The 57671-nt window shown below is 72.6% G+C and carries 36 protein-coding genes and 1 pseudogene (2 of these 37 cut by a window edge); 24 read left to right on the top strand and 13 right to left on the bottom strand.

Annotated features, from left to right (window positions below; all coding sequences use genetic code 11):
- Positions 1-884, bottom strand: partial view of a tannase/feruloyl esterase family alpha/beta hydrolase gene (locus tag AB0J21_RS30740; protein WP_363149436.1) — the 5' portion only. 694 nt of this gene lie to the left of the window's left edge; 884 of the gene's 1578 nt are visible here — the first part of the coding sequence; the start codon lies at positions 882-884; its stop codon lies off the left edge, out of view.
- Between the two features lie 890 nt (positions 885-1774).
- On the opposite strand from AB0J21_RS30740, the gene AB0J21_RS30735 reads away from it, so the two are divergent.
- A complete protein-coding gene (locus AB0J21_RS30735; RefSeq protein WP_363149435.1) occupies positions 1775-2545 on the top strand; it encodes an SDR family NAD(P)-dependent oxidoreductase in 771 nt (256 codons plus the stop codon).
- Positions 2546-2651: 106 nt separating this feature from the next.
- Entirely contained in the window at positions 2652-4169 is a 1518-nt protein-coding gene (locus AB0J21_RS30730; protein ID WP_363149434.1) for a GMC family oxidoreductase N-terminal domain-containing protein, read from the top strand.
- 336 nt (positions 4170-4505) lie between these two features.
- Here the strand turns inward: AB0J21_RS30730 and AB0J21_RS30725 are convergent, their stop codons facing one another.
- Positions 4506-5426 (bottom strand): TIGR03619 family F420-dependent LLM class oxidoreductase, encoded by a 921-nt coding sequence (locus tag AB0J21_RS30725; RefSeq protein WP_363149433.1) that lies wholly within the window; start codon positions 5424-5426, stop codon positions 4506-4508.
- Positions 5427-5572: 146 nt separating this feature from the next.
- Positions 5573-5866: an HAD-IA family hydrolase gene (locus tag AB0J21_RS30720; protein ID WP_363149432.1), complete on the bottom strand. Its 294-nt coding sequence runs from the start codon at positions 5864-5866 to the stop codon at positions 5573-5575.
- Between the two features lie 92 nt (positions 5867-5958).
- Between AB0J21_RS30720 and AB0J21_RS30715 the strand changes: the two genes are divergently transcribed.
- Both AB0J21_RS30715 and AB0J21_RS30710 read left to right on the top strand, forming a co-directional pair.
- A complete protein-coding gene (locus AB0J21_RS30715) occupies positions 5959-6087 on the top strand; it encodes a hypothetical protein (RefSeq protein WP_363149431.1) in 129 nt (42 codons plus the stop codon).
- Between the two features lie 70 nt (positions 6088-6157).
- Positions 6158-6835, top strand: coding sequence for an alpha/beta hydrolase (locus AB0J21_RS30710; protein ID WP_363149430.1), 678 nt, complete (start codon positions 6158-6160; stop codon positions 6833-6835).
- 50 nt (positions 6836-6885) lie between these two features.
- Here AB0J21_RS30710 and AB0J21_RS30705 read toward each other — a convergent pair whose 3' ends face one another.
- Both AB0J21_RS30705 and AB0J21_RS30700 read right to left on the bottom strand, forming a co-directional pair.
- On the bottom strand, positions 6886-7338 hold the full coding sequence (locus AB0J21_RS30705) for a nuclear transport factor 2 family protein (protein WP_363149429.1): 453 nt from the start codon (positions 7336-7338) through the stop codon (positions 6886-6888).
- A 99-nt stretch (positions 7339-7437) separates the two neighbouring features.
- On the bottom strand, positions 7438-8016 hold the full coding sequence (locus AB0J21_RS30700) for a helix-turn-helix domain-containing protein (protein ID WP_363149428.1): 579 nt from the start codon (positions 8014-8016) through the stop codon (positions 7438-7440).
- Between the two features lie 186 nt (positions 8017-8202).
- On the opposite strand from AB0J21_RS30700, the gene AB0J21_RS30695 reads away from it, so the two are divergent.
- Complete coding sequence (locus AB0J21_RS30695; RefSeq protein ID WP_363149427.1) at positions 8203-9408, top strand: acyl-CoA dehydrogenase family protein; 1206 nt, start codon at positions 8203-8205, stop codon at positions 9406-9408.
- Between the two features lie 99 nt (positions 9409-9507).
- On the opposite strand, the gene AB0J21_RS30690 is transcribed toward AB0J21_RS30695, so the two are convergent.
- A complete protein-coding gene (locus tag AB0J21_RS30690; RefSeq protein ID WP_363149426.1) occupies positions 9508-10329 on the bottom strand; it encodes an alpha/beta hydrolase in 822 nt (273 codons plus the stop codon).
- A 334-nt stretch (positions 10330-10663) separates the two neighbouring features.
- Between AB0J21_RS30690 and AB0J21_RS30685 the strand changes: the two genes are divergently transcribed.
- The 6 genes and pseudogenes from AB0J21_RS30685 (at position 10664) to AB0J21_RS30660 (ending at position 15160) form a co-directional block, all read left to right on the top strand.
- The gene (locus AB0J21_RS30685) at positions 10664-11140 is read left to right on the top strand and encodes an SsgA family sporulation/cell division regulator (protein ID WP_363149425.1); all 477 of its coding nucleotides are present in this window, start codon (positions 10664-10666) and stop codon (positions 11138-11140) included.
- A 153-nt stretch (positions 11141-11293) separates the two neighbouring features.
- Positions 11294-12358 carry an alpha/beta hydrolase gene (locus tag AB0J21_RS30680; protein ID WP_363149424.1) on the top strand — a complete coding sequence of 355 codons (1065 nt, stop codon included), beginning with the start codon at positions 11294-11296 and terminating at the stop codon, positions 12356-12358.
- A gap of 118 nt (positions 12359-12476) precedes the next feature.
- A pseudogene (locus AB0J21_RS30675) lies at positions 12477-12788 on the top strand (Bax inhibitor-1/YccA family protein); the annotation flags it as partial.
- A complete protein-coding gene (locus tag AB0J21_RS30670; RefSeq protein WP_363149442.1) occupies positions 12698-13210 on the top strand; it encodes a Bax inhibitor-1/YccA family protein in 513 nt (170 codons plus the stop codon). The pseudogene AB0J21_RS30675 and the gene AB0J21_RS30670, both read left to right, overlap by 91 nt.
- A gap of 40 nt (positions 13211-13250) precedes the next feature.
- Positions 13251-13847, top strand: coding sequence for a helix-turn-helix domain-containing protein (locus AB0J21_RS30665; protein ID WP_363149423.1), 597 nt, complete (start codon positions 13251-13253; stop codon positions 13845-13847).
- A complete protein-coding gene (locus tag AB0J21_RS30660) occupies positions 13844-15160 on the top strand; it encodes an MFS transporter (RefSeq protein WP_363149422.1) in 1317 nt (438 codons plus the stop codon). Before AB0J21_RS30665 ends, AB0J21_RS30660 begins: the two co-directional genes overlap by 4 nt.
- 180 nt (positions 15161-15340) lie before the next feature.
- Here the strand turns inward: AB0J21_RS30660 and AB0J21_RS30655 are convergent, their stop codons facing one another.
- Positions 15341-15943: a TetR/AcrR family transcriptional regulator gene (locus AB0J21_RS30655; protein WP_363149421.1), complete on the bottom strand. Its 603-nt coding sequence runs from the start codon at positions 15941-15943 to the stop codon at positions 15341-15343.
- Between the two features lie 72 nt (positions 15944-16015).
- Between AB0J21_RS30655 and AB0J21_RS30650 the strand changes: the two genes are divergently transcribed.
- Positions 16016-16837: a class I SAM-dependent methyltransferase gene (locus AB0J21_RS30650; RefSeq protein WP_363149420.1), complete on the top strand. Its 822-nt coding sequence runs from the start codon at positions 16016-16018 to the stop codon at positions 16835-16837.
- A gap of 238 nt (positions 16838-17075) precedes the next feature.
- Here AB0J21_RS30650 and AB0J21_RS30645 read toward each other — a convergent pair whose 3' ends face one another.
- From AB0J21_RS30645 to AB0J21_RS30630, 4 genes are all read right to left on the bottom strand, one after another.
- A complete protein-coding gene (locus tag AB0J21_RS30645; RefSeq protein WP_363149419.1) occupies positions 17076-17270 on the bottom strand; it encodes a hypothetical protein in 195 nt (64 codons plus the stop codon).
- 136 nt (positions 17271-17406) lie between these two features.
- Positions 17407-17853, bottom strand: a complete 447-nt coding sequence (locus tag AB0J21_RS30640) for a VOC family protein (protein ID WP_363149418.1) — start codon at positions 17851-17853, stop codon at positions 17407-17409.
- 140 nt (positions 17854-17993) lie between these two features.
- Positions 17994-18857, bottom strand: a complete 864-nt coding sequence (locus AB0J21_RS30635) for an alpha/beta hydrolase (protein WP_363149417.1) — start codon at positions 18855-18857, stop codon at positions 17994-17996.
- 375 nt (positions 18858-19232) lie between these two features.
- The gene (locus AB0J21_RS30630) at positions 19233-19832 is read right to left on the bottom strand and encodes a helix-turn-helix domain-containing protein (RefSeq protein WP_363149416.1); all 600 of its coding nucleotides are present in this window, start codon (positions 19830-19832) and stop codon (positions 19233-19235) included.
- Positions 19833-19902: 70 nt separating this feature from the next.
- Between AB0J21_RS30630 and AB0J21_RS30625 the strand changes: the two genes are divergently transcribed.
- Positions 19903-20796 carry an NADP-dependent oxidoreductase gene (locus AB0J21_RS30625; protein WP_363149415.1) on the top strand — a complete coding sequence of 298 codons (894 nt, stop codon included), beginning with the start codon at positions 19903-19905 and terminating at the stop codon, positions 20794-20796.
- 202 nt (positions 20797-20998) lie between these two features.
- On the top strand, positions 20999-21190 hold the full coding sequence (locus AB0J21_RS30620; protein ID WP_363149414.1) for an alpha/beta hydrolase: 192 nt from the start codon (positions 20999-21001) through the stop codon (positions 21188-21190).
- A gap of 108 nt (positions 21191-21298) precedes the next feature.
- Here the strand turns inward: AB0J21_RS30620 and AB0J21_RS30615 are convergent, their stop codons facing one another.
- The gene (locus AB0J21_RS30615) at positions 21299-24610 is read right to left on the bottom strand and encodes a right-handed parallel beta-helix repeat-containing protein (protein ID WP_363149413.1); all 3312 of its coding nucleotides are present in this window, start codon (positions 24608-24610) and stop codon (positions 21299-21301) included.
- Between the two features lie 193 nt (positions 24611-24803).
- Between AB0J21_RS30615 and AB0J21_RS30610 the strand changes: the two genes are divergently transcribed.
- Positions 24804-25985, top strand: coding sequence for a S8 family serine peptidase (locus AB0J21_RS30610; protein WP_363149412.1), 1182 nt, complete (start codon positions 24804-24806; stop codon positions 25983-25985).
- Positions 25986-26087: 102 nt separating this feature from the next.
- Here the strand turns inward: AB0J21_RS30610 and eccCa are convergent, their stop codons facing one another.
- A complete protein-coding gene (gene eccCa / locus AB0J21_RS30605) occupies positions 26088-30005 on the bottom strand; it encodes a type VII secretion protein EccCa (RefSeq protein ID WP_363149411.1) in 3918 nt (1305 codons plus the stop codon).
- A gap of 345 nt (positions 30006-30350) precedes the next feature.
- On the opposite strand from eccCa, the gene eccD reads away from it, so the two are divergent.
- From eccD to AB0J21_RS30560, 9 genes are all read left to right on the top strand, one after another.
- Positions 30351-31751: a type VII secretion integral membrane protein EccD gene (gene eccD, locus AB0J21_RS30600; protein ID WP_363149410.1), complete on the top strand. Its 1401-nt coding sequence runs from the start codon at positions 30351-30353 to the stop codon at positions 31749-31751.
- Positions 31752-31766: 15 nt separating this feature from the next.
- The gene (gene eccB / locus AB0J21_RS30595) at positions 31767-33299 is read left to right on the top strand and encodes a type VII secretion protein EccB (RefSeq protein WP_363149409.1); all 1533 of its coding nucleotides are present in this window, start codon (positions 31767-31769) and stop codon (positions 33297-33299) included.
- A 191-nt stretch (positions 33300-33490) separates the two neighbouring features.
- Positions 33491-33826 carry a hypothetical protein gene (locus AB0J21_RS30590; protein ID WP_363149408.1) on the top strand — a complete coding sequence of 112 codons (336 nt, stop codon included), beginning with the start codon at positions 33491-33493 and terminating at the stop codon, positions 33824-33826.
- A gap of 88 nt (positions 33827-33914) precedes the next feature.
- Positions 33915-34238 carry a WXG100 family type VII secretion target gene (locus AB0J21_RS30585; RefSeq protein WP_363149407.1) on the top strand — a complete coding sequence of 108 codons (324 nt, stop codon included), beginning with the start codon at positions 33915-33917 and terminating at the stop codon, positions 34236-34238.
- A 120-nt stretch (positions 34239-34358) separates the two neighbouring features.
- Positions 34359-34883: a type VII secretion system-associated protein gene (locus AB0J21_RS30580; RefSeq protein WP_363149406.1), complete on the top strand. Its 525-nt coding sequence runs from the start codon at positions 34359-34361 to the stop codon at positions 34881-34883.
- 117 nt (positions 34884-35000) lie between these two features.
- Positions 35001-38411, top strand: coding sequence for an AAWKG family protein (locus tag AB0J21_RS30575; RefSeq protein WP_363149405.1), 3411 nt, complete (start codon positions 35001-35003; stop codon positions 38409-38411).
- A 106-nt stretch (positions 38412-38517) separates the two neighbouring features.
- Complete coding sequence (locus tag AB0J21_RS30570; RefSeq protein ID WP_363149404.1) at positions 38518-38985, top strand: YbaB/EbfC family nucleoid-associated protein; 468 nt, start codon at positions 38518-38520, stop codon at positions 38983-38985.
- On the top strand, positions 38982-39350 hold the full coding sequence (locus tag AB0J21_RS30565; protein WP_363149403.1) for a hypothetical protein: 369 nt from the start codon (positions 38982-38984) through the stop codon (positions 39348-39350). Before AB0J21_RS30570 ends, AB0J21_RS30565 begins: the two co-directional genes overlap by 4 nt.
- On the top strand, positions 39351-57671 hold the 5' portion of the coding sequence (locus AB0J21_RS30560) for a lonely Cys domain-containing protein (protein ID WP_363149402.1). Its footprint extends 6756 nt past the window's final position; the window shows 18321 of its 25077 coding nt (coding positions 1-18321); its start codon is at positions 39351-39353; the stop codon falls past the right edge of the window. It begins immediately after the preceding gene.

Genomic DNA, 57671 nt, shown 5'->3' with positions numbered 1-57671 from the left:
TTCGTGCCGATCAGCCTGCGGGGGTCGTAGTCGCAGCGCGAGGCGTCGGAGACCAGGCCGTCCTTGGCGCCGTCGAGCGAGTCACAGGCCTTGATCGCGGCCTCGGTGAAGAGGTCGAGCTCGCAGCCGGTGGGGCGGGTCTTCTCCTGGTTCATCACGACCTGCGGCCACAGCGTCGCGACCTCGAACTCGTCCCAGTTGACGGCGGGCGCGTTGGCGAGGATGCCGTCGTAGTCGTCGGGGTGGCGCTGGGCCTCCATGTAGCCCTGGCGTCCGCCGGTCGAGCAGCCGTTGAAGTAGGAGTAGGCGGCGGCCTTGCCGTAGACCGCGTCGACCACCGCCTTGCCGACGATGGCCGTCTCGTGCTGGGAGCGTTCGGCGAAGTTCTTCAGCAGTTCGGTGTTGACCTTGCCCTTGCTGTTCAGCGCCCAGTCGCTGTCGATGGCGTCACCGACGCCGGCGTCGGTGGTCGCGGCGGCGTACCCCTGCTTGACGGCGTTGGCCAGTCCGGGGTTGTTGTCCCCGGCGGCGAAGGCGGCGCCGCCGAACGCCTGGAAGCGGCCGTTCCAGTGCGCCTCGGGCAGCCAGGTGCGCACCTTGGCGTGGTCGTCGGCGCCCGGGTGGGTGAGGGTGACCGTCACCTCGCAGTAGGCCGGGACATCGAGGACCTGGCCGCCCACGGCTCCGGTCCCGTCCACGGTCCCTCCCGCCTGGTGGACCGCTGTGACGGACTCCACCGTGGCGCCGGCCGGGGCCTTCACGGAGACGGCGGAACAGGTGGGGGCCGGGGAGGCGGAGCTCCCGGTGGCCGCCGAGGCGGTCGGCAGGTAGACCGCCGCCGCCAGCGGCACACCGGCCGCGAGAACGGTCAGGAGTCGTTTCATGACTTTCCTCTTCCGAGAAGTGTGTGTCCGCTTCAGACACATGACTGGGCACCGCGACAGGCGGGCCGGCTCGACCTGCCCGACGCGGGTGTGTGCTCTGTTGCAACTCCCGCCGTCTGCCGGGCGGCCCGGGGTTCCCCGGGCATTTCGCCGTGGCGGCGACGGGTGACGACGCGCCGTTCTCACCGAATCGCTCCGCCGCCCGTGGGCGACGAGAAGAGACTGACACGTGCCGCGTCACCGGTCAAGCAGGTGACGATCGTTCGGAGTGGCCAGACCCGGCAATCGGTGATGACGGTGCACGTGAGCAAGGAGACGATCACGCTGTGCCGGACCGGCGGAGCGCCACTCATGACGGGCGGGGACGTTCTCCCGGGCCAGGCTGACACCACTCACTCTGCCCAGCCGCCGAACCCGGCGCATCAGTCAGTTGACGGTCAGTCCCGGCCGTCAGATCCGCGGTGACCGGTCGGCGGGACCACGGCTTCGGGAGCCTGTCGACGCCTCGTTACCGGAGCCCAGTCAGGTGACGGACACCGTCACCTTCGCGCCCTCCGTACGGTGAGGTGACGGGCCGGCCGCATCCTGGCGAAGGCGAACGGCGAACGGCGGACGGCGGACGGCGGACGGCGGACGGCGGACGGCGAACGGCGAACGGCGGACGGCGAACGGCGAACGGCGGACTCGCCGGGCGTGCGGACACCCGCACCTCTGGGCCGACCCGGTACCGCACCCCTCTCGCGGCTTGAGCCCTGTGCCCCTCCTCTTCGCATCGACACAAGTGTCAACACGTGTGCACTGAGGACCGTTCACGGTCCTGCTAGTGTGATCAGTCCCTCAGCCGAATCGCCTCCCCGCCCCAATCTCCTTTCCTCATCGGAACGTTGACCATGCCCTTTCGCTTTCCTGGCGACACAACACACACCCGTGTCGCGCTTGTCACCGTGGCCGACACCGGTCTCGGACGTGCCGTCGCCCGGCAGCTGGCACGAGCGGGTATGCGGGTGTACGCGGGAGCCCGCGGCGAGGAGGCCGGCCGGGCCGTCGCGGGCGAGCCGGGCGCCTGCGGTCTCGACGTACGCCACGTACCGCTGGACCTCCACGACGACGCGACGGTGTCCCGCGCCGCCGAGCTGATCGAGCAGTCCGCCGGACACCTGGACGTCCTGGTCACCATGACCGGGCTCACCGCCTTCCCCGGCAGGACCGGGGCGGACTCACCGGACGGCTTCCAGGCCGTGTTCGAGACCAATTTCCTCGACGGCCTCCACCTCATGACAGTGACCAACGCGATGTTCCCGCTCCTGCGCCGTTCGGCCGGCGGACGCGTCGTCAACGTCTTCAGCGCCTTCCAGCCACCCGCGACGACCCGGGACGTCGTCCCCAGGAACGCCGTCGAGGCGCTGACCCTGCATTACGCCGACCTCGGCCGCCCGGACGGCGTGCTCGTGAACGCCGTCTGCGTGGCGGCGGAGATACCCGCGCGGGATGGCCGCGAGGACGGCGCCGCGTCGCTCCGGGCCGCCGCGCTGCCCGTCCGGCTCGCCCTGACCGGGGACCACGCGCGCACCGCCACCTACACCGGACCCGACGGTGTGTGCGCGAGCCTGTCGGCGGGCCCGGGCGGCGCGACCGGCGTCGTCACGATCGACGTCGTCTGACGAGGGCCGCGGCCGGCGGCACACCTGCCGATTTACCCGTATCACCGATGTTCACCGGTGATACGTTCCTCCGCTCAGCAACGATCCAGGACAGGGACGGAAAGTCATGAACCCTCAGAACTCCGCCTATGACGTGATCCTTGTCGGGGGTGGCACCGCCGGTTGCGTGCTCGCGGCACGGCTGACGCAGGACACGGACGTCCGCGTGCTGCTCCTGGAGGCCGGGACCTCGATGTCCGGTCTGCCGGATTCCGTCGGGGAGCCCACGGCCTGGCCCTCGCTCGCGGCGACGACCGCGGGGTGGGGCGACAGTACGGTGGTCCAGCGCGCCTCCGGTTCTCCCGTCCCCCTGCCCCGCGGCCGGGGTCTCGGTGGTTCCTCGGCCATCAACGCCATGGTGTTCGCCCGCGGCCACCGCTCCAGCTACGACAGTTGGGGTGACCACGGCGCCAAGGGCTGGTCCTTCGACGACCTGTTGCCGTACTTCCGGCGCAGCGAGACCGCAGTCAGCGGCGCCCCCGGCCGGGGCACTGACGGGCCGCTGACCGTCGGCCCGGCCACCGCGCCCAACGAGATCCTGCTCGCGTGCCTGGACGGCGCGGTCGAGGCCGGGCACCCCAGGGCCCGCGACATCAGCGGCGGACTGGAGGAGGGCTTCGCCCCGGTCGACCTGAACATCGTCGCCGGACGCCGGCAGAGCGCGGCGGACGCCTACCTCGCCCCCGCCCTGAACCGGCCCAACCTGCGCGTCGTCACGGACGCGGTCGCCCACCGGCTGCTCTTCGACGGCGAGCGCTGCACCGGCGTCGAGTACGGAGCCGACGGCCGGACGCACACCGCGGCGGCCGGGGAGGTGGTCCTGACGGCGGGGACCATCGGCTCGGCGCAGTTGTTGCTGCGCTCCGGCGTCGGCCCCGAGGAGGACCTCCGGCGAGCCCGAGTGGAGGTCGTCCACCCGCTCCCCGGTGTGGGGCGCAACCTCCACGACCACCCACTCGCCACCCTCGTCCACCGCACGCGGCGGCAGGTGCCCGCGCCACACAACAACCACGGCGAGATCCTGGGCCTGCTGCGCAGCACCCCCGAGGTGAACGGGCCGGATCTCCAGATCATCTTCGTCGACATCCCCTTCCCCAACCCGGTCGCCCCGGTGACGAACGGCTTCACCATCGGCATCTCGCCGCTACGGCCCGCCAGTCGCGGCACGCTCCGGATCACCTCGGCCGATCCGGACGCCCCGCCCCTGATCGACCCCCGCTACTTCGCCGAGGAACAGGACGTACGGGCGGTGTTCGCGGGTATCACGACAGCCCGCAGGATCGCCTGCTCCCCGGCGCTCGCCGACTGGGGCGTCGAGGAGGTCAGTCCGGGGCCCGACGCCGTGGACGAGCGGTCGATCGGCGACTACGCCCGGAGGTACTTCGGCTCCTACTGCCACCCCGTCGGCACCTGCGCCCTGGGAGAGGACGAGATGTCCGTCGTCGACTCCGCTCTGCGCGTGCGCGGACTCGAGGGCCTGCGCGTCGCCGACGCCTCCGTCATCCCCTCGATTCCCTCCAACAACACCAACGCCACGGTCTACGCGATCGCGGAGCGCGCCGCCGACCTGCTGCGCCACCCCTGACCGCGCCGCACGCCGCGTCCGGGCACCGTTCCAAACGGGGGACGGTGCCTCTGGGGTCCGCCCCAGGCACCGTCCTCCCTGATACGCCGTTATGCCAGAGCCTGTCGTTCGTGGCCTCCCGTCCAACGCGGCAGGAGCTTGTCCAACGCGGCTCGACCTTGGTGCGGGTTTTCGCAGTTCACCGGGCATGGAAGCGGGCTTCGGTCGATCCTTTCCTCCGCCAACCGAGGCAGATGCTCAGCGCGAAGGCCGTGGTCGTGAGTTTGGTGGGTGCAGGCGTTCCGGGCGCGTACCCGGGCGTTCCGGGCGCGTACCCGGGCGGGCCGGCGTCGGCCGTCAGCCCGCGCGGACACCGGCGAGGAAGCGTCCGGCCGGCTCGGCGCTCTTCTCGGGTGGGGTGGTGGTCGTCTGCCCGAAGTCCACGAAGAGTTCGTGGACACCTGCCTCGGCTGCGGCCCGCGCGTAGTCGATGTACTGCTGGAGTGTTCCCCGCCGGGGGATTTCGTCGGGGGCGGCCTTCGTGTCGGTCAGTTCGAGGTTCACGCGCAGGGCCATCCGGAGGGTGACGGGGTCGCGCTCCGCCTCCTCGGCCTCCCGTACGACGGTGGCCCACATGTCCAGGAGATACGGCAGTGGCATGGCCACCGGGAGCCAGCCGTCCAGACGCCGTCCGATACGGCGTAGGCCCCGGGGCGTGAAGGCCGCCAGCAGGACGGGTGGCCCGGGTCGCTGGTGCGGCTTCAGCCCGACCTTGGTCTCGGGGATGGTGAACAACGGGCCCTCGTGGGCGTAGACCTCGCTGGTCCAGTAGCCCCGCAGAATGTCGAGCGTCTCGTCCAGCCGCGCACCCCGGCCTGCCCACGGCACGCCGACGGCGGTGTACTCCTCGGGCATCCAGCCGAGCCCGAGTCCGACGTCGAGGCGTCCACCACTGAGGAGGTCGAGGGTGGTCAGCGACCGTGCCAGCATGAGGGGCGGCTGCCACAGGCCGTTCAGCGTGCTCGTGCCCAGCCGGACTCGGGTGGTGTGCGCCGCGGCGAACGTCAGCGCCACCAGGGGGTCCAGGTGATTCTCGTAGACGCGCGGCATCACGCCGTCATTGCTCGGGTAGGGCACGCTCGGCGTGGCCGGGGCCAGCACGCGGTCCCCGCTCCACAGGGAGTCGTATCCCATCTCCTCCGCGGCGCGGCTGACGCCGATGACGGCTTCGGGCCCCGCGTCGGGGCCGAACGTGGGAAGGGCGAGCCCAATGCGCATATGCCTACTCCCTGCGTCAGGCCGACATATGTGCCGCACATCCGGCGGCTCCGCCGACCGATTCTGTCGCTGTCCCGCACGACTATAGGTTTCTCCGCGCCGGCCGGACGGGCCACCCGGACATGCGCCCAGCCGGCGAGCGGTGTTCAGGCATCCGCCGCGGACAGGGGTACGCCGAGCATCCCCTCCAGCACGGCGACGGTCTCCGCGGGCTCCCGCGCGTGGTGGACGGCGCTTCCCAGTTCCGCCGCGGGCGCCAGGTACGGCTCGGTGTCGTCGACGAACACGCACTCCTGGGCGGGGAGGTCCAGCGCCTCGAACATGAGGCGGAAGATCCGTGGATCGGGCTTGCGCAGCCCGACCTCCTCGGACAGCACGACGGCGTCGTAGCGTCGCCGCACGTCGTATCCGTCGTAGAGGTTCCAGGGGTGCGTGCCCACGGAGTTGGAGAGAATGCGCCGGGGCGGGACACCCGGCACATGTCACTGGTCGTGGCGGCCACGGAGGACCGGTTGGTGGCCCGGAGCACTCCGTGGAACTCGCCGACGGCATCGCCGACGCGCGACTCGTCCGGGTCCCGGGCGGTCACGCGGCCGGCTTCGAGGACCCGGCGCCGACCCGGAACGCGCTGGCCGGCTTCCTCGGAGAACCGCACCACTGAGGGGTGTCCGGTGCGGCTCACGGCCGGGGTCGCGAGGTACCGTGTCTGCCCCCGAGGAGGGTCGCTGCCGATGGCTACGTACGTGTTGATTCCCGGTGCCGCGTCCGGCCCGTGGTACTGGCATCCGCTGGAGGCCGAGCTGCGCGGGCGGGGCCATGACGTGGTGGCGGTGGACCTGCCGTGCGACGACGACTCGGCCGGGCTCGCCGAGTACGCCGACACCGTGGTCGACTCCGTAGGTGATCGGGCCGGCCTGATCCTGGTGGCCCATTCCTTCGGCGGGTTCACCGCCCCACTGGTGTGCGACCGTGTGCCGGTGGACCTGCTGGTGATGCTCCAGGCGCAGATCCCGGCGCCGGGCGAGAGCCCCGGCCAGTGGTGGACCAACACCGGCTACGAGCAGGCAAGGCGGGAACAGGACGAACACGACGGCAGGGACGCCGACGACGACACCGCCCTGTTTTACCACGACACCCCGCCCGCACTGGCCGCCGAGGCCGAGAAGCACACCCGTACGCAGTCGGCCACCCCGTTCCTGAAGCCATGGCCGCTGGCCGCCTGGCCGGATGTGCCGACAAGGTTCCTCATGTCCCGGGACGACCGTTTCTTTCCCGCCGCGTACATGCGCAGGATCGTGCGGGAGCGCCTGGGCATGACACCCGACGAACTGCCCGGTGACCACTGCCCGATGCTCGGTCACCCCGCAGAACTGGCCGACCGCCTGGAGGCATACCGAACCGGGGCGTGACAGCCGCCCCGCTCATGCCCCTCTTCCGCTCAGCGCCGAGCCGCCGCACGTCATTCTGTGGCGCCGATCGTCCGCGCCCGCAGGTGGTGGCTGACGTCGCCCGTCAGGTGGATGCGGACCTGACGCTCCGTGAAGCGCCACCGGCCCTCCCGGCGCTCGAAACGGTCGTGGTAGCGCCCCGCGGCCACGGGTTGCAGCGGGAAGTCGGGCAGGGCCTGGAAGACCGTGACGTAGGAGCGCGCGACGGCGGTTCCCGCGGTCGCGTCGACGTCCACGGCGATGTTGCTCGTGGCGTGATGGGTGCGCGGCGTGCCGTCCTCGTAGAGGATCACGCTGTCCCGGAGCATCTTCTCCACGCCCGCGTCCCTGCCCCGGACCGGCGCACCGCTGCCGAGAAACACGGCGTCGGCGAACAGTTCGCCGACCCCGGCGAAGTCCCCGGCGTCCACCAGCTCGGCGTACTGGGCGATCAGGTTGGTGATGGCGGCTGTGTCAAGGATCATGCTCACACGTCCAACAAGAAAGGTGGCCTGTTCGCCCTCCGTGCCGTCAACCGGGCGCGGGACGAGCGCGGTCACACGGTCAGGTGATGGCCGGACGGCTCACGGGCGCAGGGCCTGGAGCGTCAGTTCGCCGTAGCGGCGCCACAGCGCGGGGTCCCGCTCGGCGATGCGGACCAGCTGGACCGCCGAGCCGCACAGCACCACGCGCAGGTCGCGGATCGTGGCGTCGGCGCGGACCCTGCCGGTGGACTTGGCCGCGTCCATGAGGTCCGACAGCTGGGTCAGCAGGCCGGAGGGGCCTCTGAAGCCCGCGTCGGCGAGGGCCTCCGACAGCAGCCGGTCGTCGGCGAGACTCTCGAAGAGCCGGAGTACGTAGTCGCTGAACGCCCGGTAGGGGTCCGCCTGTGCGAGCGCGGGGGCGGTGATCCGCTGGAGCCGGGCCAGCCGGTGCTCCACGGCGGCCGCCACGAGGTCCTCCTTGGTGGGATAGCTGCGGTAGACGGTCGCCTTGCCCACTTCCGCCCGTTCGGCGATCTGTGGAACGGTGCCCTGGAGGCCGGCTTCCTGGAAGACGGCGAGCGCCGCGGCGAAGACGCGCTCGTGGTTGCGGCGGGCGTCGGCGCGTCGCAGGGGTGCGCCGGACTCGGCGGGGCTCGGGCTCGTCTCCACGGGTTTCACCCACCCATTGTGCCCACGCGCCTCCCCCCGCCACCGCACCGTCCCGGAACGAACTGCCCTGCTACTCGAAAGCCGATCGGGTCGGCCGGGCCCGTTTCGAGCCGTTGAACCTTTTGCTCTGCTGGTTCCGTCTACCCGAAGACGACAAGCGGACCGTAGGGTCCGAATGATGCGACTGGAGCGCTGATGAACCGGTTGGACGATTCCCGGAAAGACACCCCGCCTCTGGACTCGGCCTCGACGCTCGTCGAGGCGGCCCGCGCCCTCTCCCCCGTACTGCTCAGTGAGGCCGACGACGCGGAGCGCGACAGCCGGCTCACCCCCGGCGCCACGCGGGCGTTGCGGGACGCCGGCATGTTCCGTCTGGGCACGCCCGGGCGCCTGGGCGGACACGAACTCCCGCTCAGCGCCTGCGTCGACGTCCTGGCCGAGATCGGCCGGGCCTGTCCGTCCAGCGCCTGGGTCGTCATGCTCTCCTACGGGGCCCAGCAGATCGCCGCCTCCTTCGGCGAGCAGGCGCGACTCGACCTCTGGGGCGACAGTCCGGACGTCCCGATGTGCGGGGTGTTCGGCAGCGCGGGGGCCACCGCGGAGCCGGTCGAGGGCGGGCTCCTGGTCTCCGGCCGGTGGTCGTGGGCGTCCGGCTGCCGGCAGGCCGAGTGGGGAGTGTTCGGTGTGCCCCTGGCCCGTTCCGGAGGGCGCGAGGCCGAACCGGGAGTCGCGCTCCTCCCGATGAGCCGTCTGGCCGTCGAGGCGACCTGGGACATGGCCGGTATGCGCGGCACCGGCAGCGACACCGTCGTCGCCGACGGCGTCCTCGTCCCGCTCCACAGGACCCGGCCCTTCTCCGAGGTGGTGGCGCGCGAGGAGGGGGCCGACGAACCGCTGTACCGGGTCCCGCCGGGCTCCCTGACGCTGACGAGCGCGGCACCGTTGCTCGGGGCCGCCCGCGCCGTCCTCCGTCTGACGCTGGAATCCGTCGAGGGCGGCAAGCCGATGGCCATGTCCCTCCACCGGCGGCTGGCCGACTCCCCCAGCGTCCAGGCGGCTCTCGCCGACGCGGCCACCCTGATCGACTCCGCCTCCCTCCACCTCGCGCGCTCCGCCGCGTCGGTCGACGCGGCCGCGGCCTCGCCGGACTCCCCGGCCCTCCTGGACCGGGCCCGGGTACGGATGGACGTGGGGCACGCCTGCACGTCTCTGCTCCAGGCGGTGCGACTGCTCCTCACGGTGAACGGGGCGAGCGGCTTCTCGCGGGCGAAAGTCGTCCAACGGTACTGGCGCGATCTGGAGACGGCGGCCCGGCACCCCACCCTGAACCCCGGCCTCGCCCGGGAGATGTACGGCCGCGCCCTGGTGGGCGATCAGCGGCCCGTCAGCCCCATGGTGTGACACCGGTGCCCGCGACCGCACCTGATGCGGGCTCAGGTGTGTCCGGGCACCCGCCTGCGGCGGCCCGCGTCCCGGCGCGCGGGCCGGGCGCGGCGCCGTTCAGCGTTCCTTCGCGAGGGCGTGGACGCCATGGGTGTCCAGCCAGCCGAGGACGTGGTCGGCGACCGCGCGCCAGCCGCTGTCGACGACCATGGAGTGGCCCCGGTCCGCGAACTGCTTCAGCTCGCTCACGGCCGTGGAGTCGCCGTACAGCCTGTACACGGCGCGGGTCACGGGGTCGGGCACCATCCGGTCCTCCTGCCCGGACACCAGGAGCAGCGGCCCGCGTGCCGCGTTGCCGACATCGGCGAAGGCGCCGGGGCGGTGGACGGCGTTCCCGAGGACGAGGTCGGTGAGCAGGCGACGCGGCGCGGGCACCACGTAGCGCTCGAAGAGCCCGTCGGACTCCTCCGGTCCGACCGTGTTGGCGAAGACGTGCCGGAACCGCTCGCTCGGCAGGGACACGAGCCCGTACCCGCTCGCCGGGTCCCCCGAGTTCTCCCGGTCCGGAGTCCACAGGCGGGCGGACGAGGCCGTCAACGGGACGTCGTTGACCGGGGCCGGCGCGATCGCCACCGCCGCCCGGCCCAGGTTCGCGCCGATGAGGTGCTGCGCGACGAGTCCGCCGGCCGCGTGCCCGACGAGTACGGGCGAGCTGTCGAAGGACCGCACGATCCTCCCGTAGTGGTCCGTGAGCGCGTCCAGGCCGATCTCCCCGAGCGCCCCCGGCGACCGGCGCGTCTCGCGCACCGTCGGTGCCTCTCCCGGCCACTTGGGGGCGAACGTGCTGAAACCCCGGCTGGTGAAACGTTCGGCCCACGGCTCCCACGACAACGCGTGCAGCCACGCGCCATGGATGAAGACGACGGGAGTGCGGTTCACGGCTGAGCCCTCCGAGCGTGGACGAGTACCCGGCACCAGCAGGCGGGCGATCACTCAAGGGTGTTCCGGACCCGGCCCGCCGAAAACAGTCGAATGACTTAATGTTCCCGGCCGCCCGGCCGCCCCGGGAGCGACGCCGGGCAGCGGGCGTTCCGGCGGCCGGAGCGCGACCGGGCACCGCCCCGCCCCGCGCTCGAAGGCACCGCGCGAGATGGTCGCCGCGCACGTCGAACGTGTAGGGGGCCGTCTCACCGTCAACTGACTGATGCACCTGGCCACCCGCCGGACAAGAGTGTGTGACGTCAGCCCGGCCGCACGGAGGGAGAACTCGTTCATGAGCGGTAACCGACCCGGTGTCCGGGCCGGACGAGCGGCGCCGCGGGAGCTTGCCCGGCTGTCACTGGACATCCACCGGACACGGGACTCGTGCGCCCGGCAGGCCGTCCGGGCCGAGCTCCGGTTCGACGCCGGGGCGCCCCTGGCGGTGACCGTGGCCTTCCTGGTCGACGGCGCCCCACGCGTCACCTGGCTGGTCGGCCGCGATCTGCTCCGCCAGGGCCTGTTCTCGGCGAGCGGCCTCGGTGACGTTCAGATGTGGCCGGCGACGCGAGCGGACGACGAGCGGGCGACGGCTTGGCTGCGACTCAAGGCCCACGACACGACGGCGCTGTTCGAACTGCCCGTCCCGCCTCTGGCGAACTGGCTCGCGCACACCTACGAACTGGTGCCCGCCGGGGAGGAGATGGACGGAGTGGACTGGGACGCCGTCACCACGGATCTGCTCGCGGCCCCTGAGTCGCCGTCCGGCTGAACACGAGCGCGGGGACCGCCAGTCGGGGACCGGTCGCGGCCCGCGCGGGAGCGACGACTCCCCGGCAGCCCGGAGGGAACCGGCGGCCCGCCCCGCCACACCTGCATCCGCATCCGCACAGTGCCAGTTCACTGGCGAAACGAAAGGTTTCACATGATCAACAGGCGTACCTTCAGCAAGGCCGTCGGCCTGGGCACGGGCGCGGCGGCGGTACCGCTGGCGGGCCTGCAGGCGGTTCCGGCCTCCGCCACCTCGCGGAAGGAGGGTGGCGGTCAAGTCCCGACCGTACCCGCCGTGGCCTCCGGCACCCACACGTCCTTCAGCAGGCTGAAACAGGTCAGGGCCGGCCTGCTGGACGTCGGCTACGCGGAGGCGGGCCCCGCCCACGGCCCCGTGGTCATCTGCCTGCACGGCTGGCCCTACGACATCCACAGCTTCGTCGACGTGGCCCCGCTCCTGGCCGAGCAGGGCTATCGCGTCATCGTCCCGTACTTGCGCGGGCACGGCACGACGCGCTTCCTCTCCTCGCGGACGTTCCGCAACGCGCAGCAGTCGGCGATCGCGCTCGACATCATCGCCCTGATGGACGCGCTCAAGATCGAGAAGGCCGTACTGGCCGGCTTCGACTGGGGCTCGCGCACCGCCGACATCGTGGCCGCACTGTGGCCCGAGCGGGTCAAGGCCCTGGTGTCGGTGAGCGGCTATCTGGTCACCGACATCGAGGCCCAGAAGTCACCGCTTGCCCCGGCGGCCGAGTACACGTGGTGGTACCAGTACTACTTCGCCACCGAGCGCGGCAGCAAGGCCATGCACAGCGACGAGTACCGGCCCCAACTGTGCCGGCTGGTCTGGGACACCGTCTCTCCGACCTGGGGCTTCGACGACGCCACCTTCCAACGCACGGCGCTGGCGTTCGAGAACCCCGACTACCCGGCCATCGTCGTGCACAACTACCGCTGGCGCCTGGGCCTCGCCGACGGTGAGCGGCGTTACGACCGTTTCGAGAAGCAGCTGGCCCCGCGTCCGTTCGTCACGGTGCCCACCGTGACCCTCGACGCCGAACGCGATCCCTTCACGCCGGCCGGCGACGGCAGCTCGTACCGCGACCGGTTCACCGGCGCCTACGAGCACCGGACGCTGAAGGGTATCGGCCACAACTTGCCGCAGGAGGCGCCCACCGCCTTCGCCCAGGCCGTCGTCGACGCCGACCGTCTCTGAAGCCGCTCTCCGGGACGGGCCGCGCCCGCTCCAAAGGACGGGCGCCCTCCACGTCCGCCACAGCCTACGGGCCGCTCACCGAAGGGGGCTCTTCCTCACCGCCACGACACCGGGCACCGTGGCGCCGGCAGCCGTACTGTCCTGGTGCCTGCTGCCGGGCGACGAGGCGAAGATCGGGCGGTCGTACGGCATCGCCGTCGGCGCGGCTCCGCTCGCGTTCGTCCGGTCGCTCGTCCGGGCGTTCCGGAGCAGGCCCTCCCCCCGCCCTGATCCTCGGGTACGCCGCGCCGGAAGGCGTCTTTCTCGGCGTCATCTACAGCGCGCCACCTCGTCCTTGCTCTGGCCGGGCGTGGTCGTCCAGGCGGTACTGGGCACCTTCGCGGTCTCGGCGGGTGGGCTGATCGCCTACCGCTCGCGCTGGATTCGCGTCACCCGGAGGTTCTCCGGGTTCGCGCTCGGGGCTGCGACCGGCTTCCTCCTCCTGATGGCGGCCGACCGCTCTTCTCCGCCTTCGGCGCGGGCCACGGCCTCGGCTTCGACAGCGGCCCCCTCGGCCTCGCCCTCGGTGTCGCCGGCATCCTGCTCGGCGCCTGCTTGCTCGCCGTGGAATTCCAGCCGGTCGAGGGCGGGATCGCCTACGGCGCCCCGCGCGAGGAGTCGTGGCCGGCGGCGTTCGGTCTCACCTCGACGCCGGTGTGGATCTACCTGGAGGCGCTGCGCGTACTGACCATCCTGAACAACGACAACTGGCGCCGCCGGCAGGCACGGCGGCACCCGCCGGGCACACCCGGGCCGGACTGGAGGACCGGTGCGGCCCGTTTGGCCTGGAGGGACGCGAACCGCCCCACGTGAGAGTTGACTCTCATATTATGTGAGAGGACACTCTCACATCATGGACGGGAACCGGCTGGGCGATATCGAGATCACCGATCCGCGGGCGATGCGGGCGTTGGCACATCCGGTGAGACTGGCGATCCTCGACCGCCTCCAGCGGCACGGGCCGGCGACGGCCACGGAACTCGCGCCCGATGTGGGCGCGACCCCCTCGGTGACCAGTTGGCATCTACGGCACCTGGCGGGTTTCGGCCTCGTCCGGGACGCCGAGGCCGGGACGGACCGTCGGCAACGGCGGTGGGAGGCGGCAGCGCGTGGTTTCCGCTTCGAGGCACCGGAGGACGAGGAGGGCAGGTCGGCCGCGCGGGCGCTGACCCGGGAGATGTTCGCGCGCTACGGAGAGCTGCCGGGCAGGTGGGCGGCCGAAGTCGAACCCGGCCTGGACCCGGTGTGGCAGAAAGCTGCCGGTCTGGCCCACACCCGGGTGATCGTCTCGGCGGAGGAACTCGCGGCGATCCAGGACGAGATCGAGCGGGTGATCGCGCCCTACGTGACCCGCGCCGCTGCCGAACGTCCGGCCGGAAGCCGCGGCGTCCGACTACTTCGTTACGTCCTGCCCGAGCAGGACGAGGAACAGGCCGGCGGGGACCGGTGAGCACCCCGGGGGCGGGCGGCCCGATATCCCTGTGGCGTGACCGGCGCTTCCGCCGCTTCTGGGCGGGACAGTCGATCTCGGAGTTCGGCGACCGGATCACGGAACTGGCGATGCCGTTGATCGCCGTGACAGCGCTGAGCGCCTCGGCCAACCAGGTGGCGTGGCTGACCGCGCTCATCTGGACCCCGAATCTGCTCGCGATCATTCTGGGGGCCTGGGTCGAGCGGCGGGACCACAAACGCCGCCTGATGGTGTTCGCTGACCTGACACGCGCAGCGGTGTTGCTCAGCCTGCCCGTGGCGTACCTGCTCGACGCGGTGAGCCTCGGTCAGTTGTACGCGGTGGCGGTGTTGACCGGCACGGCGGCGGTGCTGTTCAACACCGCCTATCCGCCCTTCTTCGTTCAGCTCGTGCCCCGCTCGTCCTACGTCGAGGCGAACAGCAGGCTCAGTGCCAGCCGGTCGGTGTCGCACGTCGCCGGCCCGGCGGTCGGCGGCGGCCTCGTCCAGGCGTTGACGGCGCCCGTCGCTGTCGTCGTCGACGCCCTGTCGTACGTGGCGTCCGCGTTTCTGATAGGGCGGATCCCGCTCGGCGAATCGCCCGGCGGCACCGAGCCGGCAGCGGTTCCCTCACTGCTACGACGGGCCCGGGAGGGAATGGCATTCGTCGGGCGCCACCCGGTCCTGCGTGCCGGGCTCTGCTGCGCGACGACGGTCAACTTCTTCACCTTCGTCGCAGGCGACGGGCTGACGGTCCTGTTCGCCAACCGCGTCCTGGGGCTGTCCGCCGGAGTCATCGGGCTGACTCTGGGGGTCGGTTCGACCGGCGCCCTTCTCGGTGCCGTCATCGCCCCGAGGCTGTCGCGGCGTATCGGTGTGGGGCGCAGCGTCGCCATAGGAGCCGTGCTGTTCCCGGCGCCGATCGCGATCGCAGCCGGCGCGGGAGGTCCGCTCTGGGCCCGCGCCGGGGCACTGGCCGCTGCGCAATTCCTCTCCGGAGTCGGTGTCATGCTCTTCGACGTCAACCTCAACTCCCTTCAGACCAGCGTGATCCCCGACGGCATGCGCAGCCGCGTGGCAGGCGCGTTCACCACCGTCAACTACGGCATACGTCCTGTCGGTGCCGTCATCGGCGGCCTGCTCGCCACCGCCGTGGGCCTGCGGACGACCCTGCTCATCGGTGCCGCCGGGGGAACGCTGTCGCTGCTCTGGCTCCTGTCCTCGCCGATACCGCGCATCCGCTCCCTGGCTTCGGACGGCGTGGCCACGACATGCGGCGACGGTGAGGCGGACAAGCCCTCGCTGCCTTGCTGACCGTTGATCGGTCCGGAGGCCGAGCGCGAGCGGACCGTCCGACGAAGAGACGGAGAACGACCGGCGCCACTTCGAGCCCTCCCCCGAGGCGATCGGCTGGCTCAGCCGCCTGCCCGCGCCCGGCGACAGCCGGCGCCGAAGCTTCTTCTCGGGCGGATCGTTGCGGACCGCACGTCGGGGTCAGCGTGGCCGACGTTGCACGACGTCGGCGAGCACCGTGGCCACCAGCTTGTGGACGGTTGCCGTGGCCGGTGGGTCCGGGTCACGGTCCGCGAACAGGAGATGCCCGCCGCCGACCAAGGAGAGGGTGAGTGAGTCGATGTCGGCGTCGGCCGCGATACGGCCCGTGGCGCGCTCGTCGGCCAGGTAGGCGGAAACCGCGGTCGCGACCTGGGCCAGGATCGCGATGCCGCCCCCGGGCCTGGCCTGCCGCAGCCGCGCGCGCAACTCGTCCCGGAAGGTGATGAGCGGGATGATCGCCAGGGGGACCGGTCCGAACAGGGTGGTCAGCGCGCCGGTGAGGTTGTCGGCCACGGTGCCGGTGCCAACGGCTTCGCGCAGCGCGTGCGCCTGGGTCTCCAGCCGTGCGGCCCGGTCGAGCACGAGCTCGGTGAGGAACGTGTCGAAGTCGGTGAAGTGCCGGTGCAGGACACCTTTGGCACAGGCGGCCTCGTCGGTGACAGCCCGGCTGGTCAGCCCCTCGGGGCCGTCCCGCAGCAGCACGCGCTCGGCGGCGTCGAACAGCTGCTGCCGCGCGTCGCGAAGGTGTACCCCGGTCGGCACGTACAGATCCTCTCGTAGGCCGGGCTCCTGGCACCCGTTGGCAGGTGGGCATTCGCCCATTAAAGTGAACGCATGCCCACTCTACCGCGAGAGCAGCCCGAACCGGCGCAACCGCATCTGGCCCGGCAGACGGCCGAATCGTTCGGCGAGGACGCGCAACGCTACGACCAGGCCCGGCCCGCCTACCCCGATGAACTGGTGGCGCGCATCGTCGCCGGGAGCCCGGGACCCGACGTTCTCGACGTCGGCTGCGGCACCGGCATCGCGGCCCGCCAGTTCAGGGCCGCCGGCTGCGCCGTGCTCGGCATCGAGCCGGACGCACGGATGGCCGACCTCGCGCAGGCCCGCGGTCTGCATGTCGAGACGACGACCTTCGAGGCCTGGGAGCCGGCCGGGCGGGCGTTCGACACATTGATCGCCGCCCAGTCGTGGCACTGGGTGGACCCGGCTGTCGGCGCCGCGAAGGCGGCCCGGGTGCTGCGCCCCAACGGGCGGCTGGCGATCTTCGGGCACGTATTCGAACCGCCTGCCGAGGTGGCCGAGCCGTTCGCGGCCGCTTACCGAAAGCTGGCGCCCGACGCCCCGTTCAGCAAGCAGGCGGCCCGCCGCCCGCTGGAGACGTACCGAGCGGGGTACGCCGGGATCGCCGACAAGATCCGCGCGACCGAACTGTTCAACACCCCCGAACAGTGGCGATTCGACTGGGAGCGGTCCTACACGCGCGAGCAGTGGCTGGACCTGCTCCCCACCACCGGCGGCCTCACCCAGCTCCGCCCCGATCAACGGGCCGGGATACTGGGCGCGGTCGGCAACGCCATCGAGGCACTGGGAGGCCGCTTCACGATGCGCTACACCACCCTGGCGACCAGCGCCGTACGCGTCGACACCCCCTGATCCCCGGCCACACGCAGTCGCCCCCGGCACGTCGGCCGGCCCCCCAGGAAGGCCACCCAGGACGACCCCGTGGAACCGGACCGCGGGTCAACCGCACCGCGCACCCGAGCCGGTCGCGGGTTCGCCCCTCCGGTTCGGCCAGCGGGCCGATCCGCATCGTCCAAGGAGGGCCCGCTCCGGCCGGAGGGGGACGATCGCACCCGGCGGGACCGGGACCGGGACCGCCGGGTGCGAGGTGTCAGAGCCCCAGATCCAGGGCCAGGCAGGAGAAGTGGTTCCACGAGGCCTCCGGGTTGTACCGGCTACTCGCACCGTCGCCGGGCGTGGCCACCTCGGCTTCCGTCATGTCCTCGAAGCGGATCCGATCCGGCAGCGCGCCGAACCTGGCGTGACGTACCGCCGCGGCGTTGTCGATGGTTCCTTCAGTGTTCACCGTGAGCCTCCGCTCCTTCGGTGGCGGGCCCTGCCGCCCGTTCGATGACACCAGCATGTACCCGGATTCGTCACCTGTCAAGGCAGTGACGTAACGAGGTGTGCGGCGCCATGTCCGGCGACGCGCGGGGTTCTGGTCAGCGGCCGGGCGCTCGTTCGGTGACTTCCTGGAGGAGCCAGCCGTTACCGTCGGGGTCCGAGAAGGAGGCGAAGGACCCGTAACTGGCTCGCTCCGGGTGCGGGCCGGGTACCCGGTGGGACTCCCCGGCGTGGTGGAAGACGCCGGTCTCGTCCTGGAAGGGGCCGGAGACGTCGACGCCGAGACGGGTGAGTTCCTCGTGGGCCTTCACGATGTCGCCGGCGATCAGATGGAGGCCCTGGAGCGTGCCCGCGTCGGCGTCTGTGAGGCCGTCACCGAAGATGACCGAGCACGCGGAGCCGGGAGGTGTCACCTGGACGATCCGGTAACCGTCCTGGACGGCGAAGTCGGCGTCGAGCCGGAAGCCGTGTTTCCGCGTGTGGAAGGCCTTCGCGCGATCGACGTCGGACACGGGCACCACGACGGCTTCGAGCTTCATGTCCATGCGGGTGGCCGCTCTTCCTGCCGGTGGATGAGGGGAGTTGGGGCAGGCGACCGGGATACGGCGGTGGGCCGGGCACCGTGCGAACCGGGTGGAACCCCGCTCGCCGTACCCCGGGCCGGCGGTGCGGGGAGGGGAACGGGTCAGCGAGTGGCGCGCGCGGCCTGTTCGATGACCTGGGCGACGCGGCGGGGGTGCGAGACGGCGACGGAGTGGGAGGCGGCGATCTCGGTGGTGTGGGCGTGGGCGCGCTGGGCCATGTACCGCTGGACGGCCAAGGGGATGTTGAGGTCCTGAGTGGTGACGACGTCCCAGGTGGGCTTGTTCTTCCAGGCGGCGCTGGTGGCCTTCTCCTCAAGGGCCGACTGGGCGATGGGGCGCTGGGTGGCGGCGGCGAGGGCGGCCTGCGCCGCGGGGACGTCGGCGGCGAACTGGTGGCGGAACTTGTCCTGCTGGATGTAGAGATCGGTGCCGGTGGTGCCGTCAGGGAGGGTGTAGGGGGCCGGATCGAGGGCGTCGGGAAGGGTCGAACCGGGGTACTTGTCGGTGAGTTCCAGGGCGCTTTCCCCCGGAGCGGGCAGGAACGCGGCGACGTAGACGAGAGCCTTCACCTGGGGGTCGCCGGTGACGGCCTCACTGATGACGTTGCCGCCGTAGGAGTGGCCGACGACGACCTTGGGGCCCTTGACGTGGCCGAGGACGCTGCGCAGGGCGGCGGCGTCCTGCGCGGGACCGCGCAGCGGGTTGGCGGCCGCCACGACCGGATAGCCGTCCGCCCGCAGGACCTCGACCACTCCGTTCCAGCTGGAGGCATCCGCGAACGCGCCGTGCTCCAGCACGATCGTGGGCCTGGACTCCCGGCCCGCCTCCTTCGCCTGCCCCTGCCCCTGCTGCGCACCGCTCGCGGATCCCACGAGGGAGAAGGCGCCCAGCGCGACACCTGCCGTCACCGTCGACAGGGCCCCCAGGACCAACCGACGCTTGCGCACACCCTTGATACTGACCACGAGGAAACACCTTTCGAAAGACACGAAGACACGGACACGAGGACACGAGGGCACGGGGTTCCGTGCTCGGTGCCTCACTCTGTCCCGCGAGCGGGTGCGCACACATCCGTCACATGACGGTCCGGCAGAACCGGTAAGCGGCTCGACGGTCAGAGGCCGCACACCTCGGGCGCGCGACCAGGACCTCGCCGGTCAGCGCCCCCTCTCAGGGCCCCTGCCCCGCCGTCTGCCGGGCTACGGAAACTCGATTCGCTCCGCGCCAGGCGCCTGGCGGCCTAAGCCATTCGACTCTCAGTGCCTGCGGGGGCGGACCGCGGGCACGATGTTCGGCGAACTGGACCGTCCTTCGGCCGAGGCTTCTGCCTGTCCACGTGTCTAGGCGTCGACGTCTCCGGTGGAGAGGGCCGGTGCGGCCTCCCAGGCGGCCTCGATCATCCGGAAGATCTCGTCCACCGCGGCTTCGGGATCGTCCGCCTCACGGGCCAGTGAGAAGGCGTCGATCACGAAGCCCGCGATCGCCCGGCAGGCAGTGGTGGTCGGTGAGAGGCCGGGATCGGCGGCGACGGCCGCGGCCAGCGACTCCGCGTGGCGCAGCCTCATCGACTTCTCGTACCCGCGCAGGGCGGGCGACGTGTCGATCATGTGCCAGACCGGGGCGGCGCCGTCCGCCGTGCAGTGCCGCACCAGGGCGTGGATCTCGCGGCGCAGCGCGGGGATGAGCGGCTCGTGCGGCGCCCGGTCGCTGACCGCCCGGGTGAGGCGCTGCTCGAAGTCCTCGTCCTGCTCGAACACCAGGGCCTCTTTCGAGGCGAAGTGGGAGAAGAGCGTGGTGACAGCCACGTCGGCCTCGGCGGCCACTTCACGGATACCCACCGCGTCGTACCCGCGTTCCAGGAAGAGCCGCAGGGCGGTGTCGGCGATCTTCTGGCGGGTCGCGGCCTTCTTGCGCTCACGGCGCCCGGACGGCACGGTCATGCCCTGACACTACCAGGCAGGAAACTGCAACTGTTCCAAAACGCTAACCGTTAGTGCTACGGTCCGCCGCATGAAGAAAGTGAGCTTCGCCGAGTTCGGCGGTCCCGACGTTCTGCGCCTCATCGATGCCGAGGAGCCCCACGCGGGCCCCGGTCAGGTACGTGTCGCCGTGCGGGCGGCGGGGGTGAACCCCGTCGACTGGAGGGTCCGTGAAGGCCAGGTCCTCGCGGCCCATCCGCTTCAACTGCCCGCCGGAGTAGGGCTGGACGCCGCCGGGGTGGTGGACGAGGTCGGCGCGGGCGTCGAGGGCGTCGAGGCCGGCGACCGGGTGTTCGGTGAGGGCTCCAGCACGTACGCCGAGTTCGCCGTGTTGTCGGCCTGGGCCCTGATGCCCGAGGGCCTGACGTTCGAAGAGGCCGCCGGGTACCCCTCCGTCGTGGAGACCGCGCTGCGCCTGCTTCGCGAGGTCGGTGTGCGGTCCGGGGAGACGCTGCTGGTCAGCGGTGCGTCCGGAGGGGTCGGTTCGGCGGTGCTGCAGATCGCCCGCGACCGGGGCATCACGGTGATCGGCACCGCCGGGGCCGCGAACCAGGACTATGTGCGCGGCCTGGGCGCCCTCGCCACGACGTACGGGGAGGGCTGGACGGAGCGGGTACGGCGGCTCGGCCGGGTCGACGCGGCTCTCGACCTGGCCGGTTCGGGCGTGATCCGCGAACTCGTCGAGCTGACCGGGGACCCGGGCAAGGTCATCTCGATCGCCGATCTGGGCGCGCCGGAACTCGGCGTCCGGTTCTCCGGCGTGGCCGGGAGCGTGCCGGACGCCCTGGCCGAGGCCGCCGGTCTCATCTCGCGGGGAAGACTGCACATCCCGGTCGAGAAGGCGTACCCGCTCGCCGAGGCCGCGGCGGCACACGTCGACAGCCGGGCGGGTCATACGCGCGGGCGCCGGGTCATGATCGTCTGAGCCCTCGCGGGCCCGACTGCTGACCCTGCTCTCTTCCGCGGCAGGGGGTCTCGTGGTGCTGATGCGGACAGGGCGGCGCCGGTCGGCCTGCCCGTCACCTCGCCGCTTACCCGGTCACGTCCCGCGCCGTGCGTCCGGCGTGGCCGTCCCCTCGCCCGTACGGCCGGGGCGGGCCGACCACTGGAGGAGGAACCGGAGCCTGATGGTCGTCGGGCGCGAGGCGGTGACCTCCTGGATGAGCGTGGAGGCGTTCCGGAGCGCCCGCTCCCCCAAGGAACTCCACTGGATCGACGGCGCCGGTCACGTCGACCTCTACGACAAGGAGCCGTACGTCGGCCCCGCCGTCGAGAAGCTGACCTGCTTCTTCCGGTCGGGGCTGAGCGCCGACGCGTAGCCGCCCGGACGAGGCCTGCCTCACGGGCCGGCGACGGATCGACGTCGGCCGCCCCTTCGGTCGCGCCGTGACACCGAGGACCGCGCCACGGTGGTCGGGCCCGTCACGTCATCCCGTCGGCTGCCGTGCGGCGGCCGGTAGGTCTTCGGGGAGGAGAAGTTGCAGGTCCTCCAGGCCCGGGGCCGTCATCGCGCCGATACGGCGGGCCTGGTGGGTCATCATGGCTTCCAGGATCTGGCGGGAGGTGCGGGCGTTGCCGAAGGAGCGGTCGCGCGGGAGGGTGTCCACGTAGGCGCGCAGGTGTTCCAGGGTGTCGGGTGCGCAGTTGTAGCCCGATACCGAGGCGTAGCCGCTCATGATCTCGACCAGTTCGTCGGTGCTGTAGTTGGCGAACTCGACGGTGCGGGCGAAGCGCGAGGCGAGGCCCGGGTTCGAGCCGAGGAAGCGGCCCATCTCCTCGGTGTAGCCGGCGACGATGACGACCATCTCGTCGCGGTGGTCCTCCATGAGTTTCAGCAGCGTGTCGACGGCCTCCCGGCCGAAGTCGGAACCGCCGCCCTCGGGCGTCAGGGTGTATGCCTCATCGATGAACAGGACGCCGCCCAGGGCCCGTTCGAAGGCCTCCTTGGTGAGCTGCGCGGTGTGTCCGACGTAGCGGCCCACCAGGTCGGCGCGGGCCACTTCGACCAGCTGGCCGGTGGACAGCACGCCCAGGGAGTGCAGCAGGCCGGCGTAGAGGCGGGCGACCGTCGTCTTGCCGGTGCCGGGCGGGCCCGAGAAGACCAGGTGATGGCCGATCCGGGGTGCGGGCAGGCCGGCCGCCCGTCGTTGCCGGGACGCGGAGAGGAGGTTGACGAGGTCGGTCACCTCGCGCTTGGCGGCGTGCAGCCCCGTCATGGCTTCGAGTTCGGCCAGCAGGCCGGCCGAGCTGGGGGCGGCCGGGCCGCTGCCCGCCGAGACGTCCGCGACGTCCTCGGGCAGCAACAGGGAGAGGTCGGACTCGGCGGGGTTCTCCGTCGAGCCGAGACGGAACGCCTGCCGGTCCACCATCTCCTCGAAGACCTGGCGGGCGGCGCGGCCGTTGCCGAACCCGGCGTCGCGCGGCATCCGTTCGTAGTGCGTGGCGAGGGCGTCGAGGGTGCGCGGGTCGAGTTCGTAGCGGTGGGTCTCGCACATGTTCTCCGTGATGGTCACCAGTTCCTCGACGGAGTAGTTGGCGAACTCGACCACACGGGTGAAGCGGGAGGCGAGGCCCGGGTTGGACGAGAGGAAGGTGGTCATGTCGTCGGTGTATCCGGCGACGATGACCACGACGTCCTCGCGGTGGTCCTCCATGAGTTTCAGCAGCGTGTCGATGGCTTCCCGGCCGAAGTCGGCGCCGGAGCCCTTGCCGTCGGACAGCAGGGTGTAGGCCTCGTCGACGAACAGGACTCCGCCCAGGGCTTCCTGGAAGGCCTCGGTGGTCTTGATGGCCGTACCGCCGATGACCTGGGCGACGAGGTCGGCCCGGGACACCTCGATCAGGTGCCCGGAGCGCAGCACGCCGAGTTCGGCGAGGATGCCACCGTACAGGCGGGCGACGGTGGTCTTGCCGGTGCCGGGCGGGCCCGAGAAGACGAGGTGGCGGCTCATGGGCGGGGCCGGCATGCCGAGGCTGGCGCGGCGCTGGGTGAGCTGGTTGAGGTTGACCAGGGTGTGCACCTGGCGTTTGACGTCGGCGAGGCCGACGAGCGCCTCCAGCTCGGCCAGGGGGCCCACCGGTCGCTTGTCCCGACCGGCGGGGCCGGTGCCCTCGGCGGCGAGGCCGACGGCGTTCTCGCCCCAGGCGTCGGGCGTGGCGTTGCCGCTGGAGTCGAGCCGCTCGACGGTGAGGCGTTCACCGGCGCGGGTCTGTTTCAGTCCGGCGCCCCGGTTGTCGCGGACGACGCAGTCGGTGAGGGTGACCTGCTCCGAGCTGTCGACGCGGATGCCGTCCCCGACGCTGCCCGTGAGGCGGCAGCCGGTGAGTTGGGCGCGGCCGCCGTTGCCGACGAGCATGCCGTGCGCCGTCGACTCGTTCACGTGGACGCGGTCGGCGCGCAGTTCACCGCCGCTCTCCACGTGGAGCCCCGCGGCGCCGCTTGAGCGGATCTCGGTGTCGCGCACGGTGACTCTGCCGTCGGTGCCGACCCAGACTCCGGCCTGGGCGGTCGAGTTGAGGACCGTGTCGCCGAGGTCGGGGGCGCCGCCGGTCATGGCGCGGACGCCGGCGCCACCGGCGCGCTCGACCGCGCAGCCCTCCAGACGGCCCCGGCCGTTCTCCGCCACCTCCACAGCGTGGCCGCCCGCCCCTTCGAGCCGGGCGCGGCGCAGCAGGGGGTTGGCGCCGGTGCGGATCGCGATGCCGACGCCGGCCGCGTCCGTCACCACCAGGCGGTCGAACTCGGCGCAGGAGTCCTCGGCCAGCAGGACGGCCGCCGCACGGTCCGCGCAGTCGCGTACGACGGTGTCGGTGAGCAGGGGCGCGCTGTTGCCGCCGACGCGGATCGCGGACGCGGTGGAGCTGTCGAACCGGCAGTCGTGAAAGGTGCCCCGGGATCGTTCGGTGACGGCCAGGCCGTTGCCCTGGGTGCGTGAGGTGCCGCAGCGCGTCAGTTCCGGGTCGGTGCCCGAGGCGAGGACGATGCCGGGCCCGGTGGTGTCGGTGACCGTGACCTCCTCCAGTACGGGGCGGGCGGCGCTGGTCACGTAGACCCCGACGGAGGTGTCGTGCACGGTGGTGCGTACCACGCGGGTGGCGCACCTGCCCTCCAGGGCGATGGCGGGCTTCTCGGTCGCGGAGATGTCGCAGCCCTCGATCCGGCCCTGCGCCTCGCCGTTGGCGAGGATGCCGTTGCCGCGCGCGTCACGTATGCGGCAGTCGCGTACGGAGGTGCGGGCCTGTTCGCCGAGGACGACGGCGGAGGTGCCCAGGTGTTCGATGACGCAGTCGGCGACGACGCTGCCGGTGGGCGCGGTGTCCACGACGCCCGCGCCCTCCGGGTTGGAGACGCGGCAGTCCCGCACGGCGAGCGAGCCGCTCTCGCGGGCGAGCAGCGCCGTCCAGCCGGAGCCGACGACGGTGCAGCCCTCCATGGCGACCTGGCCGCGCGGGGCGTCGACCACCGGGAGGTCCTCGCTGCCGCCGCGCAGCGACAGGTCGGTGAGCATGACGGCGTCCGCGACGAGGACGACGGCGGTGCCGCGCGGCGGGCAGATCTCGACGCTGCCGGGCTCTCCGTCGGCGACGATCGTCAGCCGGGTCCTGACGGTGAGGTTCTCGCGGTATCGGCCCGGTGCCACCCGGACGACGGCCCCCGCGCGTGCTTTCGCCAGGGCCTCCCCTATCGTCCGGAAGCCGTCCGCCTGGTGCGGACCGACCCTGAGCAACTGCCGTGACACGCTGGGACCTCCTCCTTGTCGTGCCTGCCGGGCCCCGGTGACCTGGGCGGGGAGCCGAGGCGGCGGCTCCCCTGGACACGCACGCAACGCAGGCTACGGGAACGCGGCAGCCGATAGCCAGGTCCCTCGGACGAGTGAGGCCGTGCGAACTGCACGTACGAGGAGCGAACTTGTCCCGCGTATCATGCGCCCCATGCGACGCGCTCCCTCTCACCGTCACCCGGCGGCGCGGACGGTGGCCGCCGCCCTGCTGGCCACGGCTCCGCTCGCCGCGGCGGCGCCCGCGGCCGCCGACTCGGTCGAACTGCCCTCCGTCTCCACCGTGCTTGCCGATGACGCGCCGTGCGTCAAGGCCTCGGCCAACAAGGCCGCGGACGCGCCCTGGAGCCGTCAGGCCCTGGGCCTGAGCCGTACGTGGAAGCTGAGCGAGGGCGCGGGCGTGACCGTCGCCGTGGTGGACACCGGCGTGGGTACGGACATCCCCGCGCTGTCCGGCAGGGTCACCGCGGCCGGTGACGGCGGCACGGACTGCGTGGGCCACGGCAGTTTCGCGGCCGGGCTCATCGCCGCCGCGCCGCAGGAGGACTCCGGGGTGTCCGGGGTCGCCCCCGGGGCCCGTGTCCTGGGGGTGCGCGGCACGGACACGCGCGGAGCGACCACGGCGGCGCGGCTCGCCGCGGGCATCCGCACCGCCGCCGACGAGGGCGCGGGCGTCATCTACGTGGGGCGGGCGCTGGGCACCGGCAAGGCGGAGCTGACGGAGGCCGTGGCGTACGCCTCGAAGTCCGACGCGCTGGTCGTCGCGCCCGTCGCACCCGACACGCTGCCCAAGGACGCCACGGGGAAGCCCGGCGAGCCCCTGCCGTGGTACTGGCCGGCCTCCGCGCCCGGGGTGCTCTCCGTAGTCGACTACGGCCCCAAGGGGCTGCGGCCCGAGGGGGCGCCGGCGGTGGGTGGGGCCGACCTCTCGGCGCCGGGGGACTCGCTCGTCAGCGTCGGCCCGGAGGGAGCGGGGCACTACTTCGGCTCGGGTTCCTCGTTCGCCGCCGCGCACGTCGCGGGCGCGGCGGCCCTCGTCCGGGCGCGGCACCCGGAGATGACCGCGGTTCAGGTGTCCCGGCAGCTCACCGAGACGGCCTACCCCTCGGACACGCCCCGGCTCGACCCGTACGCGGCTGTGACGGCGCTGCTCTCCGGCGAGCGGGGCGCGCCGCCGAGCCCCGGACCGGCCCGCGTCGTCGCGGCGGCGCCCGCCGCGCCGCGCGAGCGCGCGCTGGTCCTGGCGGGCGTGGGCGGCGGGCTGGTGTTGCTGGTGGCCGCCGCGGCCGTGGTGATCCCGCGGGGCAGGGCGCGGGGCTGGCGGCCCCCCTCGTAGGCCGCGCCCCGGCCCCGATCGCGAACGGGGCCGCTGCGGCCGGGGGCGCGTGCCACCGCTGTACGTGTCCCGGCCGTGCGCGCGCCCCTGCCACTGCGGCCGCTACTCGTCCATCAGCGCCGTCTGCACCTGCGTCGTCCTGCGGCGCGCTATGCGGGTGGCGCGTCCGGGGGTGAGGATGCGGCCCTTGACGTTGCCGAGGATGTAGCCCTCCGAGGGCGGGCAGGACAGCAGCAGACTCGGGGTGTTGACCTCTTGCAGGCGCCGCATCAGGTGTTCGCCCAGACCGCGGCCCGCGCCCGCGGCGGCCCGCGCGACGACCAGATGCAGCCCGACCTCGTAGCCGAGGGCCAGGTTGGGCAGGAGCGGGTCGAACGGGGTGTTCCCGATGCCCGTGCCGACCATGTCGTAGTCGTCGACGAGGATGAACAGCCGGGGCCCCGACCACCAGTCGCACAGCCGCATCCGGGACGGGGTGATGTCGGGGCCGGGCACGCGGGCGCGGACCGCGCGGGCGGCACCGTCGATGAGGTCCTTGAGGGCGTCGATGGAGACCGCGTGCCCGAGCCGGTAGGTGTCGGGGATGGCCTCCACGAGGTCCCGGCGGTAGTCCACCACCATGATCCGGGCCTCCGCGGGGGTGTAGCGGTCCATGATGGCCTTGGCCGTCAGCCGCAGCATGTTGGTCTTGCCGCTCTCGGTGTCGCCCACGACGATCATGTGCGGGCTCTCGCCGAAGTCGTGCCAGACCGTCGACAGCCCGTTCTCCTCCAGGCCGATCGGCATCCGGAAGTCGCCCTCGGGGGCGGGTAGCGTCGAGGCGGGCAGCAGCGTCGGCAGCATCCGCACCTGGGGCGTCGGGCCGTGCGGCCAGCTCTCCTTGATCGCGGACACGAGCCCGGAGACGCCGTCCGCGAGGTCCTCGGTGCTCTCCGTCCCGTCGATACGGGGAAGGGCCGCGAGGTAGTGCAGCTTGCCCTCGCGGGTCAGGCCGCGTCCTGGGAGCCGGGGCACGGTGGCCGCGCGGCGTACGTCGATCCCGGAGTCCATCGCGTCGCCCATCCGCAGTTCCAGATGGGTGGCCGCCTGGTCGCGCACGGTGGAGGACAGCTCCACCCAGCGGGCGGTGGTGGCGATGAGGTGGACGCCGTAGTTGAGGCCGCGCGCAGCGATGGCGTTGAACGTCTGGATGTGGCGGTCGAAGTCCTGGCGGACCGTGGACCAGCCGTCGATGACGAGGAACACGTCGCCGTAGTGCTGGTCGGCGAACTCCCCCGCCGCCCGGCGGCGCCGGAAGGAGGGCATGGAGTCGATGCCGTGGTCGAGGAAGAACTTCTCCCGCCCGGCGAGCAGTTCACTGATCTCGGCGATCGTGCGGCCCACCCGCTCGGTGTCCAGCCGGGCCGCTACCCCCGCCGTGTGCGGCAGCTCGGCGAGCGAGGCCAGGGTGCCGCCGCCGAAGTCGAGGCAGAAGAACTGCACCTCGCGCGGGGTGTGGGTCAGGGCCAGCGAGGTGAGGATCGTCCGTACCAGGGTGCTCTTGCCGCTCTGCGGGCCACCGGCGACGGCCACGTGGCCGCCGACCCCCGACAGGTCGATCGTCAGGAGGTCGCGCAGCTGCTCGAAGGGCTTGTCGACGATCCCGATGGGCACCGTCAGCCGTCCGCGTCCCGGCCAGCCGACCGTGGTCAGCCCCAGCTCCGGGTCGGGGGTGAGCGGCGGCAGTACCTGGTCGAGGGTCGCGGGCAGGTCAAGCGGCGGCAGCCACACCTGGTGCGCCGGGGGGCCCGAGTCGCGCAGCCGGTCCATGGCGACGGACAGCAGGGTGTTCCCGGACTCCTCGGGCTCCGCGACGGGCTCGGGCTCCGGCACGTCGGGCAGGACACGCGGCACGACGTACCCGGAGGTCCACGGGACGGTCTGGCTGGCGGCCCGGGCCTGGGTCTGGCTGGTGTCGCGTTCCTGGTACGGGCCGGACACGTAGGCGGCGCGGAAACGGGTCAGCGCCTCCACCCCGGACTTGAGGTAGCCGCTGCCGGGCTGGGAGGGGAGCTGGTAGGCGTCGGGGACGCCGAGCACGCCGCGGCTCTCCATGGCGGAGAAGGTGCGCAGGCCGATGCGGTAGGAGAGGTGGCTCTCCAACTGGTGCATGCGACCCTCGTCCAGCCGCTGCGAGGCGAGCAGCAGGTGAACACCGAGGCTGCGCCCCAGGCGCCCGATCATCACGAAGAGTTCCATGAACTCACGGTGCGCGGCGAGCAGTTCACTGAACTCGTCGACGACCACGAAGAGGCTGGGCAGCGGTTCGAGCGGTGTGCCCGCCGCCCGTGCCTTCTCGTAGTCGAGGGCCGAGGTGTAGTTGCCCGCGGAGCGCAGCAGCTCCTGTCGGCGCATCAGTTCACCGTGCAGGGCGTCCTGCATACGGGAGACCAGGGCCGCCTCGCCCGCCAGGTTGGTGATGACGGCGGAGGTGTGCGGCAGCTCGTCGAGGCCGAGGAAGGTGGCGCCGCCCTTGAAGTCGACGAGGACGAGGTTGAGGGTCTCGGAGGAGTTGGCGAGGGCGAGGGCGAGGACCAGGGTGCGCAGCAGTTCGCTCTTCCCGGAACCGGTGGCGCCGATGAGCATGCCGTGCGGGCCGGTTCCGCCCTGGGCCGACTCCTTGATGTCCAGTTCGACGGGGCTGCCGTCGGCGCCGACCGCGATGGGGACACGCAGCCGGGCGCTGCCCGTGTTGCGCTGCCACAGCGTGGCCGGGTCGTGCCGGTACAGGTCGGGTATCCCGAGCAGTGAGGTCAGCTCCAGGTTCGTGGACAGCGGTTCCGAGGACTCGGCGCCCATCCCCATGCGGTACGGGGCGACCCGCTTGGCCAGTGCGGTGGCGCCCGTGGGACCGAAGCGGTCGGGGCGGCCGAGCCGTACCGTCTGCTCCTTGCGTTCGCGGTCGGTGCGGACGAGGGAGAAGTCGTCCTCGGTCACGTCGAACCGGAGCGTGACCCGGCCCGGCCGCCAGTTCAGGGCGCCGCTCAGGTCGAGGACGACGGCGTTGCGGAAGCCGGCGGAGTCGAGCCGGTGGCCCTTCGGGACGCTGCCGCCGTCCACGACGATCACGGTGAAGGGTTCCTCGCGCCCGGCGACCGCCTCGGGGTCGAAGGCGGGGCGTTCGAGGAACTCGGCGCCGAGCAGGTCCTCCAGTTCGTTGAAGGCCGACACGCACATCCGGGCCGGGCCGGCGCCGTCGTTCTCCTGGGGATGCAGGTTGTGCGGGAGCCATTTGACCCACTCCCAGTCGGCCCGCCGCTCGTCGGACACGCACAGGGCCACCCAGAGGTCGTCGGGGGCGTGGAAGGTGGCCAGCTGGCAGATCATGGCGCGGGCGACGGACCTGACGCGCTCCTCGTCGCCGCGGAACAGGACCCGGGCCCAGGCCCGCAGGTAGATCGCGATGGGCTGCTCGGGGACGGTGGAGTAGGCGCGGATGAAGCTGCGCAGCGCGTGGGCGGACAGCGGCTCCAGGTCCTCGACGGGAGTGGTGGCCTTGGGGGTGAGCCGCAATCCCAGTTTCTGCTCGCCGACGGCGACCCGCACCTCGCCGAAGTCCTCGTCCTGCGGGCGTCGTTCCCACAGCCGGGTGGTGCCCACCACGGACCACAGGGCGGCGGGCGCCGGGTGGCGCCAGGCCAGCGCGCGCTGCTGGTCGGACACGGCGGTGCGGACCTTGCGCCGAATTTGGGTCAGGTAGCGCAGGTAGTCGCGGCGTTCCCCCTTCAGGCGCTGTTTGCGCTCGCTGGTCTTGCGCATCATCTGGCCGACCATCATGGCGCCGGAGGCGAACACCATCATGCCGACGGCCAGGTACATGAAGTGGCTGCCACTGGCCTTGTTCATACCGGGTCGCATGAACATCAGCATCATGGAGACCGACATCAGCGCCATGGGGAGATATGTCCACACGGCGGAGCTGTCCGGCACCACCTCCGGCAGGGCGGGCGGCTCCTGAAGGCTGAGTTCGCCCTCCGGCATGTCCGGTCCACGGCGTCGGGCCGGCCGGCGGAACAGCGTCACACTCAACGAACGGTCTCCTCACGGGCAACACTGCGCGGGAAATGGTCAATTTCCCGCTTCCGAACGGGCAAGTGACTGTGCAACACCGGCACCCCTGGCCTAAATCTGTCAGCCCAGTACACCAGTTCACCTTCGCACGCAGTAGTGTGCACGCAGGTCGGAGGGTGCGTGGGCGGTTCGGGCGCACACTGTTCCCGCGCATGGCGTCGCCGCTCCGGCCGAGTTCGAAGTCCCTGACAGCCACCGGTCCGCACGCGGGCCGGAGCCGTCAGGGATCCGTCCGCAGAAGCGTGAGCGAGCACGATGACTGACACTCAGACAGCCGGTGTGTGCCGCCTGACCGTCCGCGCACCGGCCAGGACCCTCGACCTGGCGGTGCCCTCCGACGTTCCCGTCGCGGACCTGCTGCCCGCGGTGCTCGGCTACGGCGGCGACGATCTCGGCGAGGCCGGGCTCGACCACGACGGCTGGGTGCTCCAGCGCCTCGGCGCGGAGCCGATGGACGAGGAGCGCAGCCTCGACTCCTACGACCTGCGTGACGGCGAGACCCTCTATCTCAGGCCGCGCACCGAAGCGCTGCCCGAGGTGCACCTCGACGATCTGGTCCACGGCATCTCCACCACGATGCGCTCCCGCCCCTGGGGCTGGTCGCCGCACGCCGGAAAACTGCTGCTGCGCGGCCTCGCGGTGTTCACCCTGTTCGGCGGGCTGACCGTGTTCGTCCTGCCCGGCGGCTCCGCGGTGCTGAACGCCGTGTGCGCCGCCGCGACCGGCCTGCTGCTGATCGCGGGCGCCGGATCGGCGAGCCGCGCGGTCGGCGACGCGGGAGCGGGCGCGGCCCTGGGCGTCATGGCGGCCCCCTACCTCGCGCTCGCCGGATGGCTGCTGCCCGGCGGCGAGCTGAGCGGACCGCACGTGCACGAGCTGGTGGGCGCCCGGCTGCTCGCGGCCTGCGCCGTGGGCGCGGGCGCCGCGATCGTGGCGCTCGCCGCGGTCGCCGCGTACGCCGCGCTCTTCCTGGCCGTCGCCGTCTTCTCCGTGCTGGGGGCGGTGGCCGGCGCCCTGATGCTCGTCGCCGACCTGGCACCGCACCAGGTCGCCGGGGTCGTCGCGGTGGTCGCCGTCGTCCTCGGCGCCTTCGTGCCCTCACTGTCGTTCCGGATGGCCGGGCTGCGCATGCCGCCCCTGCCGACCAACGCGCAGCAGCTCCAGGAGGGCATCGAGCCGCACCCCACGGCCGCCGTCGCCGCGCGGACGGGGCTCGCGGACGGCTGGATGAGCAGCCTTTACGCGGCGGTCGGCGCGGTCTGCGCCGTGTGCCTCGCCGTCCTCGCCCTCTACGGGGGCCTGGCCGAGGTGATCACGGTGGTGACGCTGTCGTTCCTGCTCATGCTGCACGGGCGGGGCCTCGGCAACGCCTGGCAGCGGCTCTCGCTGGTCCTGCCCGGTGCGGGCGCCCCGCTTCTGCTGATCGTGGTCGCCACGCACTCGTACACCCCCGGGGGCCGCCCGCTCGTCGTCGCCGCACTGCTCGCCGTCACGGCCGGGGTCGCCATCGCCTCCTGGACGGTGCCGGGCCGCAGGATCGTGCCGTACTGGGGGCGGGCCGCCGAGGTGCTGCACACCTTGACGGCGGTCGCCCTGCTGCCACTCGTGCTGTGGGTGCTCGGCGTGTACAGCGCCCTGCGCGGCCTGAACGCCTGAGGAGGGGACGTATCCGTGCAGTCCAAGAGCGATCAGGTCCAGGCGCACCTGTTCATCATGGGGCGGCTGACCTCCGGGATGCTGCGCGCCGACCCGGACGCCCCGGAGAGCCCCCAGGGGCGGACCAACCGCGGTGTGGTGATCGGCGTCCTGATCGCCGTCCTCATCTGCGCGGGCTCCTTCGTGTTCGGTCTCATCAAGCCCGGCACGAAGAGTTCCTGGCGCGATCCGGGCACCCTCGTGGTCAACAAGGACACCGGTGCCCGCTACCTCTACCTGGGCGAACGGCTGCGCCCGGTGCGCAACTTCACCTCGGCGCGGCTGCTCGTGGGCGAGGAGCTGAAGGTCATGACAGTCGGCGGCGCCTCGCTGAAGGGCACCGCGCACGGCGCTCCGGTCGGCATCGCCGGAGCGCCCGACGACCCGCCGGACAGCGGCTCCCTGAACAGCGGCCCGTGGGCCGTCTGCTCCGGATCGACCACGGGGTCCACCGGGACCACGCTCGCGGTGGGCACGGACGCCGGCGGGCGGGGCCTGGAGAAGGGCCAGGGCCTGCTGGTGTCAGGACCCGACAAGGGCGCGTACCTGGTCTGGCAGGGGCGCAAGTTCCTGCTGGACGAGAAGGCGCACGCGGCCGAGGCCCTGGGCTACGCCGCGGACAAGCCCTTGCCGGTATCGGCCGCGTTCCTCAACGCGTTGCCGTCGGGGCCCGATCTGGCGCCCCCCGCGGTGCCGGGCCGCGGCAAGGCGGGGCCGGAGCTGGGCGGGCGACCGACCAGGGTCGGCGAGGTCTTCGAGGTCGCGGCCTCGGGGGCCGGGGCCCGCTACTACCTGCTGAGCGAACAGGGCCTCACCCGGGTCACGGCCACCGGTGCCGCCCTGGTGCTCGGTGACGAGGCCACCAGGAAAGAGGCCTACGCGGGCGGCACGGTGGCCGCTCGGAGCCTGGGCAGCGACGCGCTGAGCGGCCATCTCGCCCCGGACCCCGGTCTGAGCGCCCTCGCCAAGGAGCAGCCCGCCGCTCCGCCGGAGCCGGTGACCGTGGCGCCGGGACGCACTCCGTGCGCCGAGGTGCAGTCGGTGGCCACGGGAACGCGGGTGAGCGTGGGACTCGCCCTGCGGGCCGGCCTCGGCAGGGCCGCGCAGGCGTCGCCGGAGGGCCTCGTCCCCGCCTGTACGACGGTCAGCCGGATCACGGTCCCGCCGGGGGGCGGGGCGCTCGTCCACGCCCTCGGCGCGAACGGCGGCGAGGTGGGCGACACGCTCTACCTGGTGACGGACACCGGAGTGAAGTACCGGCTGCCCTCGGCGGATTCACTCAAGGCGCTCGGGTACACCGGGACGCGGGCCGAGGGGCTTCCCTCCTCCCTGCTGTCGATGCTTCCGACCGGCCCCGACCTGACGAGGAGCGCCGCGGCCACCGCGCGGTCCCGGTCGACGGCCCCTCGGTGCGAGGCGGCCGGTGACAAGCGGAGCGGGAAGACGGACCAGGGGTCGGGTGGGGGCCTGAAGGAGTCCGTGGGCCTGCGGACGGTTACGGCGGGATGAACGGTCACGCGAAGGAGGCGACAGATTTGTTTCGTTTTGTAGCCAATTGTCAGCGAGTATTGCCGATTGTAATGAAATCTGTTTAGTATCCGGGCGGATGGGCCAACTCGCTCTCCGTCCACCGCAATTGGTAGCGCAAGCCGCCGGCGCGTTCAGGGTCCGGCGGCGAACTCCAACCGAAGGGGTAGCCCATGGCAGGTATGCAGCAGTCGGAGGAACGCGCGACACGGAACGGCATCAGCGCCCTGGAGCAGGCGTTCACCGGCATCCAGAACAGCCGGCAGGACGTCGAGAGCACCAAGTGGAACATGGCGCAGACGCTGAAGGGCAGCGACGGAAAGGCCTACCAGGACCTGCTGGCGCAATGGGACGAACAGGCGGAGATCATCTCGCGCAATGTGCGCGACATGATCGACCAGCTCAACGAGACGCTCACCCAGCAGGGACTGACCCAGGGCTCCTCGCACGACTCGGTCGACCAGGCGTACCACCAGTCGGACGCCGTCTTCGACGCCCTCTCGGGCTGATGCCGCGCGCGCTCGCCCCGTCCGGCCGGCGCGAGGACCGGCCGGCCCTGTCGCACCTCCCCCGCACTCTCCGTGAAACGAGGCCCTCATGTCGGACGACTTCTCCGACGGATTCATCTACGTCAACTACGCGCACGCCGACAACGCGGCCGAGGACATGCGGCTCCAGACCCAGGCGATCGCCCGGACGCTCAGCAACCTGGAGATGGAGCTCCAGGAGCTGAAGCAGTCCTGGGAGGGCGACGACCGGGAGGCGTACGACGGCAAGCAGCGCGCCTGGGACCACGCCGTCCAGAAGATGGGCGATCTGCTCACGAGCCACGCGGGGCTGCTCAACGAGATCAAGAACGCCTACCAGAACAACGAGCGGAACCTCACGCAGGGCTGGGACGGCGTGCGGATAGGCCGCTGACCCGTGGACCGGACCGGGTGGCTGGCCGTGCGCAGGCGTACGCGGGCGGCCACCCGTTGTCCTGAGTGCCCCGATGTGCCCCGCGGTGTCGAGCGGGCCCGATGAAGGAAGGCCGAGACGATGGCGGAAGACCCCGGTAAACCCCCGCTGGTGATGGACAAGGCGTGGATCAAGAAGTTCCTGGACGTGGACATCGCGGACTTCCAGTCGGAGTTGAAGAAGATCCTCACGGACCGGGTTCCCGCGGACTTGGTAGCGACCATTCTCTCCGCCTTCACCACGGGATCCCTGGACGACGAGATCCCCACGGTGCGCTCCCTCCAGGAGGACGGCGAGAAGCCGGACTACGTGCTGTCCGGCTCCACGTGGCCGCTGGTCATCGGGAACATGGCGGGCAGCACCACAGTCCACGGCAAGGCCGTGACCGGTGGTGTGACCGGCATGGCCGCCACGCTCACCGGGATCCTGGAGGACCAGCAGACCCTTTTCGACGACATCGAGGAGAACCTGCGGGACGCCATGGACACCCTGTTCAAGGCGCAGGGCGACAGCCTGGACAAGGTCGACGGGGAGAAGCTGCTCGACGCCTTCGAGGACGTGGACGACGACCTGACCGGCGGGGAAAGCGAGGACGAGGACAGCTGAGGCCTCCCCGCCGTGGCACGTCCCCTCTCCCGCCACCGTGTCGCGGCCTTCCCCTCGCCCTCGCCGTAGCGCGCCCGCTTTCCTCGCACGACCGTCCCAGCCCGATGGAGTTCAGCCATGGCATCCGACAAGGACCACCCCCTCGCAGCGAACATCGATTCCTGGCGTGAGGCCGTCCTGCTCTTCACGGGCTACGACGCTCCGAAGATCGACACGGTCTTCGACAAGCTCGTCGGGAACGACGACATTCCGATGATGAAGGTGGAGATCACCAAGCAGAACACGGTGACCTACGTCGACCCCGAGGACTTCAACTGGATGTCGGAGAACGCCGGCTGGCGCATCGAGAACACCGACTTCATCATCCCGTTCTACGCGACGGGGAAGGGCAGCACCGACGCGAAGGAAGACGCGGCCGGCGACGACGTCTCCTACTACAAGGCCCGCATCACGCTGCTCGGTGACAAACAGGCCGGCGCGCCCCCCAAGGGCGGCGAGGTCCACGGCTACGAGGGCAAGAGCCGTTACGACAACGACTTCAAGAAGTCGGACGACGGGACCACGTGGGACACGAGGCCGGTGGACCAGTGGTCCTACGGGACGGGTAACGCCCTGCGGGCGCTGCTGGGCAGTCCCGAGGGGACGAAGGACTTCAGCTGGAGCGACATCCCCGTCCCTCCCGAAGGAGTGGTGAGTCTCGGATCCTTCGAGACGGTGGCTCAGGCCTTCGACCGGGTCCAGAAGTTCTTCGACAACCAGAAGGACGTGCTGAGCAACTGGCAGAACCTGGTCGGCACCGAGGAGAACGAACTGTGGAGAGGCCAGGCCGCAGGCGTCTTCTGGGACCTCATCCACCAGCTCAACCGGAAGTACGAACGCATCTCCAAGGACCTGACCAACACCTCGGGGAAGGGTTTCGGATCGAAGCAGGGCGCCGCGGTCCGGGCTGCGGGAGAGACGTTCCGCGCGGAGGCCCAGAAGCTCCTCAACGGCTGGGAGATCTGGCAGGAGGCGATGGGCAACCCCCTGCGCTGGCTGGTCGACCTGCTGGCCGAGATCAACCAGAGCAACTGGAACCTCAACATCTCGCAGATCGAGTACTCCTACGACTACGGGTACGACTCCTACTCCGAGAGCTACACCGCCTCCTCCCACTTCGATCAGCAGGCCAGGGACGCGTTCGGTCATCCCTACGGGTCGATGACCGAGGTCGGCACCTGGAAGGCGATCGGAGAGGCGGCGATACAGCGCTGGTGGAACGCCGCGTACCGGGACCTGGTCGAGCCGGCCGACCAGGCGATGAAGAACGTCGGCAACGCCTGGAGCAGCAGCAGCTTCGACCTCGGCAAGATCAGAAGCACCTCCGGGGACAGTCTGAAGACCTCGTACACCGAGGACAAGGCCGAACTGGAGAAGGAGGAGGCGGAGAAGAAGGCCGCCGCGGCCGAGGCCAAGGCGGAGGCCAAGGAGAAGGAACTGGAGGAGAAGGAGGCAGAGGCCGAGGCCAAGGCGGAAGCCAAGGAGAAGGAACTGGAGGCGAAACAGGCAGAGGCCGAGGCCAAGGCGGAAGCCAAGGAAAAGGAGCAGGAGGCGAAACAGGCCGCGCTGCTGGCCGCGCAGGAGAAGAAACAGGAGGAGGCCGAGGCCAGGGCGGAGGCGAGGGAGAAGGAGCAGGAGGCGAAACAGGCCGCTCTCCAGGCCGAGCAGGAGAAGAAACAGGCTGAGCAGGAAGCCAAACAGGAGGCCAAGGAGAACGAGCAGGAAGCCAAGCAGGCCGAACTGGAGGCCAAGCAGGAGGAGAAGCAGGCCCAGCAGGAAGCCAAACAGGAGCAGCTCCAGCAGGAACAGGAGAAGAAGCAGGCGGACCTTCAGGCCAAGCAGGAAGAGAAGCAGGCCGAACAGGAAGCCAGACAACAGGCGTACCAGCAGCAACAGCAGACTTTTCAGTTGCAGTCCATGAATCAGCAGAAGGCCGAGCAGCAGCAGGCCAAGAAGGAACAGGAGAAGAAACAGGCCGAACAGGAGGCCAAACAGGAGCAGCTCCAGCAGGAACAGCAGCAGAAACAGGCCGAGCAGGAGTCGAAACAAGAGGCCAAACAGGCCGAGGTGGAGGCCAAGCAGGAGGCGAAGGAGAAGGAGGCCGAGGCCAGGCAGCAGGAACAGCAGCAGAAGCAGGAGCAGCTCCAGCGGGAGCAGGAAGAGAAACAGCAGCAGCTTCAGGAGAAACAGGAACAGAGGCAGGAGGAACAGGAGAAGAAACAGGAGCAGGCTCAGGCCAAACAGCAGGAACTACAGGCGCAGCAGTCGGAGCGTCAGGAGCACGTCCAGCAGGAACAGCAGCAGAAACAGGAGCAGCTCCAGGCGCAGCAGTCCGACCGCCAGGAGCAACTCCAGCACGAACAGCAGCAGAGGCAGGACGAGTACCAGCAGAAGCAGCAGGAGTTCCAGGCGCAGCAGAGCAGGACGGGCGACCTGCTGAACGGCCACCAGAGCGGCTCGCTCAACGGCGGCGATCTGTCGCTGGGCCCGTCGGACTCGATCTCCGGGCCCGTCAACGGCGACGACTCACTGACCAACCCGGGCGGCAGCACCTCCCACCTGGACAGCCATGGTCGCGTCGTCACCGACTACCCGGACGGCAGCTCCACGAGGATCGATCCGACCACGCAGACCTCGTCGGTGACCAGGCCCGACGGGACCACCGTCTCGGGGCCGCTCAACGCGGGCGATGTGCTGGGCAACCCCGACGGGAGCGTCTCCCACCTCGACTCGCAGGGTCAGGTCGTCACCGAGTATCCCGACGGCAGCAGCACCAGCGTCGACCCGCACAGCGGAGCGACCTCGATCACCAGTCCCGACGGGACGACCACCACGGGGCACCTCAACGAGGGCGGCGTCCCGGGTGGTGGCCTGCCGCAGCAGGGGCCGGGGGGCGGCTACGCGGCCGGGGGCGGCGGGTCCGGCTCGCTCAACGGCGGCGTGGACCTGGGCTCGGGTCCGGGATACGGCTCGGACTACGGTTCCGGCCACTCCGGCTACGAGGAGGAGCTGTACGACGACACCCCGTACGACGGCACTCCGGTCAGTCTGTCCGGCGCCTCGGGCGGTGCCGCCGACGCGGCGACGGGCTCGGGGAGCGGCACGCCGCTGAACCCGGGTGGGATGCCGGGTGGAATGCCGGGCGGGATGCCCGGTGGCATGGCGGGCGGGCGCGGTGGCGGCGGTGGCGGACAGGGCTCCGGCGAGCGGGTCCGCAATGTGATCGACGGCGGTGACGTGGTCAGCAACCGACGGCGGCCCTCGAACCCACGTGGCAGGTCAGGGCCTTACGATGAGCGCGAAGCCGTGATCAACACCAGCGGCGGCAGCCCCTTCGTCCCGCCGATGGGAGCGGGCGGCGCGGGGGCCGGTGGGCCGGGCCGTCCCGAGACGGAGAGCGGTGACCGGACCCGCGACTCCTGGGTGGAGGAGGAAGAGGACGTCTGGGGAAGCGACGAGGGCGGCGCGCCGGCCGTGATCGGCCGATGAGGCCCGTACCCGCGCACGTGTCCCGGAGCGCAGTCGTACGCACAGGCGCGGCCGTCGGTTCGCCGGTCGCCGTAGCCGAAGCCGTAGCCGAACCGAGGAGGATCAGTTGACGGAGTCGCTGGAGGAGCGCATCGCACGGGCCAGGGCTCATCTTGAGGAGACGCGTGCCGCCGTCGCCCGCGTCGAGCGGGACCTGGGCGGGGCGAGAGCGACGGTGCGTTCCTCGGACCGTTCGGTGGAGGTCACCATCGGGGCCCAGGGCGAGCTGGCGGGGCTGAAGTTCCTGGACAACAAGTACGTGAACATGACGGGTACGCAGCTGGCCTCCGCGATCATGGAGGCGGCCGGGAAAGGTCGTCAGGAGATCGCCCAGCGGGTGATCGACACCTTCGAGCCGCTGACCAGGCCGGACCCGAGGGCCCCGGGCTCCCGCGGGATCGACATCGACTGGGAACGCCTCTTCGGCTCGGCGCTCCGCGGCGCCGGCCGGCCGGGCACTGGCAGCCCCTCGGACCGGCTGCGCGACGAGATCCACGACGAGGACGGCGACGTCATGGGCGGGGGCAGGGCATGAGCGGGACGTACGAGGCGGACCCGGACGGGCTACGGCGCGCGGTCCAGGCGATCAAGGACCTTCCCGGCATGGCCCGTTCGATCGCCGAGGACTTCAAGGACGACGAGGAGTCCTACCTCGGCTGGAACGGGCAGAGCGACGACTACTTCCAGCAGAGCAACCCCAACTACAAGAAGGCGAACGAGGGGTGCCTCGGCTTCGTCACCGCGCTGGGGGACGCCATGGACGGGCTGGTCTCGGCGACGCTGGAGAGCCTCGACAGCATCGAGGGAAACCAGCAGTACAACGCCGAACGGATCGAGCAGCACAAGGGCACCACCGACCTCACGGACGGCGAGGGGTCCACCGGCGGCGGTAAGCACTGAATGAAGAACTTCGACTGGACTGAGGAAGAGCGCTACTGGATCTTCGTTCTCACCGGCGAGATGCCGCTTGAGGCGGACGAGGAGCTCGCCTACGGCAGTCGTCAGATGTACAGCCGTCTCGACCGGCGCCTCGGGGACTACTTCAGCGAGATCGAGAAGGTGGTCGACATGGTCGGCCACTCGCTCCCCCCGGAGGTCGCCGACGGGTTCAAACGGGGCATGGCCGTCCTGACCGGCGGGAGCGGCACGGACGCCTTCCGCGAGATGAGCGACGAGTTCACCCGGCTCTCCGACAACCAGGTCACCCAGTCGCAGAAGATCCAGGCCGCCAAGTGGGAGATCGTCTCCGAGATCGCCATGATGCTCATCGAGCTGGCGCTGCTCGCGGCGATGTCCTTCTTCACCGGCGGCACCTCCATGGCCGCGGCGGCGCTCGCCCGCGCGCGGGCGGCGCTCGGCATCCTGATGTCCTTGCAGCGGCTGATGAAGTTCCTGCCCTTCGGGCCGAGCGTCACCGAGATGCTTCAGGAAATGATCCAGGCCCTCGCGGTCAACCTGGCGCAGCTCACCATCAATCCGCCCAACCGCCGCCCGAAGGGCATCGACGGAACGAACATCGGCGAAGCCGGACTCTTCGGCCTGCTCGCCGGCGGTTTCATCCACCTCTTCGGCAATGTCTCGCACTGGTTCAAGAACAACCTGAACCATCTCTTCAAAAACAACTTCGACACGGATCTCTTCAGCAAGTACAACAAGGATTTCCTCGACAACTTCAACAAGAACAACGTCGACAAGGACCTTTTCAACACACCGGGCGGTCCCCCCTTCGTCAAGCCCAGCCCGGTCGCCAACGTGCTCTACGACGTGCCCACGACCTTCCTCACGCACGGCCTGGGAGAGACCCTGGCGGAGGTCCTCGCGGGCGGACTGCTGCACGGCGACTGGGACTTCAAGTGGATGACCTTCGTCGGATCCGGCGTCAGCGGCATCCTCGACACCGGCGCCGAGCACGGACTGGGCAGCAGCGCCAACTGGCTGCACAGCAAGGCCTTCCCCAACGGAAACCTCTTCACCGACTACATCAACGACAGCTACGGACTCGGTAACGGGCCGGACGGCGAGGGGCTTTCGGGCAGCGACACCTCCACCGGCTCCACGCAGCGCGGCATCCCCGGCCCGCAGCCCCTCGGGGGCGGGCCGGGTCCTGTCGGCCCGCCCGCTCCCGTCCCCACCGCCTCCGCGGACCCCGGCCTCTCCCCGTACGCGCCGTACTCCTCGCCGACTTCCTCGTACAGCGCGCTCCCGGGCGCCGACAGCATCAGCTCCGCCGCCCCGGTCACCGGCATCGACGCGACGGTCCCGGGCAGCTCCTCGCTCCGCACCACGTCCGGAACGGGGGCGGGGGCGTCCGGGTTCAATCCGTACGGGCTCGACTCCTCGGGCCCGTTGCCGTACGCGCCGAACGCGAGCGCCCCGCTCACCAAGGGCTTCGGCGCGAACAGCGCCCTCTCCCCGCCGTACAATCCGGCCGGGACGAACAGCGTGCTCGACTCCGCGACGGCGCCCTACGGCGCGGACGGCACGAGCGACACGGACGGCCTCAAGTGGGATACGCCGGGGCAGTTCGGACCGGCCGGGAACCCGGTCACGGCTTCCGGCGCCCCGGGCGGCCAGTCCCACCCCGTGACGGGCGCCTCGGCCTCGCCGTCCCCCGCGCCGCACGCCTCGCGGCCCGGGCAGACACCCGAAGGCACGCCCCTCGCCGAGGACATGGGCGAGGACGGCGGCGAGAGCCTCGGTGGGGGCACCGGTGCGGACACGGAGACCGGTTCCGCGCAGCGGTCGGGCGCCGGGGCGGACACGGACGGGGTCGAGCCCTCGCCCGCCGCCGCCGTCCCGACCCGGACGCAGGGCGGGCCGGCCACCCCCGGGGCACCGCCCGCGACGGACACCGTCGGCAAGGGCAAGGGCCCCGTAACGGGTGACCCCGAGGGGACGCCCCACCCGGACGCGTACGGCGACACCCGTACCGGTGGCCGGGCAGGCACCGAGGGCGATGTCCACGCCGAATCCCTCGACGGGCAGAGCCCGGTCTCCCCGCCCGCGGCGGCCTCCGACGCCGAGATCGCCGACGCGCGGGGCGAGTACGCGCAGGCGCTGACGGCCTTCGCCGGCGCCGTCGACACCGCCGAGGTGATCGGCGCGCGGCTGGAGGCGGGGACCGGGGGCAGCGCCGACGAGGCGGCGTTCCAGGACGCCCGAGAGCAGGCGGAGCAGGCGCGCGGGCATCTGCTCGACACGACGGCGCGTCTGCGGGACCTCGGCGTGACCCCCTACGCCCCGGGCCCGGAACAGATACCCGTCGTGCGGCGGGACGAGTCCCAACGCCATTGGATCGCCGAGCGGATCGTCGCCGCCGACCTTCCGCAGCCGCCGTCCGGCCGGGAAGCGGACCCCGGACGGCTGGATCAGGTGCGGGCCGCCATGGTGCGGCCGGGGCCGTGGTCGGAAACGCTCGACACGGCGGCGGCGCACGCCTCCCGGCGGCTCTGGGCCTCGGCGTACGCGGAGTTCGCCGACGCCGCGCCCGGCTCGGCGACCGAGGACGGCATCGGCCGTGCCTGGGACCGGGCCGTCTCGCTGGTGCTGCCCCTCGAACTGCACCCGGTGCTCGCCGACTCCCGGCACGCGGGGGACGAGTTCCGTTCCGCCGTGCGCGAGGTCGCCGGTCACCTGCTGACGGCCCCGCCGGGTACGGACTCCGGTGCCGCGCTGGCCGCCTCGCTCCGGCGGCGGCTGGGTCTGCCCGCACGGCTGCTCGGTGGTGCGCGGCCCCCGGCTCCCGATCCCTCGGTGCCAGTGGTGCCCGCCGCCCCCCGGCCCGTCGTCACCGTGTCGGGTTCTTCCACTTCTTCCACTTCTTCCACGCCGGACGGGACACCACCCGTACCCGTACGGACCGAGAGCGCACCCGTGGAGCCGGAGCCGGCGGTCCGGGAGAAGGCGGGCACGGAAGAGCCGGTCCCCCCGGCCCGGCCGGGGTCCAGGGCGCCGCTGTCCACGGTCCCGGCTCCCGCGCCCGCCACGACGACGGGCCCGGCCGACTCCGATCCCGACGACTCCGATCCGACCGACGGCGACTCCTCGGAGGACGACTCCTCCGACGACGGCTCGGAGCCCGACCCCGGCCCTGACCCCGCGCAGGGCCCCGTGTCGCGCCCCGGGCCGCAGGACCAGCGGCCGAGGTTCCCCGGTGTGCAGGTCGACGACGAGCTGGAGGTCCGCCGGCCGCCGCGCGTGGACCCCGCGCTGCCGCCGGCCCCGCGCGCCCCCGGGCCCGCCACCTTCACGGACGGCAGCCGCGTCCCCGGCTACCTCGACGGGCTGCTCCCCTTCGCCGCCGAGGAGGGACAGGACGAGGACGAGGCACTGTTCGCGTTCGGGCAGAGCGATGTGCACCTGCGCGGTCACGAACAGGCGGCCGAGCACATCGACATGAGTCTGCGCGCGCTCGACGCGGACACCCGCCCGGCGGACCTGCCCGCGGCGGAGGGGGAGGTGCGCAGCGACGACATCGGTGTGGACGTCTTCGTCCGGCTCGTGCGGGCGATGCGGGAACAGCCGCGCACCTTCGCCGGGGAGGGCCGCGAGTTCGTGTACCGCACCGAGTCGGGGCGGCTGCGCAAACTCCAGGTCGGGGTCCGCAACTACGGCGCCTGGACGAAGTTCAACGACGGCGCCGAGCCGACCAAGGTCGACAACGCCTACCGCGGGGTCACCACCGTCGGGGCCAGCAAGACGATCAGCCAGAACCGGCAGCTCTCCCCGAGCGCCCCGCTGGGGCCGCTGAGCACGGTCGTGTCCGGCTTCGGCCGGCTCAGCGCGCGGCTCGGCTGGGCCCGGGAGTTCACGTACACCATGCACGACGAGGTGGTGACCCAGGGTGAGACCCGCATGCTCGACCACTCGCACCCCCACCTCGACGACGCCTACTACGAGGTGCGGGTCACCGACGCGCAGCCGCCCCGCCCGGCCCGGCCCGGCATCCTCGGCACGCGACTGCGGCAGCGGCCCGCCCGGACCGGCGCGCAGGACGCCGGCTTCGCCTTCGGCGTGCGGGGCGGCCTCGGGGCGCGGCTCCCGGACAGTGTGACGAGCGCCGCCGAGCACGCGATGGGCCGCGTCCCGCCCCGGATGGAGCTGGGTCCCGGCTCCGACTACCGGCTCGTGGTCACCGAGGACTACGGTCCCGTGCGCGAGATCCGGGACTGGGCGGTGGGCAGGATCGGCGCCGAACCGGGCTCCACGGCCTACCGCGAGCTGGACGACTTCATCTCGTCCGCCAACTTCCACCACCTGTCGGGGCGGCTGGCCCGGTCCATGGTGCCGAGCAAGCCGCTGTTCGCCGACGACAAGAAGCGCACCCCGCTGGGCGCCTTCGTCATCGAGCGGGTGGTGCCGGGCCGGGCGGTCCTGGCCTCGGCGACCGACCAGGCCGAGATGCGCGACACCCTCCAGCTGACCGTGCACAACCTGCGCAAGCAGACCAAGTCCTTCAGCACGGACGTCGCGGCCATCGCCGGCCCCACCTTCAACCTGCCGACCTTCAACGTCCCCGACCTCGTGGCCGGGTGGATGAACCGGGTCAAACCGCGCCTCCAGGCCGGGATCGGCGCCCGGATCGGCCACACCGGGGGACGGACGGCGTTCACCGGCGGTTCCGGCGCGGTCAAGTCCGTCGGCCGGGTCAAGAACGCCGCCACCGCCCTGTACCGGGTCGAGAAGACCGTCTACCTCCGCAAGACGGGCGACCAGGAGGCCCGCGCGTTCCGTACCTGGAGCCTCGACCGGATGACGCGGGGCGAGGCGCGGCGGCTGGCCGGGATGGACGACGGCTCGACCCGTACCGAGCGGCCGTACGCCCCCGCCTACCTGACCGACGACCGGCCGCCGACCCTCGGCATGAGCAGGCCCGTGCAGTTCCTCTTCGCCGACGGGCGTTACACCCACGGCGCGCCCCCTGCTCTCCCCGACGCCACCGGCACGGACGGGGCGGCGTCCACGGCGCCCGTCGAGAAGACCCGGCTGTACACCTTCACCGAGCAGGTCGTGGACGCGGTCGCGCGCAAGTACCCGTCGATGGTGGCCCCGCTCAGCGAACTGGGGACCCCCGACGGCGGCAGGTGGCGCAACCACGCCCACTACCAGATGGTGCTGCACAACAGCCTGACCGTCATCAACGCGCTGGCCCACCACTCCCTCGCCGGGAACCTGGAGGCCATGACGACGACCGGTCTGCGGGTCGGCCTGATCGACCCGGGCCGCGTCACCCGCGCCTACCGCTACATCTGGCTCGACGCGGAACTGACCGGCCGCCGCTACGAGGGCGCGACGGACTCCCTGCTGCGGCACAGCGCCCCCGGCGCGGCGAGCGTCAGTGCCTCGCGGCTCGGGGCGCAGGGCCACGAGGCCTCGGTGGAAGGGCTGTTCGCCCTCCGGGACTCCGACGTCACCGACGACATGGGCGCCGCCGCGCACGCGGGGACCGCGCAGCTCGGCTACCGCGCCGGGTGGCAGGCGCGGAGGGAGGCGGGCTACGGGCCCGTCGCGACCTTCGACCCGATGGCCGTCACGATCAGTCCGGGCCATCTCTACAGCTACGGCATCGATCTCACCGTGAGCACCGGGGGCCACTGGCGCTTCCGCGGTCTGCTGCGGGGCGCGTTCTCCCTGGGGGTCCTCGGCACCCAGCTCTTCGTCTTCCGTGCGCCCCGGGCCGACATCATCGGCGGCGACGCGCCCGTACCGGCCGTGCGGGGCCGGGTGCTGCTCAGTGTTCCGGCCGAGCACAGTCCCGCGAGCGACCCGCACGCGCCGGGAGCGGACAACCCGTACCTGCGGGCGGACCGCGTCACCCAGTCCGCCATGCCCTCCTCGGAGGCCAAGGCCCTCGTGGACGCCTCGCTCTCGGCGATCGACAGCTCGCAGGCACCGGGGCCGCTGGACGGGGTCCCGCACCAGACGGTGTCGGTCATCGCCCCGCATCACGACGAGGGGATCGTCGAGGAGGTCCTCGACCGCGCCTCGCACGGACGATGGCACCTCACGCACGTCGGCGCGCAGGCCCACGACGCGGCGGTCCGCCCGCACCAGCCGCAGTACCTCGCGGCCAACTTCGACCAGAGCTCAGGACCGCTCGGTTCGCGCACCACGGGGCTGTTCGGCAAGGGCCCGTACATCGACTGGCTGGCGACGGTCGTGCACCGGGTGCGCGTCACCGGGCTGCGTCCGCTGAGCAGACCGGCGCGGATGGACACCGAGCTGACCGTGGGCGGCTCCACCAGTGCCTCCGGCACCCAGGGCAAGTCCTTCACCCAGCAGGCCGGCGTCACCGCCGTCTACGGGCACAGCCATGCCACGGGCGGCGGCGTCACGGGCAACTACGGGGTGGCCTGGCGGCCGTGGTTCCGGTCCCGGAGCCGTACCGGGACGGTCGTGCGCAGCGTCACCTCGGACATCAACCGGGTCGACGGCGGCTACCAGGTACTGGCCGCGGGCGACGCGGAGCACGAGATCGCCGCCGAGGTCCGCAACCTCGGTCTGCTCTCGCCGCTCAGCAAGGTCGTACGCAGCTGGCACGACTGGGCGGGGCGCCGGCAGCGGGTCAGGGGCGGCTGGCTGGGGCACGTGCCCGAACGCGTCGCCCAGCAACTCGGCCTCGTGCCCGGCGACGACCTCGAAGCCGGCCCGGCCTACACGCGCCTGAGGTGGAGCCAGCACGGCTGGTTCCAGCGGCACCCCTTCGCCATCTATCCCGTCAACTCCCTCAACACCGCGACGGCCCTCGACGGCTTCGACAAGAAGCTCCGCGACCTCGGGATCGACGACGAGGGCCGCGAGGCCGTGCGCCGGCTCGCCTCCGGTCGCGTCACCCGGGCGCTGCGCCGGGAGATGGCCGGGGTCGGCACCTCCACCACCGCGCGGATCGGCGGGCCCGGCTGGAAGCGGGTCCGGATCGGCGGCCGGGACGTACGGCTGCGGGCCCAGCTCGTGCCCGTCGAGGACGGGCAGACCTTCGACAGGCTGTGGCCCGCCACCGAGCTGGAGGACCACCGCTGGGCGATCGAGACGCAGACCGGCGCGTTCAGCTCCGCCAAGGGCCAGGACTTCGGCACGATGGTCAACGAGGCGGTGCACACCGGGCACGCCAACGTGGGCGCGGCGGGCCCCTCGCTCGGGGAGACCGGCTCCAACCGGCAGACGGTCTCCGGCGCCTCCACGATCACCATGGGCCGGCTCTGGACGACCTACACCAGTGAACCGCACGCCGAGTTCACCACTCGCTACCGCGTCCGTCTCACCCTGGAGATGGGCCGCGCCAAGGGCCGGGTGCCGGGGAAGCCGGACGAGCGGCGGCTCGTGCACGAGGACGTCGCCGGGGCGCTCAAGGACCTCGTCCCGCTCAGCCTGCTGCGCCCCGAGCCGGGCGAGCCCGCCACCGGGGGCGAGGAACCCGCCGCGCCCGGCCCGCTGGACCCGCCGCGCCTCGACGAGGAACCGGCCGCGGTGACCGTCCTGACCGGCGAGGACCATCCGCTCGCCTCCGACGACGGCATCGAGACCTGGCGCTCCGTGCCCCATCCGGACGGCACCACCCGGCCGTTCGTCATGCCCGCGAACGGCTTCCACGTCCGGACCGTCCTCGGCGCCGACCGTGTCCACGCGGCGAGCATGATCGCGCTGGCCAGGTCCTTCGACAACCGGCTCGCCGGTACCCGCGGGCAGCTGACCGGCCGGGCGCTGGAGGAGGCGCTGCGCAAGGCCGCCGTCACCCCGCTGACCGCCGAGGGCACCGGCCCCGCGCAGGTGCTGGAGGACTCCCTCGGCTCCGGAGCGCTCAGCGCCTTCGCCGAACAGGCCGCGAGCGCCGGCTACCGGACCGACGGGCTCGTCGAGAACTCGATGTTCGACGGCTCGCAGGGTTCGCTCACCGTCTTCTCCCGGCCCGACTTCGCGAGCGCCGAACTCATCGCGGTCGCCGACAACGTCCGGATGGAGTCCACCAGCCGCCGTACCCGCACCGAGACCGCCTCCGCCGTCCAGGGCGGCACCCAGGACACGATGATCGGCGCCTTCCCCACCATCAAGGCCGAGCCGACCGGCGTCTCCAACCCCGCGATGAGCGGCACCGGCGCCGACACCACCGACGCCGAGGGCCGCGTCATCTCCAACAGCCAGGCCCACCAGGTGAACATCAAGCCCAAGACGGGCCGTGTCTTCGCGTTCGCCGTCCCCACCAGGTGGCTGAGCCTCGCCGACGTCGAACGGGACTTCAAGGACGGCACGATCGCCGAGTGGACCCGCGACCACGTGCTGCGCCACTTCGGCGGGAGCGCCCCGGGCCCGCAGGCCGTCGAGACCAGCGCGCAGGTCATCGCCTGGGTACGCGAGGACGTCGCCCGCGACCTCGGGCTGATCAATGACGACAACTTCCCCAAGAGGCTCGCCGGCGCCTGGGACGAGGTCAACGCCGCGGCCAAGGCGTGGGCGGCGGCCGACGCGACGTACTGGAGTCTGCGCCGGGGCGTCCCGGAGCTGCGCGCGGCCCTCGACCGGGCCGTCGCCGGCCGCTCCGTCGCCCGGCGGCGGCGCTCCGCGGCCGAGCACACGCTGCGCGCCGCCCGCCGCGCCGCCCGCACCCGCTTCGCCGACGACCTCGCGGCGGCACGGGCGTACCTGGACCGCCCGCCGGCCGAGCTGGACGAGGCCCTCCGCGACCGGCTCGTGCCCGCCCTCGCGACCGCCGAGCGGGCCGCGCGGGAACTGCGCGACGCGCTGCTCGACGACCTTCTCGCCCCCGACAGCCCGGGCCGCACCGCCCGCCCCGCCGACACGAAGGCCGCCGAGGCGCGCCTGGCCGCGGCCAGGGCGGCCAAGGAGGCGGCCGACGCCGAGGTGACCGGCATCCGGCGCACCGCACACGGCCGGCTCGTCACCGCTGCCGAACTCGCCCGCGACCTGCGGCTGGCCGAGGCGGAGGACGCCATCCGGGCGGCCGACGAGACGGCCCGGCTGGCCGGGGTCGGGGTCCGGGCCGCGCGGAAGGCCCTGGACGCCCGCCTCACGGAGACGGCCGCACAGCGCACGGTGGCCGAGGACGCGGCCGACACCCTCCACGGGCTGCGTGTCGAGACCGACCGCCTGACCCGCTGGTACCGGCTCCCCGAGGACCCGCCGAAGACGGCGACGGCCGGGCAGGACGCCACCGTGGAACAGGCCCCTGTGACCCGCGCCGGACTGCCCGAGCCCCGGCTGTCCGCCGACTCCGCGCCGGCGCCCCGGCGGCGGCCCACCGAGGCGCCGCCCCGGCCCGCCGCCCTGCGGGCCGGGCGCGCCCCGCGCGGGCTCGCCCCGGTCGCCGAGGAACAGCCCGCCTACACCGCCGCCACCGACCGGGCCGACGGTGCTCCCGCGCTGACCGACCCCGAGGGGCTCACCCACCGGCTCCAGGAGGTGCCCGAGGACGGCGACTCCTTCTTCCACGCGCTCGCCGCCGCCCTCGGCCTCACGGACGCGGCGCCCGCGCTGCGCGCCCGGTTCGCGGACACCCTCGCCGCGCTCCCCGACGACTCGCCGCTGCTGGACTTCCTGACCCCCGACGAGAAGGACGTCTTCGCCCCGGCGGAACTCGACGCCGCCGCACTCGACCTCGGCACGGACACCCCGCAACGCCGGGAGTTCGACTCGCTCGGCACGATCCCCCACTCCGCGGGGGACCGGCCGGGCCCGGACCGCGCCCACCACCCGCTGAGCCCCGCGCAGCGCCGCGGCCTGGGCGCCGCCCAGCTGCGCCGCCCGGCCGACGGCGACATGGCCCGGTCCTGGGACCACGGCGCCGCCGACGTGCTGCCCGCGCTGGCCGCGCAGATGTACGGCGTGCGCGTCCGGGTCGTACGGGAGGACGGCGGCCACCTCGACCACGAACCGGCGGACGGGCGGCCCCTCGGCGAGGACGCGCACACGACGGTGCTGTACCTCGCGGGCCGCCACTACCGCGCCGTACTGCCCGACGCGGTGCCCGCCGGGCCTGCCGGGGACGGCGGGCTCCCCGGACTGACCACGCCGAAGCCTCCCGAGCCCGACAGGGACGACGTGCTGCACGCGTACCGCACTCGTCCCTGGACCTGGGAGGGCCTGGACGCGGCGCACGCGGACGAGCCCCGCTTCGACGCGGCCACCGACCCCACGACGCTCACCGACCCCGACGGCTACGTCTACGACCTCACCGGACCGATCGGCCCGGGCAACGGCTTCTTCACGGCCGTCGCGCAGGGCGTCACGACGCCTTTCGTCCGCGGACTCGGCACCCGCGCCTTCGCCCAGCGCCTCCGGGACCGGACGATGGACCCGCGTCTGCCACTGCCCGGCACGGCTCGGCCCGACCCCCGGGCGGTGTACACACGGGACCAACTGCGGGCCGGGGGAATCGACCTGACGCCCGAGCAGGCCCGGGAGCACGCGCGGCACGGCGGCCGGCTGCCCGCCGGCCTCGTGGCGGCCCTCTCCCCTCGGCAGCGGGACTTCCTCGTACGCGGCCACATACGGCTGGCCGCGCGCTGGGACGGGGCCACGGCGCTCACCGCCGCGGAACTCGTGACACGGAGCGGACGGACCCACCTGACGCTCGTGCACGAGAACGGCACGATCGACACCTTCGGCGACCCCACGGCCCCGGCGGAGACGACGGTCACGATCTACGAGCGCGGCAACGAATACCTCGCCGCCCTCCCCCGTGAACCCCGCAACCCCCGCGGCCCGCTCACCCACCGCACCACGAAGCCGCCCGTCCCCGCCATGCCGGACCGCGAACCGCCGAAGCCGCCCGCGCTCGTGGCCGGCCTCCCCGCGACGGGTCCCGGCCTCGGCAAGGGCGTGCCGAAGCTCCCCGCCGACGCGCCCCCCGCCCCGCCGGGAGGCCTCAACACCGCGCGGGACGGGGGCGCGCCACCACCCGTCGACGACTACGAGGACGACGAGGAGACCGGCGAGGACAGCGGCGACGAGGAAAGCGGGCGCGAGGACGGCGGCGCACCGGTCCGGCTCAGCGACGCGGAGGTCCACGCGGGCATCCTGGCCGGGCTCGGCGGCCCCTACGGCCGGCCCGGCGCCCTGACCTCCCCGGGCGCCGCGCCCGCGTTCGCGGCCCTGCGCCGGCTGGACGTGCTGCGCTCCGCGGTACCCGAACTGAGCGCCGGTCCCCTGGACATGGACGCACTGGCCCGTCACGTGCTGATGCTCGGCCCCGGCACGCGGGTGACCCGCGAGGCCCGCCGGGCGCTGCTCGCGCTGGCCCTGGCCGAGGCGGAGCACGCGCCGAGCCTCGCGGTGCTCGCCGGGTTCCAGCTGGAGCGCTACGGCGTGCTGGGGGTGCGCGACTTCCGGATGGACGCGGACGCGTACGCGGCCCGGGTCCTGCATCTGGACGGCGCCGACCCGGACCGGCGCATGGAACTGGCCCGGCTGGTGCAGCGGGCCGCCGCCGCGGGACGCGACATCGGCCGGACCACCGAACTGGCCGGCTACCACCTCGAACTCCTCGCCCCGCTCGCGCCGTACACCCTCCTGGAGCGCCCCGACGGCACGGCGATCGGCCGTGACGGGGACGAACCGGCGGCGGTCGGTCTCGGCTACGACCTGAGCGTCGTCACCCGTATCGGCCTCGGCACCGGTGGGGAGCCCGACTTCGGTGTCACCGGGCGCGCGCCCTGGCACCGGCCGGACGGGCCGGAGCCCTGGGTGGTGCGGATCAAGGGGGCGCTCGGCGGGGCGCTGCTGTCGGGGGCCGTCCCGGCGGAGGACTTCGCGTCGCTCCTCTCCCACGACCCGCGGGTGCGGGCCCTGGCCCCGGACGCCGAGATCGTCCTGCTGCCCCCCGACTCCCCCGTCGACGGGGACACGGCGGCGCTCGCGCACCTGCTCGCCGTGATCAGCCTCGCGACGGGGCGCCGGGTGCGCTCCGCACCGGGGCTGGTCGACTTCTACACCGACACACGGTCGGAGCGGACCACCCTGGCCCTGGGCCCGGCAGCGGACGGACAGCGGCGTACGGCCGCCGACTGGCTGACCGCCGACCCGGCGCCCGCGACGACGCCCGCCGTGCCCCGTCCCCCCTCCCCACCCCCGCTCCCGCAGCCGCCCGCACAGCCGCCGGGCGGTCCCGCGCGTTCCCGCGGCGTACCGCAGGCGGTGCCGAGGGACGGTGACTGCCTGCTGTCCGCGATCCTTGCCAGTGCTCCGACGCTGGTCCGCGACCGCCTGCCGGGGATGGCCGAGCGTGCCCCGGCCGCCTTCGCCTGGCTCTCCGACCCCGCGCGGGTCCGGCGCGACCTGGCCGGTCCCTCGACCGCGCTCGCCGCCACCCCGCACGCGGCCGTGATCGCCGGTCTGCGCAGGTACGTGGCCGGCTATCTGCGGGCCAACAGGGCGCGGATCGCCCCGGAGGTCCTCGCCCAGTACCGCGGCGCCGGGGAGGGCGGCCTCGCCGAGGAGGCGGCGCGCATGGACCTCGCGGGACTGGTCGACCGGCTCGCCGCCACCCGGGCGCCCGCGCCCGACCGCGACACCTTCACCACCGAGGCCGGTCTGCGCGGCGAGCTGGAGTCCCTGCTGCTGCGCCACGAACCGCTGCGCGACGCGGAACTGGCCGAGCTCACCGACGCGGTCGCGCAGTGGTCGAACCGCTGGAACTCGTCCGTCGGCGACGTCTTCCCGCTTCTGCTGGCCCACGCCCTCGACATCCGCCTCAGCATCTCCTGGTTCACCCACCGGGGCGACGGCGTGCCCCTTTCGCAGGGCGTGAGCGAGGGCGTCGGCCCGCAGTCCGCCGACCGCGCGATCGAGCTGTTCCGCTCCCACCGGGTCCGTCCCGCGACCCGGGCGTCGGGCCCCAGGTGGGTCACCGCGCAGGGCACCGAGCACTACGAGGGCAGCGACGCCGCCGGCAACACCGCCCCGCCCGGCGGGGACCCGGCCCTTCCGCCGCCACCCGGGCAGTCCGCCACCGGCGTGCCGAGGGCGCTGCACGAGGCGTTCGGGCCCGACGTGGACCGGCACCCGGCGTACCAGCAGCTCGTCGGAGCCCTCGGCGTGCTGGAGGCGGCCCGTGCGCGGGACCCGCACCACGGGCCCGGCGCCGTCGACCTCCCCGGGGTCGCCCGCCGCATCCTGCACAGCGGCCCCGAGCAGACGATGAGCCCGGAGCTGTACTTCAACATGCTCTCCGTGGTGTCGAGCGCGGCGCGACGCGACCGGGCCGGGACGCTGGACGCGATCGCGGCGTACCAGTGGGAGCGGTCCGGGGCGACGGCGGCTCCAAGGGCACTGGCCGCCGGGGAGGCGTTCCTCGGCCGGAACTGGACTGCCCGGCCGCACCCCGCGCTGCTCGCGTCCGTGGTCGGCGAGACGGTGGGGGGCACGCTCCGGTGGCGGCGGCCGGTGTGGGGCGAGCGGCCGTACGTGGTGATGGCGGAGCGGGCCGCGTCCGGACTGCTCGTGGTGCGCGACGGTTACGGCAACCCGGCGGAGGTGACCGAGGAGGAGTTCGCCCAGCTCGTCGCGTACGACCCGCAGCGCCCCCCGGGTGTGCCGATCGTGCTGCTGGTACCGGGCGCGGGAGGGGGAAAGGCCACTCTGCCGCGGCTGGTGGCACAACGGGCCGGGGCGCGGGCCTGGTCCGGCGACGGCGGGTACCGGCTGGAGCCGCTGGACGACGGATCGGGCCGGGTGGGCGTCGTCCCGGCGGACGGGGTCCCGGGCTCGGTCCCGGCGACGCGGTGGCTGCCCAGCGATCCGGGGCTCGTCGACGACGACCCGCACGCCCTGATCACGGCGAGCGACGGCAGCGTGTTCCCCGAGAGCGACGTCGTCTCCTCCTCGCTGCTGACGAGCGACGGACTGAACCTCAAGGGACGGGCCTTCCTGGACGCGAAGGACATGGCGGCCCACGAGGCCGAATTCCCCTTCCTGGAGGGGATCGAGTACTACACCGACTACGACGAGGGACTGCCCGGGGTGTCGCCCGCCCGGCAGAGCGAGCTGCGGCGGCTGCCGCGCGGCCTGAACGACGCGTTCATCCTGATCGGCCACGGCTATCAGGGAAGGATGGTGTTCCCCAGGGCCAGTACGGGCGTACAGCACCTGGTGCCGAACGAGGAGGTGGTCCGGGTCCTGCGCCGCAGCAGGAGCCTGGCCGAGCTGCCGCGGGACCAGCCGGTCTGGGCGCTGATCTGCTACTGGGGGATGCTCACCCCCGGGGGCGACCGGCTGGTGTCCGTCTCGGGACCCCAGATGGCGGCGAACGGGCTGCGGCGCACGTTCATGTCGACGGACGCGAACAACAGCACCGCGGAACCCTCCGGCCCGTGGCCGGCCCGGCTGTCCAAGATGGACGACCCCGACCAGCCGAAGTACCGGTGGATCGAGTCCCCGCCGGAGCCGCTCCCGCCCGAGCTGGAGGAGTTCGCCGACCTGGCGGGACTGCCCGCCGGCCTGCCCGGGCGGGCGGAGCGGGCGCTGCGGTGGATTCGCGCGCTGCGGCAGGTCGTCGACGTCCACATCGACCAGGACCCCGCCTTGGAGCGGCAGTTCCATTACCTGCTGCGGGGCTTCGGGGCGCTGGAGCGGCAGCGGCTGCGGGCGCCGGGCAACCCCGACACGAGCCCGCTGACCTGGACGCTGCTGGAGGAACTGGCCGCCAGGAAGGCCCGGCGGCACGGCTGGTCCACGACCCTGGACCAGGGCCTGCTGGGGATGCTGCTGAGCTTCGCGGACCTCACGGAGCGGCAGCCGGAGCACGACGGCGAGGTGTTCGACCTCTCGTTCTTCTCCTCGCCCGCGGCCCCGGGGGCCGGGGCGCCGGAGCCGTCCGGCCCGGACGCGTGGCCGCGACCGCCCTCGGACGGCGACTGGTACGGGCCGGCCGGGCTCGTCGCCGGGGAGCCGGCCGTCCCGGCGGCCCCGAAGGTGGACGTGGCCGAACTGGCGGCGCGACTGCCCGGACTGCCGGGGGCGGAGCGCGAGCGGGAGCTGGCGCTGCTGTCGGAGGCGGACCGCGAACTGCTCGCCGCTGATCCCGTGTTCGTGGACACGCTGCGCGCCGCACTGCCCGCCGGGGAGTTCGCCGAGGTGGCCGCCCGGTTGCTGGTGCGGGTGCCGGCCGGTGTGGGCCAGCCGGTCTCGGCCGGTCAGGAGGCGCGGACGCGCGTCGCGGGTATGCTGCGCGATCCCGGGGTGGCGGCGAAGCTGCTGCTGGGCGGTTCGCGGGTGACCGTCGTGCCGAAGGACGTGGCGATGACCTCGCTGGCCCCCTTCCGGGACCTGGCGAGGGCGGGCCTCTACGGCGCGGCCGACCGGGACGTCACCCTCGTACGCGGCTCGGGCGGGCACCAGACGGCGATCACCGAGGAGAACCTCCTCGGCGAGCGGACGAGCGTGCCGGGGCCGAACCAGTACGCGGACGGCTACTCCACGACGACCCACGAGTTCGCGCACACCGTCCACCTGCACGGGCTCGACGCCGCCGACCGGCGGCTCATCACCAAGGCGTACGAGTCGAAGCGGGGCCTGGCGCCCGGGGCGCAGTGGCCGGACGGTCCCCGGCTGGACCTGGCCGGAGCGGAGAGCGAGAACTACTCGTCCGGCAACGAGTACGAGTTCTTCGCCCAGCTCACCAACGCCTATCTGGGGACGAACGCGGGCACGGACCCCTACACCCGCCGCCCCCGCAACAACGGCGCGCGGTGGGTGCGGGACCACGAGCCGACGCTCGTGCCGCTCCTGGAGCGGCTGTACGGCCCAGGTGCGGAGCCCGTACGGAGCGGGCTGCCCGGCGCGGCCAATCCGGTGGTCGCCGCCCGGGCCGAGAACGAGCTGTACGAGGGCTTCCGCGCGCTCTGGGACCGGGCGGAGCGGACCACGGTCGTGTTGCCCCACGGACCGGTGCCCCTCGTGCACGGAGCCCCGCCCTCCGGGCCGGTGCCCGACTGGTGGGCGGACCTCGGCATGGCACCGCTGCCGAAACCCGCGATCGGCGGGTTCGGGGCGCTGCTCGGCGGTTCACCGGACACGGGCGTGGACCCGCTCGCGGCGGGCTGGCCGCTGGGGCGCGAGCTGACGGTGGGAGAGCCGCGCACGGCCGGGCTGTCCTTCGTGGCCGCCGACGAGGTGCCCGCGGCGGGCAAGGGCAAGGGCGCGGAGCGGTGGTTCCCCTTCGAGCCGGCCGTCGTGGGCCCGCGCTCGGGTTCGCGGCCGCCGCGGTACGAGGTGAGCGACGCGGGCCGCGTCGCCCTGCCCGACGGCACGGTACTGGCGGCGGAGGGCTGGCGCCGGCTCGGGGACGACTTCCTGCACGCGCCCACCGGGGCGCTGTTGTACGGGGACAGTGGCTGGATCGGCCGTGCGCGCAACGCCGCCGCCGTACTGGAGGTCTTCGAGACCTCCCCGTACACACTGACCGCCGGTGCCTCGGGCCTGTATCTGGCGCCGGAGGAGACGGGGCGGGACACGGCTGTCACCGGGGACGTGGTGGTGCACCTTCCGCTCGCGCCGGACGAGACGGCGCCCGAAGGCGGGTCGGAAGCCGCGTCAGAAGCCGGGTCACTGCTCACGTCCACGTCCGCCGTCGAGCAGGAGGCAGTGCCGCCGCTCGACCCCGCCGCCCCCGTACGGGAGGAGTACGCGCGGGCCCTGGCCGCGCTGCGGGACGCCGCCGCCGAGGCCGGGGCCCTGGAGCGGACCGGCGCGGACGCGGCGCCGCGGGCGGCGGCCTGGGCGGAGGTCGCTCTCGCGCGCGAGGTGGCGGAGGACGCCGAGGCGCGGCTGCGCGCCCTGGGCGTCCCCCTCGAAGAGCTGGCCGCGGCCCGCGCGCCCGCCGACCCCGAGGCGCACCCGGTCGTCCCCCGCGACACCGGCCAACGGCTGTGGGCCGCCGGGGAGGTGACGGCCGAAGACCTCCCGGCCAGGCTGCCGTCCCCCACGCCGGAGGACACCATCGGCGCCGAGGAGGTGCGGGCCGCGGGCATCACGCTCTCGCACGGCCTGCGGACCGAGATGGTGCTGCGCGGGGACGACCGGCTCCCGCTCGGCGCGCTGACGCCCCCGGATCGCGTGCGGCTGCTGATGACACGGCCCGGAGCCTGGTCACCGGAACTGGAGGCGGTGGCCGCGAGTGCGGCCCGGCGGCTGTGGCGCACGGCCTACGCGGACTTCGCGAGCGCGGCACCGGAGGACGCGGCGACGGCAGCCGCGTGGGCCGCCGCCCTCACCCTGGTGCTGCCGCTGGAGACGCACCGGGCGAGCGAGGACTCCCGTTACGCGCCCCAGGAGTTCCGGGAGGCCGTACGCCGGGTCGCCGCACACCTGCTGGCCGGGGAGGCCGGGCCGGTCCGGGCCGAAGAGCTGGCCGACACACTCCGGGCCGGACTGGGCCTGCGGCGCCGGTGGGCCACCGCGCCGCCGACTGCGGCCGTGGCGGACACCGGGACCGGGACCTCGGGGAACGACGGCCGGACGGAGGACGATGCCCCGCCCGGCCTGGAACCCCCGCCCGCACCCGGGACGGAGACCGGCGCCGAAACCGCCCCGGACCCCGAACCGGGCCCCGACCCCGAGCCGACACCGCCTCCCGCTGCGGAACCGGACCCCGGCCCCTCGGCCCTCGTCACCGGTTTCGGGCGGGGCCACCGGGGGCTCCAGGGCTCGGTGCACGTCATGCCGTTGCCGCAGGAGGCGCTGGACCGGCTGCACGCGAGCGTGGTGCGCGAGGTGCTGGACCGGGCGCTCCACGCGGACCGGGGCACGTCCCCGGACTCTGGGCGGGTGGACGCCGCGAGGGACCCGGAGGCGCAGGACACGGGCGACGTCGAGCGGCTGCGCGCCCGGGTGGCCGCGGCGTACGCGCAGGACGAGGTGCTGGACGCGCTGCCGTACCTGCTGAGCCCCAAGGGCATGGTCCGCACCGTCACTTACCGGGGCCACCGGTACGAGGTGGCCGCGCGGCTCTCCCTGTCCGGCGCGCGGCCCGCCCCCACGATGGCGTCCGACGTGCCCGGGGGACGGCGGGTGCAGATCGAGGAGCGGAACAGGTCGGCCGTCGAGTCGGGCGACACGAGCGGCTCGGGCAACCTGCGCGGCTTCCCCCTGGGCTACGGGCGGACCTGGCTCGTCGACGACCCCCGGAACCCGTCGGTGGTCTCCCAGAGTTTCACGCCGAAGCTGACGGTCACCCACAACCAGGACTCCACCGCGGTGACCGTCCTGGAGAAC

The sequence above is a fragment of the Streptomyces sp. NPDC049954 genome (genome assembly GCF_040656295.1).
Lineage (GTDB): Bacteria > Actinomycetota > Actinomycetes > Streptomycetales > Streptomycetaceae > Streptomyces.
This window is presented reverse-complemented; position numbering and strand designations above follow the sequence as displayed.

Coding starts and splice junctions, on each gene's coding strand:
- AB0J21_RS30695 (WP_363149427.1), top strand. CDS start 8,203: ATGAACCGGTTGGACGATTCCCGGAAAGACACCCCGCCTCTGGACTCG.
- eccCa (WP_363149411.1), bottom strand. CDS start 30,005: ATGCCGGAGGGCGAACTCAGCCTTCAGGAGCCGCCCGCCCTGCCGGAG.
- AB0J21_RS30685 (WP_363149425.1), top strand. CDS start 10,664: ATGAGCGGTAACCGACCCGGTGTCCGGGCCGGACGAGCGGCGCCGCGG.
- AB0J21_RS30725 (WP_363149433.1), bottom strand. CDS start 5,426: ATGCGCATTGGGCTCGCCCTTCCCACGTTCGGCCCCGACGCGGGGCCC.
- AB0J21_RS30565 (WP_363149403.1), top strand. CDS start 38,982: ATGAGCGGGACGTACGAGGCGGACCCGGACGGGCTACGGCGCGCGGTC.
- AB0J21_RS30680 (WP_363149424.1), top strand. CDS start 11,294: ATGATCAACAGGCGTACCTTCAGCAAGGCCGTCGGCCTGGGCACGGGC.
- AB0J21_RS30705 (WP_363149429.1), bottom strand. CDS start 7,338: ATGATCCTTGACACAGCCGCCATCACCAACCTGATCGCCCAGTACGCC.
- AB0J21_RS30730 (WP_363149434.1), top strand. CDS start 2,652: ATGAACCCTCAGAACTCCGCCTATGACGTGATCCTTGTCGGGGGTGGC.
- AB0J21_RS30640 (WP_363149418.1), bottom strand. CDS start 17,853: ATGGACATGAAGCTCGAAGCCGTCGTGGTGCCCGTGTCCGACGTCGAT.
- AB0J21_RS30665 (WP_363149423.1), top strand. CDS start 13,251: ATGGACGGGAACCGGCTGGGCGATATCGAGATCACCGATCCGCGGGCG.
- AB0J21_RS30650 (WP_363149420.1), top strand. CDS start 16,016: ATGCCCACTCTACCGCGAGAGCAGCCCGAACCGGCGCAACCGCATCTG.
- AB0J21_RS30620 (WP_363149414.1), top strand. CDS start 20,999: ATGGTCGTCGGGCGCGAGGCGGTGACCTCCTGGATGAGCGTGGAGGCG.
- AB0J21_RS30610 (WP_363149412.1), top strand. CDS start 24,804: ATGCGACGCGCTCCCTCTCACCGTCACCCGGCGGCGCGGACGGTGGCC.
- eccD (WP_363149410.1), top strand. CDS start 30,351: ATGACTGACACTCAGACAGCCGGTGTGTGCCGCCTGACCGTCCGCGCA.
- AB0J21_RS30575 (WP_363149405.1), top strand. CDS start 35,001: ATGGCATCCGACAAGGACCACCCCCTCGCAGCGAACATCGATTCCTGG.
- AB0J21_RS30585 (WP_363149407.1), top strand. CDS start 33,915: ATGTCGGACGACTTCTCCGACGGATTCATCTACGTCAACTACGCGCAC.
- AB0J21_RS30580 (WP_363149406.1), top strand. CDS start 34,359: ATGGCGGAAGACCCCGGTAAACCCCCGCTGGTGATGGACAAGGCGTGG.
- AB0J21_RS30630 (WP_363149416.1), bottom strand. CDS start 19,832: ATGACCGTGCCGTCCGGGCGCCGTGAGCGCAAGAAGGCCGCGACCCGC.
- AB0J21_RS30735 (WP_363149435.1), top strand. CDS start 1,775: ATGCCCTTTCGCTTTCCTGGCGACACAACACACACCCGTGTCGCGCTT.
- AB0J21_RS30590 (WP_363149408.1), top strand. CDS start 33,491: ATGGCAGGTATGCAGCAGTCGGAGGAACGCGCGACACGGAACGGCATC.
- AB0J21_RS30625 (WP_363149415.1), top strand. CDS start 19,903: ATGAAGAAAGTGAGCTTCGCCGAGTTCGGCGGTCCCGACGTTCTGCGC.
- AB0J21_RS30710 (WP_363149430.1), top strand. CDS start 6,158: ATGGCTACGTACGTGTTGATTCCCGGTGCCGCGTCCGGCCCGTGGTAC.